This window comes from Klebsiella sp. JN_Kp127 (assembly GCF_040062505.1).
GTDB lineage: Bacteria > Pseudomonadota > Gammaproteobacteria > Enterobacterales > Enterobacteriaceae > Klebsiella > Klebsiella quasipneumoniae.
The window spans coordinates 226,660-282,619 of sequence record NZ_JBEAHS010000054.1 but is presented as its reverse complement, the minus strand read 5'-3'; the positions used below and the strand labels follow the sequence as shown (position 1 = coordinate 282,619).

57 protein-coding genes and 1 pseudogene (2 of these 58 running past the window's edge) are annotated in these 55,960 nt (G+C 58.6%); 26 read left to right on the top strand and 32 right to left on the bottom strand.

The annotated features are described in order from the left end of the window. From phoB to malZ, 5 genes are all read left to right on the top strand, one after another. Positions 1-637, top strand: partial view of a phosphate response regulator transcription factor PhoB gene (phoB, locus tag ABLV04_RS25435; protein ID WP_004204861.1) — the 3' portion only. It extends 53 nt beyond the left edge of the window; the window shows 637 of its 690 coding nt (coding positions 54-690); the start codon falls outside the window, past its left edge; it ends in the stop codon at positions 635-637. A 21-nt stretch (positions 638-658) separates the two neighbouring features. After that, positions 659-1,954, top strand: coding sequence for a phosphate regulon sensor histidine kinase PhoR (gene phoR, locus ABLV04_RS25430; protein WP_023288581.1), 1,296 nt, complete (start codon positions 659-661; stop codon positions 1,952-1,954). Between the two features lie 414 nt (positions 1,955-2,368). Continuing rightward, positions 2,369-3,688 (top strand): branched-chain amino acid transporter carrier protein BrnQ, encoded by a 1,320-nt coding sequence (gene brnQ / locus ABLV04_RS25425; protein WP_023288582.1) that lies wholly within the window; start codon positions 2,369-2,371, stop codon positions 3,686-3,688. An 86-nt stretch (positions 3,689-3,774) separates the two neighbouring features. Continuing rightward, complete coding sequence (proY, locus tag ABLV04_RS25420; RefSeq protein WP_023288583.1) at positions 3,775-5,148, top strand: proline-specific permease ProY; 1,374 nt, start codon at positions 3,775-3,777, stop codon at positions 5,146-5,148. Positions 5,149-5,299: 151 nt separating this feature from the next. Then, positions 5,300-7,117: a maltodextrin glucosidase gene (malZ, locus tag ABLV04_RS25415; RefSeq protein WP_180266054.1), complete on the top strand. Its 1,818-nt coding sequence runs from the start codon at positions 5,300-5,302 to the stop codon at positions 7,115-7,117. On the opposite strand, the gene ABLV04_RS25410 is transcribed toward malZ, so the two are convergent. Then, entirely contained in the window at positions 7,114-8,016 is a 903-nt protein-coding gene (locus tag ABLV04_RS25410) for a LysR substrate-binding domain-containing protein (protein ID WP_023288585.1), read from the bottom strand. The two genes, malZ and ABLV04_RS25410, sit on opposite strands and share 4 nt — an antisense overlap. Before the next feature lie 266 nt (positions 8,017-8,282). Between ABLV04_RS25410 and ABLV04_RS25405 the strand changes: the two genes are divergently transcribed. The 3 genes from ABLV04_RS25405 to ABLV04_RS25395 all read left to right on the top strand — a co-directional run bounded on the left by ABLV04_RS25405 (position 8,283) and on the right by ABLV04_RS25395 (position 11,499). Beyond that, a complete protein-coding gene (locus tag ABLV04_RS25405) occupies positions 8,283-8,924 on the top strand; it encodes a hydrolase (protein ID WP_002890357.1) in 642 nt (213 codons plus the stop codon). A 136-nt stretch (positions 8,925-9,060) separates the two neighbouring features. Further along, a complete protein-coding gene (locus tag ABLV04_RS25400; RefSeq protein WP_023288586.1) occupies positions 9,061-9,606 on the top strand; it encodes an antibiotic biosynthesis monooxygenase in 546 nt (181 codons plus the stop codon). 24 nt (positions 9,607-9,630) lie between these two features. Next, a complete protein-coding gene (locus tag ABLV04_RS25395; RefSeq protein ID WP_147733604.1) occupies positions 9,631-11,499 on the top strand; it encodes an amidohydrolase in 1,869 nt (622 codons plus the stop codon). A gap of 58 nt (positions 11,500-11,557) precedes the next feature. Here ABLV04_RS25395 and fba read toward each other — a convergent pair whose 3' ends face one another. The 5 genes from fba to ABLV04_RS25370 all read right to left on the bottom strand — a co-directional run bounded on the left by fba (position 11,558) and on the right by ABLV04_RS25370 (position 15,624). Then, entirely contained in the window at positions 11,558-12,412 is an 855-nt protein-coding gene (fba, locus tag ABLV04_RS25390) for a class II fructose-1,6-bisphosphate aldolase (protein ID WP_162923956.1), read from the bottom strand. Between the two features lie 35 nt (positions 12,413-12,447). Continuing rightward, positions 12,448-13,410 carry a PfkB family carbohydrate kinase gene (locus ABLV04_RS25385; protein WP_032453579.1) on the bottom strand — a complete coding sequence of 321 codons (963 nt, stop codon included), beginning with the start codon at positions 13,408-13,410 and terminating at the stop codon, positions 12,448-12,450. A 65-nt stretch (positions 13,411-13,475) separates the two neighbouring features. Continuing rightward, positions 13,476-14,867, bottom strand: a complete 1,392-nt coding sequence (locus ABLV04_RS25380) for a PTS ascorbate transporter subunit IIC (protein WP_044521232.1) — start codon at positions 14,865-14,867, stop codon at positions 13,476-13,478. A 20-nt stretch (positions 14,868-14,887) separates the two neighbouring features. Then, positions 14,888-15,175 carry a PTS sugar transporter subunit IIB gene (locus ABLV04_RS25375; protein ID WP_017898931.1) on the bottom strand — a complete coding sequence of 96 codons (288 nt, stop codon included), beginning with the start codon at positions 15,173-15,175 and terminating at the stop codon, positions 14,888-14,890. Between the two features lie 5 nt (positions 15,176-15,180). Then, complete coding sequence (locus tag ABLV04_RS25370; protein WP_180266055.1) at positions 15,181-15,624, bottom strand: PTS sugar transporter subunit IIA; 444 nt, start codon at positions 15,622-15,624, stop codon at positions 15,181-15,183. A 55-nt stretch (positions 15,625-15,679) separates the two neighbouring features. Here ABLV04_RS25370 and ABLV04_RS25365 point away from each other — a divergent pair, with 55 nt between their 5' ends. Further along, positions 15,680-15,826, top strand: coding sequence for a hypothetical protein (locus ABLV04_RS25365; RefSeq protein ID WP_171879256.1), 147 nt, complete (start codon positions 15,680-15,682; stop codon positions 15,824-15,826). A gap of 144 nt (positions 15,827-15,970) precedes the next feature. On the opposite strand, the gene ABLV04_RS25360 is transcribed toward ABLV04_RS25365, so the two are convergent. Together ABLV04_RS25360 and acpH are read right to left on the bottom strand one after the other, a co-directional pair. Continuing rightward, a complete protein-coding gene (locus ABLV04_RS25360) occupies positions 15,971-16,573 on the bottom strand; it encodes a peroxiredoxin (protein WP_004178733.1) in 603 nt (200 codons plus the stop codon). A gap of 127 nt (positions 16,574-16,700) precedes the next feature. Beyond that, a complete protein-coding gene (acpH, locus tag ABLV04_RS25355) occupies positions 16,701-17,282 on the bottom strand; it encodes an ACP phosphodiesterase (RefSeq protein WP_023288592.1) in 582 nt (193 codons plus the stop codon). Between the two features lie 88 nt (positions 17,283-17,370). Here acpH and ABLV04_RS25350 point away from each other — a divergent pair. The 8 genes and pseudogenes from ABLV04_RS25350 (at position 17,371) to ABLV04_RS25315 (ending at position 24,283) form a co-directional block, all read left to right on the top strand. Continuing rightward, a pseudogene (locus tag ABLV04_RS25350) lies at positions 17,371-17,486 on the top strand (hypothetical protein). 64 nt (positions 17,487-17,550) lie between these two features. Further along, a complete protein-coding gene (gene queA, locus ABLV04_RS25345) occupies positions 17,551-18,615 on the top strand; it encodes a tRNA preQ1(34) S-adenosylmethionine ribosyltransferase-isomerase QueA (protein WP_004204841.1) in 1,065 nt (354 codons plus the stop codon). A gap of 108 nt (positions 18,616-18,723) precedes the next feature. After that, positions 18,724-19,851, top strand: a complete 1,128-nt coding sequence (gene tgt, locus ABLV04_RS25340; protein ID WP_002890395.1) for a tRNA guanosine(34) transglycosylase Tgt — start codon at positions 18,724-18,726, stop codon at positions 19,849-19,851. A 22-nt stretch (positions 19,852-19,873) separates the two neighbouring features. Next, the gene (yajC, locus tag ABLV04_RS25335) at positions 19,874-20,206 is read left to right on the top strand and encodes a preprotein translocase subunit YajC (protein ID WP_002890398.1); all 333 of its coding nucleotides are present in this window, start codon (positions 19,874-19,876) and stop codon (positions 20,204-20,206) included. A 26-nt stretch (positions 20,207-20,232) separates the two neighbouring features. Further along, positions 20,233-22,080 carry a protein translocase subunit SecD gene (gene secD / locus ABLV04_RS25330; RefSeq protein ID WP_008805370.1) on the top strand — a complete coding sequence of 616 codons (1,848 nt, stop codon included), beginning with the start codon at positions 20,233-20,235 and terminating at the stop codon, positions 22,078-22,080. A 10-nt stretch (positions 22,081-22,090) separates the two neighbouring features. Continuing rightward, a complete protein-coding gene (secF, locus tag ABLV04_RS25325; protein WP_064157836.1) occupies positions 22,091-23,062 on the top strand; it encodes a protein translocase subunit SecF in 972 nt (323 codons plus the stop codon). A 135-nt stretch (positions 23,063-23,197) separates the two neighbouring features. Further along, the gene (locus tag ABLV04_RS25320) at positions 23,198-23,563 is read left to right on the top strand and encodes a VOC family protein (protein WP_016160371.1); all 366 of its coding nucleotides are present in this window, start codon (positions 23,198-23,200) and stop codon (positions 23,561-23,563) included. Positions 23,564-23,587: 24 nt separating this feature from the next. After that, on the top strand, positions 23,588-24,283 hold the full coding sequence (locus ABLV04_RS25315; RefSeq protein ID WP_085551220.1) for a YafY family protein: 696 nt from the start codon (positions 23,588-23,590) through the stop codon (positions 24,281-24,283). 42 nt (positions 24,284-24,325) lie between these two features. On the opposite strand, the gene ABLV04_RS25310 is transcribed toward ABLV04_RS25315, so the two are convergent. Both ABLV04_RS25310 and ABLV04_RS25305 read right to left on the bottom strand, forming a co-directional pair. After that, positions 24,326-25,210, bottom strand: coding sequence for a nucleoside-specific channel-forming protein Tsx (locus ABLV04_RS25310; RefSeq protein WP_004204836.1), 885 nt, complete (start codon positions 25,208-25,210; stop codon positions 24,326-24,328). A gap of 300 nt (positions 25,211-25,510) precedes the next feature. Next, positions 25,511-26,050: a DUF3251 domain-containing protein gene (locus ABLV04_RS25305; RefSeq protein WP_023288595.1), complete on the bottom strand. Its 540-nt coding sequence runs from the start codon at positions 26,048-26,050 to the stop codon at positions 25,511-25,513. Between the two features lie 147 nt (positions 26,051-26,197). On the opposite strand from ABLV04_RS25305, the gene nrdR reads away from it, so the two are divergent. From nrdR to pgpA, 6 genes are all read left to right on the top strand, one after another. Beyond that, complete coding sequence (gene nrdR, locus ABLV04_RS25300; protein WP_002890417.1) at positions 26,198-26,647, top strand: transcriptional regulator NrdR; 450 nt, start codon at positions 26,198-26,200, stop codon at positions 26,645-26,647. Positions 26,648-26,650: 3 nt separating this feature from the next. Further along, entirely contained in the window at positions 26,651-27,754 is a 1,104-nt protein-coding gene (ribD, locus tag ABLV04_RS25295; RefSeq protein WP_023288596.1) for a bifunctional diaminohydroxyphosphoribosylaminopyrimidine deaminase/5-amino-6-(5-phosphoribosylamino)uracil reductase RibD, read from the top strand. Positions 27,755-27,841: 87 nt separating this feature from the next. Further along, entirely contained in the window at positions 27,842-28,312 is a 471-nt protein-coding gene (gene ribE / locus ABLV04_RS25290; protein WP_001021161.1) for a 6,7-dimethyl-8-ribityllumazine synthase, read from the top strand. Between the two features lie 19 nt (positions 28,313-28,331). After that, positions 28,332-28,751, top strand: coding sequence for a transcription antitermination factor NusB (gene nusB, locus ABLV04_RS25285; RefSeq protein WP_002891356.1), 420 nt, complete (start codon positions 28,332-28,334; stop codon positions 28,749-28,751). Positions 28,752-28,822: 71 nt separating this feature from the next. After that, the gene (thiL, locus tag ABLV04_RS25280; RefSeq protein WP_023288597.1) at positions 28,823-29,794 is read left to right on the top strand and encodes a thiamine-phosphate kinase; all 972 of its coding nucleotides are present in this window, start codon (positions 28,823-28,825) and stop codon (positions 29,792-29,794) included. Then, positions 29,787-30,290, top strand: a complete 504-nt coding sequence (gene pgpA, locus ABLV04_RS25275; protein ID WP_004177266.1) for a phosphatidylglycerophosphatase A — start codon at positions 29,787-29,789, stop codon at positions 30,288-30,290. The genes thiL and pgpA overlap by 8 nt, the downstream gene beginning before the upstream one ends. Before the next feature lie 45 nt (positions 30,291-30,335). Here pgpA and ABLV04_RS25270 read toward each other — a convergent pair whose 3' ends face one another. From ABLV04_RS25270 to xseB, 4 genes are read right to left on the bottom strand one after another with little or no spacing between them, the layout of a single operon-like run. Then, the gene (locus ABLV04_RS25270; RefSeq protein WP_023288598.1) at positions 30,336-31,310 is read right to left on the bottom strand and encodes an aldo/keto reductase; all 975 of its coding nucleotides are present in this window, start codon (positions 31,308-31,310) and stop codon (positions 30,336-30,338) included. A gap of 60 nt (positions 31,311-31,370) precedes the next feature. After that, complete coding sequence (dxs, locus tag ABLV04_RS25265) at positions 31,371-33,233, bottom strand: 1-deoxy-D-xylulose-5-phosphate synthase (protein WP_023288599.1); 1,863 nt, start codon at positions 33,231-33,233, stop codon at positions 31,371-31,373. A gap of 18 nt (positions 33,234-33,251) precedes the next feature. Next, positions 33,252-34,151, bottom strand: a complete 900-nt coding sequence (gene ispA, locus ABLV04_RS25260; RefSeq protein ID WP_004204826.1) for a (2E,6E)-farnesyl diphosphate synthase — start codon at positions 34,149-34,151, stop codon at positions 33,252-33,254. Then, a complete protein-coding gene (gene xseB / locus ABLV04_RS25255; RefSeq protein ID WP_004204824.1) occupies positions 34,152-34,394 on the bottom strand; it encodes an exodeoxyribonuclease VII small subunit in 243 nt (80 codons plus the stop codon). A 181-nt stretch (positions 34,395-34,575) separates the two neighbouring features. On the opposite strand from xseB, the gene thiI reads away from it, so the two are divergent. Then, positions 34,576-36,024, top strand: a complete 1,449-nt coding sequence (thiI, locus tag ABLV04_RS25250) for a tRNA uracil 4-sulfurtransferase ThiI (RefSeq protein ID WP_004151340.1) — start codon at positions 34,576-34,578, stop codon at positions 36,022-36,024. A gap of 66 nt (positions 36,025-36,090) precedes the next feature. Here the strand turns inward: thiI and ABLV04_RS25245 are convergent, their stop codons facing one another. The 3 genes from ABLV04_RS25245 to panE are packed head-to-tail and all read right to left on the bottom strand — an operon-like array spanning position 36,091 to position 38,086. Continuing rightward, positions 36,091-36,567: an SRPBCC family protein gene (locus ABLV04_RS25245; protein WP_023288600.1), complete on the bottom strand. Its 477-nt coding sequence runs from the start codon at positions 36,565-36,567 to the stop codon at positions 36,091-36,093. Positions 36,568-36,618: 51 nt separating this feature from the next. Beyond that, positions 36,619-37,212, bottom strand: coding sequence for a protein deglycase YajL (gene yajL / locus ABLV04_RS25240; RefSeq protein WP_023288601.1), 594 nt, complete (start codon positions 37,210-37,212; stop codon positions 36,619-36,621). Then, the gene (gene panE, locus ABLV04_RS25235; RefSeq protein ID WP_023288602.1) at positions 37,175-38,086 is read right to left on the bottom strand and encodes a 2-dehydropantoate 2-reductase; all 912 of its coding nucleotides are present in this window, start codon (positions 38,084-38,086) and stop codon (positions 37,175-37,177) included. Before panE ends, yajL begins: the two co-directional genes overlap by 38 nt. 218 nt (positions 38,087-38,304) lie before the next feature. Here panE and ABLV04_RS25230 point away from each other — a divergent pair, with 218 nt between their 5' ends. Next, the gene (locus ABLV04_RS25230; RefSeq protein ID WP_002891465.1) at positions 38,305-38,796 is read left to right on the top strand and encodes a YajQ family cyclic di-GMP-binding protein; all 492 of its coding nucleotides are present in this window, start codon (positions 38,305-38,307) and stop codon (positions 38,794-38,796) included. Between the two features lie 43 nt (positions 38,797-38,839). Here ABLV04_RS25230 and ABLV04_RS25225 read toward each other — a convergent pair whose 3' ends face one another. The 8 genes from ABLV04_RS25225 to ABLV04_RS25190 all read right to left on the bottom strand — a co-directional run bounded on the left by ABLV04_RS25225 (position 38,840) and on the right by ABLV04_RS25190 (position 48,655). After that, positions 38,840-40,204, bottom strand: a complete 1,365-nt coding sequence (locus tag ABLV04_RS25225; protein WP_023288603.1) for an MFS transporter — start codon at positions 40,202-40,204, stop codon at positions 38,840-38,842. Positions 40,205-40,363: 159 nt separating this feature from the next. Then, positions 40,364-41,542 (bottom strand): Gfo/Idh/MocA family oxidoreductase, encoded by a 1,179-nt coding sequence (locus ABLV04_RS25220; RefSeq protein WP_023288604.1) that lies wholly within the window; start codon positions 41,540-41,542, stop codon positions 40,364-40,366. Between the two features lie 333 nt (positions 41,543-41,875). After that, on the bottom strand, positions 41,876-43,237 hold the full coding sequence (locus ABLV04_RS25215; RefSeq protein ID WP_017898923.1) for an aromatic acid/H+ symport family MFS transporter: 1,362 nt from the start codon (positions 43,235-43,237) through the stop codon (positions 41,876-41,878). Positions 43,238-43,247: 10 nt separating this feature from the next. After that, entirely contained in the window at positions 43,248-44,066 is an 819-nt protein-coding gene (locus tag ABLV04_RS25210; RefSeq protein ID WP_032453585.1) for a TIM barrel protein, read from the bottom strand. Positions 44,067-44,124: 58 nt separating this feature from the next. After that, positions 44,125-45,816: an FAD-dependent oxidoreductase gene (locus tag ABLV04_RS25205; RefSeq protein WP_180266056.1), complete on the bottom strand. Its 1,692-nt coding sequence runs from the start codon at positions 45,814-45,816 to the stop codon at positions 44,125-44,127. Positions 45,817-45,826: 10 nt separating this feature from the next. Continuing rightward, positions 45,827-46,147 (bottom strand): NIPSNAP family protein, encoded by a 321-nt coding sequence (locus ABLV04_RS25200; RefSeq protein WP_004204812.1) that lies wholly within the window; start codon positions 46,145-46,147, stop codon positions 45,827-45,829. Positions 46,148-46,160: 13 nt separating this feature from the next. Further along, on the bottom strand, positions 46,161-47,837 hold the full coding sequence (locus tag ABLV04_RS25195) for an FAD-dependent oxidoreductase (protein WP_180266057.1): 1,677 nt from the start codon (positions 47,835-47,837) through the stop codon (positions 46,161-46,163). Then, positions 47,834-48,655: a shikimate dehydrogenase gene (locus ABLV04_RS25190; RefSeq protein ID WP_048296853.1), complete on the bottom strand. Its 822-nt coding sequence runs from the start codon at positions 48,653-48,655 to the stop codon at positions 47,834-47,836. The genes ABLV04_RS25195 and ABLV04_RS25190 overlap by 4 nt, the downstream gene beginning before the upstream one ends. 152 nt (positions 48,656-48,807) lie before the next feature. Between ABLV04_RS25190 and ABLV04_RS25185 the strand changes: the two genes are divergently transcribed. After that, positions 48,808-49,566: an IclR family transcriptional regulator C-terminal domain-containing protein gene (locus ABLV04_RS25185; protein WP_023288610.1), complete on the top strand. Its 759-nt coding sequence runs from the start codon at positions 48,808-48,810 to the stop codon at positions 49,564-49,566. Positions 49,567-49,604: 38 nt separating this feature from the next. On the opposite strand, the gene ABLV04_RS25180 is transcribed toward ABLV04_RS25185, so the two are convergent. The 7 genes from ABLV04_RS25180 to ampG form a co-directional block, all read right to left on the bottom strand. Further along, entirely contained in the window at positions 49,605-49,937 is a 333-nt protein-coding gene (locus ABLV04_RS25180; RefSeq protein ID WP_048296855.1) for a hypothetical protein, read from the bottom strand. A gap of 249 nt (positions 49,938-50,186) precedes the next feature. Further along, positions 50,187-51,074: a heme o synthase gene (gene cyoE / locus ABLV04_RS25175; RefSeq protein WP_002891629.1), complete on the bottom strand. Its 888-nt coding sequence runs from the start codon at positions 51,072-51,074 to the stop codon at positions 50,187-50,189. Between the two features lie 11 nt (positions 51,075-51,085). After that, positions 51,086-51,415, bottom strand: a complete 330-nt coding sequence (locus ABLV04_RS25170; protein WP_002891634.1) for a cytochrome o ubiquinol oxidase subunit IV — start codon at positions 51,413-51,415, stop codon at positions 51,086-51,088. After that, entirely contained in the window at positions 51,415-52,026 is a 612-nt protein-coding gene (locus ABLV04_RS25165) for a cytochrome o ubiquinol oxidase subunit III (RefSeq protein ID WP_002891635.1), read from the bottom strand. The genes ABLV04_RS25170 and ABLV04_RS25165 overlap by 1 nt, the downstream gene beginning before the upstream one ends. Continuing rightward, the gene (gene cyoB, locus ABLV04_RS25160) at positions 52,016-54,007 is read right to left on the bottom strand and encodes a cytochrome o ubiquinol oxidase subunit I (protein WP_004204804.1); all 1,992 of its coding nucleotides are present in this window, start codon (positions 54,005-54,007) and stop codon (positions 52,016-52,018) included. The genes ABLV04_RS25165 and cyoB overlap by 11 nt, the downstream gene beginning before the upstream one ends. Before the next feature lie 19 nt (positions 54,008-54,026). Then, positions 54,027-54,971 carry a cytochrome o ubiquinol oxidase subunit II gene (gene cyoA / locus ABLV04_RS25155; RefSeq protein ID WP_004204802.1) on the bottom strand — a complete coding sequence of 315 codons (945 nt, stop codon included), beginning with the start codon at positions 54,969-54,971 and terminating at the stop codon, positions 54,027-54,029. 479 nt (positions 54,972-55,450) lie between these two features. After that, a protein-coding gene (gene ampG, locus ABLV04_RS25150; RefSeq protein WP_032453853.1) for a muropeptide MFS transporter AmpG crosses the window boundary here: on the bottom strand, positions 55,451-55,960 show its 3' portion. It continues 966 nt past the right edge of the window; the window shows 510 of its 1,476 coding nt (coding positions 967-1,476); the start codon falls outside the window, past its right edge — the gene reads right to left on this strand; the stop codon is at positions 55,451-55,453.

Here is a 55,960-nt window from a genome sequence, read left to right as displayed (position 1 = left end):
CTGCTTTGTTCTGGAGCAAAATGGCTTTCAGCCTGTCGAAGCGGAAGATTATGACAGCGCGGTGAATCAACTCAATGAACCCTGGCCTGATTTGATTCTCCTTGACTGGATGCTGCCGGGCGGTTCGGGGCTGCAGTTTATTAAGCTGCTCAAGCGCGAGGCGATGACCCGGGATATTCCGGTGGTGATGCTGACTGCGCGCGGAGAAGAAGAGGATCGCGTTCGCGGCCTGGAGACAGGGGCGGACGACTACATTACCAAGCCTTTCTCACCGAAGGAGCTGGTGGCGCGAATCAAAGCGGTGATGCGCCGTATTTCGCCGATGGCGGTGGAAGAGGTGATTGAAATGCAGGGGCTGAGCCTCGATCCCTCATCGCACCGGGTGATGACCGGCGAGAGTCCGCTGGACATGGGGCCAACGGAATTTAAATTATTGCACTTCTTTATGACCCATCCGGAGCGGGTGTATAGCCGCGAGCAGCTGCTGAACCACGTCTGGGGAACCAACGTCTATGTGGAAGACCGCACGGTAGACGTCCATATTCGCCGCCTGCGTAAAGCGCTGGAACACAGTGGCCATGATCGCATGGTGCAAACGGTTCGCGGCACGGGGTATCGTTTCTCCGCCCGTTTCTGAATTTTGACAGGAGTGTGACCCGTGCTGGAACGGCTGTCATGGAAAAGGCTGGCGCTGGAGCTCTTTTTAGCGTGTATTCCGGCCCTGATTCTGGGGGCGTTTGTGGGTCATTTGCCGTGGTTTTTACTGGCGGCAGTGACCGGTTTGTTGATTTGGCATTTCTGGAATTTGATGCGCCTGTCGTGGTGGCTGTGGGTGGACCGGAGCATGACCCCTCCGCCCGGCCGCGGCAGCTGGGAGCCGCTGCTGTATGGTCTGCACCAGATGCAGATGCGTAATAAAAAGCGTCGACGTGAGCTGGGAAGCCTGATCAAACGATTTCGCAGCGGGGCGGAATCCCTGCCGGACGCGGTGGTCCTGACCACGGAAGAGGGGGCCATTTTCTGGTGCAACGGCCTGGCGCAGCAGATTTTAAACCTGCGCTGGCCGGACGACAGTGGGCAAAACATTCTTAACCTTCTGCGCTATCCTGAATTCGCCAACTACCTGAAACAGCGTGATTTTTCAAAGCCGCTCAATCTGGTGCTGAATAATGCCCGTCATCTGGAAATTCGCGTGATGCCCTACAGCGACAAACAGTGGCTGATGGTGGCGCGCGACGTGACGCAGATGCATCAGCTGGAAGGGGCGCGGCGTAACTTTTTCGCCAACGTCAGCCATGAGCTGCGCACCCCGCTGACGGTGCTGCAGGGCTATCTGGAGATGATGCAGGAGCAGGTGCTGGAAGGGGCGACCCGTGAAAAGGCCCTGCACACCATGCGTGAGCAAACCCAGCGTATGGAGGGGCTGGTGAAGCAGTTGCTCACGCTGTCGCGTATTGAAGCCGCGCCGGCGCTGGCGATGAATGACCGCATCGACGTGCCGATGATGCTGCGGGTCGTGGAGCGCGAGGCGCAGACCCTCAGCCAGGATAAGCAGACGCTGATTTTTACCGTCGATGAGCAGCTCAAGGTGCTGGGCAACGAGGAACAACTGCGCAGCGCCATTTCTAACCTGGTCTATAACGCGGTGAACCACACCCCGCCGGGCACCGAAATTCGCGTCAGCTGGCAGCGAACGCCCCAGGGGGCGCTGTTCAGCGTCGAGGATAATGGGCCGGGCATTGCGCCGGAGCATATTCCCCGTCTGACCGAGCGCTTCTATCGGGTGGATAAGGCTCGCTCCCGGCAAACCGGGGGCAGCGGCCTGGGGCTGGCGATCGTCAAACATGCGGTCAACCATCATGACAGCCGGCTGGAGATCGACAGCACGGTGGGCAAGGGAACCCGTTTTAGCTTCCTGCTCCCGGAACGATTAATTGCCAGAAACGACGCCTGAGCGGCGCGCTGTCAGCTTATCTTGCCAATGACCAGCTTCGGCTGGTCATTTTCCCTGTCAGTCGTTTTTCTCTTGCCTATTTAATGAACGCGCGCTGCTTTTTTGTTCGCATGATAAGCCACGGGTTTTCCAACAATATGGTAAATGATTCTGGTGTGAAACTGATAACCAGCATAATCATCTGCTTTTGCGATCGTGCCTTGCTTTAAAACGTTATAAGCGTTTAAATTGCGCCTGCGCAGTCGATGACAGACTGCTTTTGCGTGGTAATACCAAAAACAATTCTTTCCCACGCCGCTTCGGGAGCATATCTCGCTGAGTTTACCGGCAATCGCCGCTGTATCGTCCCTGAGAGGGTAGCGCGGTATTTTTCCATTTTTTTACAACACCACATCCACAGGCAGTAATGAATTTATGACCCATCAGTTAAAATCTCGCGACATCATAGCGTTGGGCTTTATGACCTTCGCGTTGTTCGTTGGCGCAGGCAACATTATTTTCCCGCCGATGGTTGGCTTACAGGCGGGCGAGCACGTCTGGACGGCGGCGATCGGCTTCCTGATCACCGCGGTGGGTCTGCCGGTGCTGACGGTGGTGGCGCTGGCGAAAGTCGGCGGCGGCGTTGAAAGCCTGAGCACCCCGATTGGTAAAGTGGCTGGTATCCTGCTGGCGGTGGTGTGTTATCTCGCGGTGGGACCGCTGTTCGCGACCCCGCGCACCGCGACCGTCTCTTTTGAGGTCGGGATTGCGCCGCTGACCGGCGACGGCCCGCTGCCGCTGCTGATCTACAGCGTTATCTACTTCGCGCTGGTGATCCTGGTCTCGCTCTATCCGGGCAAACTGCTGGATACGGTGGGCAATTTCCTGGCGCCGCTGAAAATTATTGCCCTGATTGTGCTGGCGGTCGCCGCTATTGTCTGGCCGGCAGGCCCGATCAGCGACGCGCTGGAAGCGTATCGTACCGCGCCATTCTCCAATGGCTTCGTCAACGGCTACCTGACCATGGACACCCTCGGCGCGATGGTGTTCGGGATCGTGATTGTCAATGCCGCACGCTCCCGCGGCGTCAGCGAAGCGCGTCTGTTGACCCGCTACACCGTCTGGGCGGGCCTGATGGCAGGCGTCGGTCTGACCCTGCTGTATCTGGCGCTGTTCCGTCTGGGCTCGGATAGCGCCACCCTCGTGGACCAGTCCGCTAACGGCGCGGCGATCCTCCACGCCTACGTGCAGCATACCTTCGGCGGGGCGGGCAGCTTCCTGCTGGCGGCGCTGATCTTCATCGCCTGCCTGGTGACGGCGGTGGGCCTGACCTGCGCCTGCGCCGAATTCTTTGCCCAGTATCTGCCGTTCTCCTATCGCACGCTGGTCTTTATCCTCGGCCTGTTCTCGATGGCGGTCTCCAACCTCGGTCTGAGCCACCTGATTCAGGTGTCGATTCCGGTGCTGACCGCTATCTACCCGCCGTGTATCGCACTGGTTGTATTAAGCTTTACCCGCAGTTGGTGGCATAATTCGTCCCGTGTTATCGCGCCGGCCATGTTTATCAGTCTGATGTTTGGTATCATTGACGGGATTAAGTCATCGGCGTTTGCCGCTATCCTGCCGGCCTGGACCGCGCGTCTGCCGCTGGCGGAGCAGGGCCTGGCCTGGCTGATGCCGACCGCCGTGATGGCAATTCTCGCGGTGATCTGGGACCGTGCCGCCGGACGTCAGGTGACCTCCAGCGCGCACTAACCGGCGTTGAGGACAAGCGTTTAACCACGGGACTTCGGGTTCCGTGGTTTTTTATTTTTTGTGTTAAACGGCATTGAAAAACCACGATGGAAAGTAGTAACAAGCTTAAGCGCGGGCTAAGCACCCGGCACATTCGCTTTATGGCCCTGGGTTCCGCCATCGGCACCGGGCTTTTTTACGGTTCAGCCGACGCGATTAAAATGGCCGGACCCAGCGTACTGTTGGCCTACATTATCGGCGGCGTCGCGGCATATATCATTATGCGCGCGCTCGGTGAGATGTCGGTGCATAACCCTTCCGCCAGCTCATTCTCCCGCTATGCCCAGGAAAACCTCGGCGGACTGGCGGGGTATATCACCGGCTGGACCTACTGCTTTGAAATCCTGATTGTCGCCATCGCCGACGTCACCGCCTTCGGGATCTACATGGGCGTCTGGTTCCCGACGGTGCCGCACTGGATCTGGGTGCTCAGCGTGGTGCTGATCATCTGCGCCGTCAACCTGATGAGCGTCAAGGTATTTGGCGAGCTGGAGTTCTGGTTCTCGTTCTTCAAAGTGGCCACCATCATCATCATGATCCTCGCCGGGTTCGGCATCATTATCTGGGGGATCGGCAACGGCGGCCAGCCGACGGGGATTCATAATCTGTGGAGCAACGGCGGCTTCTTCAGCAACGGTTGGCTGGGAATGGTGATGTCGCTGCAGATGGTGATGTTCGCCTACGGCGGTATCGAAATCATCGGCATTACCGCCGGCGAGGCGAAAGATCCGGAGAAATCCATTCCACGCGCCATCAACTCAGTGCCGATGCGCATTCTGGTGTTCTATGTCGGCACGCTGTTCGTCATTATGTCTATCTATCCGTGGAACCAGGTGGGTACCGACGGCAGCCCCTTTGTCCTGACCTTCCAGCATCTGGGCATTACCTTCGCGGCCAGCATTCTTAACTTCGTGGTCCTGACGGCCTCGCTGTCGGCGATTAACTCCGACGTGTTCGGCGTGGGCCGTATGCTGCACGGCATGGCCGAGCAGGGGAGCGCGCCGAAGGTGTTCGCCAAAACCTCGCGTCGCGGTATTCCGTGGGTGACGGTGATGGTGATGACCATTGCGCTGTTGTTTGCGGTATACCTCAATTACATCATGCCGGAAAACGTCTTCCTGGTGATCGCCTCGCTGGCCACTTTCGCCACCGTGTGGGTGTGGATTATGATCCTGCTGTCGCAGATTGCCTTCCGCCGCCGTCTGTCGCCAGAGGAGGTCAAGGCCCTGAAATTCAAAGTCCCCGGCGGGGTGGCGACCACGGTTGTCGGCCTGGTGTTCCTGGCGTTTATTATCGCCCTGATCGGCTATCATCCGGACACCCGCATTTCGTTGTATGTCGGTATGGCGTGGATTGCGCTGCTGCTGCTGGGCTGGGTCTTTAAGACCCGTCGCGAGCGCCGCCTGGCGCAGGCTCAGTAATCGACATCGCCCCGGTCAGCATCGCGCGACCGGGGCGGCTTGCCGACCCGCGTCCTCCCCCGTTATCCTCCCCCAAAAAATCCTGTGACGATGAGTTCTGCGCCTGACGGCTATGGCAAGGTGTGCCCATTCTGCACAATGAGGATTCACGATGTTGAAGGCATGGCACCTTCCGGTTGCACCCTTTATCAAGGTGCAACAGGACCGACTGTTTATTACCCTGTGGTTAAGCGGTGAGTCGCTGCCGCAGCGGATCACGCTGCGCGCGGAAGAAGATAACGAAGAGCTGTCGCTGCCGATGCAGCGCCTCCGCCAGGCGCCGAGGCCGGGGGTGGTGGCATGGCGCGGTGAAATCCATCTCGCCAGCGGTCAGCCGCGCCGCCGCTACAGCTTTAAGCTGCTGTGGGCCGACCATCAGCGCTGGTTTACGCCGCAGGGCTTCAGCCGTTTCCCGCCGGCCAGGCTGGAGCAGTTCGCCGTCGACCTGCCGGACGCCGGCCCGCAGTGGGTGGCCGATCAGGTTTTCTATCAGATTTTCCCCGATCGCTTTGCCCGCAGCGCTGCGCGTGACGGCGATCAGGACGCGGTCTATTACCATCACGCGGCGGGACGGGAGATTGTGCGCAAGGCGTGGGACGAACCGCTTACCGGCGAGGCGGGCGGATCGACGTTCTACGGCGGCGATCTCGACGGCATCAGCGAAAAACTGCCGTACCTGAAGCAGCTCGGCGTGTCCGCCCTGTATCTGAACCCGGTCTTCGCCGCCCCCAGCGTGCATAAATATGACACGCAGGATTATCGGCGCGTCGATCCGCAGTTTGGCGGCGACGCGGCGCTGCTCCGCTTGCGCCATAACACCCAGCGGGCGGGAATGCGCATGATCCTCGACGGCGTGTTCAACCATACCGGCGATTCCCATCCCTGGTTCGACCGTCACCAGCAGGGCAGCGGCGGCGCCGGCCATCATCCGGACTCCCCGTGGCGCGACTGGTTTACCTTCTCCGGGGAGGGGCAGGCGCACAACTGGCTGGGTTATGCCAGTCTGCCGAAGCTCGACTATCGGTCGACCAGCCTGGTCAACGAGATCTATGCCGGCGAGGACAGCATCGTACGCCACTGGCTGAAGGCGCCGTGGAACATGGACGGCTGGCGTCTGGACGTGGTGCATATGCTCGGCGAAGGCGGCGGGGCGCGAAATAACCTGCGGCATATCGCCGGCATCACCCAGGCGGCGAAGCAAACGCAGCCGGAAGCCTTTGTCTTTGGCGAACATTTTGGCGACGCGCGCCAGTGGCTGCAGGCGGATGCCGAAGATTCGGCAATGAACTACCGCGGCTTCACCTTCCCGATCTGGGGATTCCTTGCCAATACCGATATCTCTTACGATCCGCAGAAGATAGACGCCCAGACCTGTATGGCGTGGATGGATAATTATCGCGCCGGGCTGTCGCATCAGCAGCAGCTACGGATGTTCAATCAGCTCGACAGCCATGATACAGCGCGTTTTAAATCTCTCCTTGGCAAAGACGTAGCGCGCCTGCCGCTGGCGGTGGTGTGGCTGTTCAGCTGGCCGGGGGTACCGTGCATCTACTACGGCGACGAGGTGGGCGTGGATGGCAATAACGATCCGTTCTGCCGTAAACCTTTCCCGTGGGATCCGGCGCTGCAGGATACCCAGCTGCTGGCGCTGTATCAGCGGATGGCGAAACTGCGTAAAGCCCAGCAGGCGCTGCGCTACGGCGGCTGCCAGGTGATTTACGCCGAGGATAACGTGGTGGTGTTTGTCCGCGTCTATAAACAGCAGCGGGTGCTGGTGGCGATTAACCGCGGCGAAGCCTGCGAGGTGGTTATCGAGGATTCGCCGCTGCTGGACGTGGGGGCCTGGATGCTGCAGGAAGGCGCCGGCGCCTTCCATGACGGGGTGCTGACCCTCCCGGCTATCTCCGCCTGCGTCTGGTCCGGCCGTTAACGATAGAGCTGGCTCAGCAGGTCGTCGCGGAGGAGCGCCTCCCGCCACCAGCGCTGAGCCAGCCCATCATTCCCGCTGCGCCAGGCCATGTAGGTGATATCTTTTTCCCGCCAGCAGGCGACGCTTTTCTCCACCAGACAGCCTTTTTCCAGCCACGGGCGGGCGATATGACGCGGCAGAAAGCCGCAGCCCAGCCCGGCGCACAGCAGTTCGACTTTACTGGCGAAATCATCGACGCCGATTTGCGGTTGTTCATCAAGCAGGTTGCTGTTCAGCGGATGGCAATAGCGGGCGCTGTCGCGGATCACTACCGCCCGGTGCTGGCTGAGCTGCTTATTGCTGAGCGGCGCTTCCGCGCCGGCCAGCGGGTGGGTCGGAGCGACCACGAAAATGTTATCCAGCGCGCCAAGGGTTTGCCATGACCACTCGGCGGAGGTAGGCGGCTCATTGATGGCGCCGAGGATAATATCCGCGCCATGGTGGGTCAGCTCTTCCCACGAACCGGCGAGGGTGTGATGACTGAAGTTCAGCCGCGTCTGCGGGTTTTGCGCGTAGAACTCGGCGATCAGCGGCAGCAGGGCTGAAAAGGGAAACGAGGCGTCGAGGGCGATCGCCAGCTCTCGCTCCCAGCCGGCGCTAAGCTGCTGGGCCTGCTTTTCCAGATCTCTGGCGGCGCTCAACAGCTGGCGTCCTTTCTCGAGCATCAATCGCCCGGTATCGGTAAACTTCGCCCGGTGACCGGAGCGATCCAATAAGACAATGTCCAGATCGTTCTCCAGCTTCTGGATCATATAGCTCAGCGCGGCGGGGGTTTTATACAGCGACTCCGCGGCGGTGGCGAAGGATCCGTGTCGGTCCAGCGCATCAAGGATCATCAGAACATCAAAGTTTACGCGCATCAGGGGTTTCCATTAATTTATTTTCCCCTTGTTGTACCTAAGCGCAATAATCAATGCCAGTGAATAAATCAGAACAGTTTGACGTAAAAATTTGATGAAAGCTGGCGTGAGTCAATACTAACCGCCGACAAAATATAAATCACAAAAAAACTTTAATAACTTGTTAGAAATAACTGGCTATACTCACCATGCTTTATCAGTCAGGATCTACACGACGCATTAACCATCATGTCATCTTTTTAACTCATTGATTAAGAAGGTATTTAATGTCTATTCGTGAACTGCTCGATCCCACTAATTCCGCCCTTATCTTTATTGATCATCAACCACAGATGTCATTTGGCGTGGCGAATATCGATCGCCAGACCCTCAAAAATAACACCGTGGCGCTGGCCAAAGCCGGCAAAATTTTTAATGTACCGGTGATTTACACTTCCGTAGAGACCAAAAGCTTCAGCGGTTATATCTGGCCGGAATTATTGGCTGTGCATCCTGACGTCAAGCCGATTGAGCGTACTTCAATGAACTCCTGGGAAGACGATGCCTTCGTTGCGGCGGTGAAAGCGACCGGCCGTAAAAAGCTGGTGATCTCCGCTCTGTGGACCGAAGTTTGCCTGACGTTTCCGGCGCTGATGGCCCTGGAGGCGGGCTACGAAGTGTATGTGGTCACCGATACCTCCGGCGGTACCTCTGTCGACGCCCATGAGCGTTCTATTGACCGGATGGTGCAGGCGGGTGCGGTGCCGGTGACCTGGCAGCAGGTGTTGCTGGAGTACCAGCGCGACTGGTCGCGCAAAGCGACTTACGATGCGGTCATGGACCTGGTGCGCGAACACAGCGGCGCCTACGGGATGGGCGTGGATTACGCTTATACCATGGTGCACGGCGCGCCAGAGCGTAAAGCGTAACTCACTTCATCCTTCAAGCTGCCTCTTTGTTGGCTGCGTTTGTCCGCTCAGACGCAGCATGAATGATGTTGTGCAGAGCCATTTATCGCTAATGGCAGGAGCAATCCTGGCATTCCCCTGAAGCAAGGAACTCTTTATGGCGCAGCAAAAATCGGTGACCCTGGTCATCAGCCATCTGCTCGATCCGCAACACGGCCAGCGCTACGAAGAGTGGCTCGGCAAAATCATGCCCATCGCGGCTGAATTTCCCGGCCATCTCGGGGCGAATGTGATCCGGCCCGCCGCAGGGCAGAATCTGTGGAGCGTGATTATCCGCTTCGACACCCTGGAGCATCTCTACGCCTGGACGCAGTCGGAAACCCGTCGTCAGCTGGTGGCGGAGATTGCCCCGCTGCTGACGGAGGGCGATCGGACGGAGGTGCGGACCGAACCGGCCTTCTGGTTTACCCCGCCGGTGGCGAATGTGCGCCAGCCGCGGCGCTGGAAACAGTTTCTGATCACCCTGCTGGTGATTTTCCCCAGCACCAACCTGGTGCCGGCGGTGACCGGCATGCTGTTGCCGTCGCTGAAGGGGAGCCTGCTGCTGCACCTGATCAATGATGCCTGCGTGGTTGCGCTGGTGGTCTGGTTCTGGATGCCCATCGTGACCCGCCTGTTTGCTGGCTGGTTGAAGAAAAACTGAGTCAGCCTCCCCAAGGAGTGCGTTATGTCGCAAACTGCCACACTGATTCTGACCCACGGCCAGATTCATACCCTCGATCGCGCGAATCCGCTGGCGGAAGCCGTGGCCATCGCCGACGGAAAAATTGTTGCCACCGGAAGCCACGATCGGATCATGAGCTTTGCCGCCGAGGGGACGCAGATCGTCGATCTCAAAGGGCATACGGTGATCCCGGGCCTCAACGATTCTCACCTGCACCTGATCCGCGGTGGGTTGAACTACAACCTTGAGCTCCGCTGGGAGGGGGTGCCCTCGCTGGCCGATGCGCTGCGAATGCTCAAGGAGCAAGCGGATCGCACACCCTCCCCACAGTGGGTGCGGGTGGTCGGCGGCTGGAGCGAATTCCAGTTCGCCGAACGACGGATGCCGACCCTGGAAGAGCTAAACGACGCGGCGCCCGATACGCCGGTATTTGTGCTGCATCTCTACGATCGCGCGCTGCTGAACCGCGCGGCGCTGAAAGCTGTGGGATATACCAAAGAGACGCCGGATCCGGCGGGCGGCGAGATCGTCCGCGATAGCCACGGCAACCCGACCGGGATGCTGATCGCCAAACCAAACGCCATGATCCTCTATGCCACCCTGGCCAAAGGGCCGAAGCTGCCGCTGGATCTGCAGGTGAACTCCACCCGCCAGTTTATGCGCGAGCTGAACCGGCTGGGGCTGACCAGCGCCATCGACGCCGGGGGCGGTTTCCAGAACTACCCGGAAGATTACGAAATTATCGAACAGCTGCACGCGAAAGAGCAAATGACCGTGCGCATCGCCTACAACCTGTTTACCCAGCGGCCGCAGCAGGAGCTGGAGGACTTCGAACGCTGGACCGACATGCTGAAGCCGGGGCAGGGGACCGACTTCTATCGCGCCAACGGCGCCGGCGAGATGCTGGTGTTTTCGGCGGCGGATTTTGAAGATTTCCTGCAGCCGCGGCCGGATCTGCCGCAAGGCATGGAGGATGAGCTGGAGCGGGTGGTGCGCCACCTGGTGGAACATCGCTGGCCGTTCCGCCTGCATGCCACCTACGACGAGTCCATCAGCCGGATGCTGGACGTGTTTGAGAAGGTGAACCGCGACATTCCGTTTAATGGCCTGCACTGGTTCTTCGACCATGCCGAGACCATTACCGAGCGCAACATTGAGCGGGTGAAGGCGCTGGGGGGCGGCATTGCGGTGCAGCACCGGATGGCCTTCCAGGGCGAATATTTTGTCGATCGCTACGGCAAAGAGGCGGTGAAACATACGCCGCCGGTGGCGAAGATGCTGGAGCTGGACGTACCGGTAGGGTTGGGGACCGATGCCACCCGCGTCGCCAGCTATAACCCGTGGACCGCGCTGTACTGGCTGGTCTCCGGGCGCACCGTCGGCGGGATGGCGATGTATGACGATAACAACCGGCTGCCGCGCGATGTCGCGCTGGAGCTGTGGACGGCGGGCAGCGCCTGGTTCTCCAGCGAGCAGGGGAAAAAGGGCCGTCTGGCCGCCGGTCAGCTTGCCGATCTGGTGGTGCTGTCGAAGGACTATTTCAGCGTCGCGGAAGAGGAGATCAAAGGCATTGAGTCGGTGCTGACGGTGGTTGACGGCAAAGTGGTGTATGCCGCCGGTCACTTCTCGCCGCTGGCGCCGCCGCCCATTCCGGTGCTGCCGGAGTGGTCGCCGGTGGTGAAGGTCCCGGGCCATTACCGTTCCGCTCCGCCGACCGCCGCGAAAATCGGCGCGATCGTGCAGATGCACCAGTGCTGCGGGAGCTGCGGCGTTCACGGCCATCAGCATGATATCGCGCGGAAATCGTCGATCCCGGTTGCCGACGAGCAGGCCTTCTGGGGCGTGCTGGGCTGCTCCTGCTTTGCCTTCTGATGCCTGACGCCTCCGCCCCGGTAGCTAAGGGGCGGAGGTCTCAGCCACCTTTCCCGCATCAATAGCGCTGCTGTGAGCCAAATAGCGCCATGCGGCGGGCAATCATCTCGCGTACCGGCTGCAGCCCCTGGGCGATCACTTTCCGCGGATCGTTCACATCGTGCCCGGTATCGGCAGCGAAGATCGCCTTCACCTGCTGGCACCAGGCGTACATATTTTCGGTATTAACGTTAATCTTGGCGGTGCCGCAGGCAATCGCCCGGCGCATATCCTCATCGGCAATACCGGTGCCGCCATGCAGCACCAGCGGAACCTTCACCCGCTCGGCAATGGCTTTCATCTCGCTAAATCCCAGCCTGGCTTTGCCTTTATACAGGCCATGGGTGGAGCCCAGCGCGGCGGCGAGGCAGTCCACCTGGGTTTCTGTCACCAGGGTGTAGCACTCCTGCGGATCGGCATAGATGACTTCGGAATTGACAATGCCGTCTTCGCTACCGGCGATAGTCCCCAGTTCAGCCTCCACGGAGATACCTTTGCTGTGCGCCAGCGTCACCAGGTGGCGGGTAATGGCCAGGTTTTCCCTGAACGGCAGATGTGAGCCATCAAACATAATGGAACTGAAGCCGGCGGCGATCGCCGCTTCGCAGGCCTCCCGGGTGGTGCCATGATCCAGATGCAGCGCCACCGGAACATCAATACGTAAATACTCCATGGCGTTAACCACGATGTCATGAATACATTTTAACCCGAGCATATGCTTAACCGTGCCGCCGGACACGCCCAAAATAACCGGTGAGCGGCACTGCTGGGCGGTGCTTAATACGGCGCCAACCCACTCCAGATTATTAATGTTGAACTGACCGACGGCGTAGCCGTCCCTCAGGGCATGCTGAAGCATGTCCTTCATCGACACTAACATATTCACCTCTTGATATTTATTAAATACAGTTATTCTTCAAAATATTGCTTTAAGTTTCTCTCGTAGCTATTTAACGAGTGGTGGACGACCGCCAGGTCCGGCATAGATTCCCGTACCCCTTTTTTCTCAATAGAAATGGCGGCGGTGAGGCTGGCAAATAAAATAATATTATCTATGTGCCATGAGTAGTGGACGCCATAGGTGAAGGCGCCGTGAAATACATCCCCGGCTCCGGTGGTATCCACGGCATTGCACAGCCAGGAAGGAACGATCTGCAGCATACCGCTTTTTAAAAAAGCGCAGCCTTTTTCGCCAAGGGTAATAAATGCCTCGCCGCGGCAAATTTTATTCAGCTCAATCAGCGCCGCTTTAATTTCTGCTTCGGTGCTCAGCGAGCGATAGCTCATATAGTCGCGGGCAAAATGTTCGCTCACCACAAAATAGTCGGTCCAGGCCGCCAGTTTAATATTGCTGGCACGCAGTGACCCACCGTCCATCACGACTCTGGCGTTGGGCAGTTTCTTAATTAAATATTCACTGATTTCCGCCTCATGGCCGTCAATTAAAATAGTGACTGGCTCCTCGGCGGCAATCAGCCGCTCGGCGAGGTCGTCCAGTTTGAGCTTTTGATCGTAGGTCAGGGAAGGCGGTGTTTGCATCTTGCGGGTAATAATCGTCCGCGAACCCGTTAAGCGATTGACGAGCACCGAGGCCAGCGGGGTGATCATGTCATCGGAGAAAACCACCTGGCTGGTATCCACGCCCGCTTCGGCAAACTCATCGATAATGCGCTGACCGTAAAGATCCTGATGCAGATGGCCGATGTAATAGACCTCCTCCCCCCATAATCCCAGCAGCCAGGCCGCATTGGCCGCCGGGCCGCCGCCGCTTTCGATAAAATCATGACAAAAGTTTTTAGTATTCTCCTGGGGCCATTCATTGAGAAAGAAAAACTGATCGAAACAAGCAAATCCAATGGACAAAATAGCCATAACCACTCCTGATTATTTGTCAGCGGCGGGAAGCTTGACCGTCCCGCCGGGAAAAATGACCTTGCTTATTCATTTTTCTGCTTGGCGATAAGCTCCTCATAGCTGAGCGTGTTGCCCACCACCCGTACCTGACGGAAGCAGAAAGGCGCCAGCAGCGCGACGAGCAGCGCCAGACAAATCAGGTAGATAGTGACCTGGCCAAACTGGGTAAACGCGTTACCGATAATGATGCCCCACACCGCGAAGTCGAAATCGGCGAAGGTACTGTTTTCAAACCCGAGGTTGCCGAGCGCCGGCAGCAGCATCGCCGGCAGGAAGGCCAGGAAGATCCCGCCGATAAAGGCGGCGATGATACAACCGCGCTTACCGCCCAGCTTGTCGGCAAAGACCCCGGAGGTACCGCCGCAGAAGAAGTGCGGCACCATGCCGGGAATAATCAGCGCCATGCCCAGTCCGCCGAGCATGAGCATCCCGACCAGCCCGCCCACAAAGGAGCTGATGAATCCCACCACCACCGCGGTGGGGCTAAAGGTGAAGAACACCGCGCAGTCAACGGCCGGGATGGAGTCCGGGATCAGTTTCTGGCTGATGCCCTGGAATGCCGGCACCAGATCGCCCAGGATCAAGCGCACGCCGTTGTAGACAATGGCTACGCCAACGGCGAACTGCAGACCGGTCAGCACGGAGAAGATCAGCATGTTCTGGTCGGTGATGGTGCTCAGGTACGCCGACCCGGCGACAGCGCTGCAGATAAAGTAGATAACAAACATCACGATACCGGTGGTGACGGTGGTATCGCGCAGAAAACCCCATTTCTCTGAGATTTCGGTATCGGCGAAGGAGTTTGCCGGATTACCGGTCCGGCTGGCGATCCACGCCGAGAGGTAGTAGCCCAGAGAGCCGAAATGGCCCATGGCGATCCCGCCGTCCTCGGTCACCTGCCTGGTGTAACGCTGGCCAATGGCGGGGGAGATGGCCGACCATGAGCCCAGCAGGAATCCGCCGATCAGGATCAACATCCAGCCCTGGAACTCCGCCGCCTGCAGGACGGCGGAGAACAGGCAGGCGAGAAAGAATGAGTGATGACCGGTGAGAAAGATATATTTATATTTTGTGCAGCGGGCAATGATCAGATTGAAAATAAAGCCCAACAGCAAAATACTCATGGTTTCCACGCCCAGCATCTTCTGGGCGACGGAGACAATGGCTTCATTGTTCGGAATAACGCCGCGGATATTAAATCCCGCTTCGATAATGCCGCCCAACGGGTTGAGATTGGCAACGATAACGCCTGCGCCAGCGCTCAACATCAAATAGCCTAAAATCGGCTTTAATGTGCCGGTAAGGAGTTTGTTGCCGGGGGAGCGCAGCGCCACTAAGCCAACGAAGGCGATAAGCCCCATTAAAAAAGCGGGTTGACTGAATATTTCCGTTAAGAAACTAAGAATAGCCTGCATGGTCGTTCCCTCTATGCTGATTAAGAGTGAGTCGCAGCAATTTTCATCAGCGCGTCGGTAATATCCTCGGCGATTTTTGCTTTATGGACATAGCTGCGAATAATGGCGACATGACAGTGGGCCGGAAATTGATTTGCCAGTTCTTTGATCGTGACATAAAGGTCGGCTTTTTCCCCGACGGCGTTAGCAAAATCGACCGAGGCGACGTCCGCTTTGATACCTAATTCTTCACAGATCTTCTTCACATTATTCGCAGCCATCAATGAACTGCCAATACCGTTACCACAAACCGTTCTGATAACTAACATAATGACTACTCCATTTGTTTTTGGATGAAATGTAAGATTGAATTCACGTCAGTTTCCTGCTGAAGAAAGGTCACGATATCTGACTCGATCAGCGAGGCTATCAGTTGGATCATTTTGATATGACTGTCAGCATCGGCGCCGGCGATGGCGATGACGACGGTAACCGGATCGAACTCATCGTGGCCGAAGGTCACTGGCGTGGCGGTGGTGACAAGCGAAAATCCGGTCTGCAATGCCCCTTTTTCCGGGCGGGCGTGCGGCATGGCAATCCCGTCATCTATCACGATAGCGGCGCCAAAATCTTCGTATACCGTCAGCATCTCGCTGACATATTCGGCGCTGCAAATCTGACGCCTGGCGAGTAATGAACCCGCCAGTTCGATGGCCTCTTCCGCATGGGAAATATTCTGCTTCAGGGCGATTAACGTCGGGTCAAAAATAATATCCATTCTCTTCTCCTGAACGTATTCCTGTTCCTGAGTAAAATCATGACCAAATACATTGATAAAAATGATGGATGAGATCACATCCGCGGTTTTAAATATTGATGGCGATCACATCGACGGCAAAGTGCTGGCGGAAAATCATATAAATAATTTATATGATTTTCAGGGAGTTATGGAGTGCTTGAGATTTGGCGCTGAAATTTGACAGAGAAAAAATGAGAGGCAGAGCGAAATTTTTCGGCAGAAGTGTATTCCTGGTCACAAATATCGCCGGGTCATTTTCTTAAATTTTGACGTCGCTAACAAAAAAGGCCCGCCTGAGCGAGCCTTTTATAAAAACGTGTGCCGATTACAGGCTGGAGACGTTTTCGGTCAGGTATTTTGCAACGCCTTCCGGAGAGGCAGCCATACCTTCTTTTCCTTTTTCCCACTGCGCCGGGCAAACTTCGCCGTGCTCTTCGTGGAACTGCAGCGCGTCAACCATGCGCAGCATTTCGTCGATGTTACGGCCCAGCGGCAGGTCGTTAACCACCTGGTGGCGAACCACGCCGTTAGCGTCGATCAGGAAGGAACCACGCAGGGCAACGCCTTCGTCCGGATGCTCGATACCGTAAGCTTTCTGGATTTCACGTTTGATGTCAGCAACCATCGCGTATTTAACCGGGCCGATACCGCCCTGGTCTACCGGGGTGTTACGCCATGCGTTGTGCACGAACTCGGAGTCGAAGGAAACGCCAACCACTTCCACGCCGCGTTTCTGGAATTCTTCGTAACGTTTGTCGAACGCGATCAGCTCAGACGGGCAAACGAAGGTGAAGTCCATCGGCCAGAAGAACAGAACGGTAGGTTTACCGTTGGTGTGCTGTTTGAAATTGAATTTCTCAACGATCTCACCATTACCCAGCACAGCGGCTGCAGTAAAATCCGGCGCTTGACGAGTGACCAGAACCATTTGATTCTCCTGTAATTACTAAGGTTATTTAAAACGCAACGCCGGCAAGTATAGAGCCTGTCCGCCAATAACACAAAGAGGCACCGACAATCGTTCAGCCAGCTTTTACCTATCAATGTCGCAGCGATTACAGCTGTTTGTTTTTCGCCTGACGCATCATCTGCGGATAAAAGCGCCAGAACTGCCCCTCCAGCCGGTCATAGTGGGTATCCAGATCCTGCCAGGAGTCGCGCAGCGCCTCGAGACGCGGGCGGCGGCTGGCCATGCCGTTGAGCACGCGCTGAATAAAATCCATCTCCTGATAGCGCTCCAGCCAGCGCTCCGACCAGAGATATTGGTTGAGATTGACGAAGCGGGGCGGCGAGTCGGGCAGGATGGGGACGATCTGCCGCTCGGCGTAGCGCACGAACTCCTCCAGCGGCAGGTCAGGGGAGAGCTGCGCCCAGTGCTGCGACAGGAAATGATCCCACATGACGTCGAGGGTGATCGGGGCGACGCGGCGGGTCTGCGGGCGAAACCACTCCCGCGCCTCTTTGACTTCCGCCAGGTTGTCAGTCAGCACGTCAATCCGCCGATGCATATAGATGCCGTCAACAATCTCCGCCGGATAGTCGCCCTGCGGGTTGCCGCGCACAAAGTCGGCCATCAGATTGCCGGGCAGCGAACTGTCGGCGAGATGGGCCAGGTGCAGGTGGGCGAGAAAATTCATAGTGACGACATCCTTCAAATACTTTCTGGTGGGCAGAGTGAGCGGTGTAGCGCTGCGCGTCGCCCTGAACGGCAGCCCCGGTGCCCGGATGGCGTGCTGTCTGGCCGCGCGCGGCCCTCTGCCACCGGTGATGCATTCGGCTGCCGCATGGCGGCATTCGGAATGATTTGGAATATAGATTATGTCATTCATCCGGAGGGGTAAAGGTTGCAGGCAGACCGCCCCGGCACTAGACTACCCGCCTCTTTATTCAGTCTGAGTTATCGTCATGCGCGTTACCGATTTTGCTTTTGAACTACCCGAATCCCTGATCGCCCACTATCCGATGCCTGAGCGCAGTAGCTGCCGCTTACTCTCCCTGGACGGGCCGACGGGCGCGCTGACGCATGGCACCTTCACCGACATCCTCGATAAGCTCAATCCCGGCGATCTGCTGGTGTTTAACAACACCCGGGTGATCCCGGCGCGTCTGTTCGGCCGCAAGGCCAGCGGCGGCAAGATTGAAGTGCTGGTGGAGCGGATGCTGGATGATAAGCGCATCCTCGCCCATATTCGCGCCTCGAAAGCGCCGAAGCCGGGCGCCGAGCTGCTGCTGGGCGACGACGAGAGCATTCAGGCCACCATGCTGGCGCGTCACGGCGCGCTGTTTGAAGTGGAATTTAACGACGAGCGCCCGGTGCTGGAGATCCTTAACGGGATCGGCCATATGCCGCTGCCGCCCTACATTGATCGCCCGGACGAAGACGCTGACCGCGAGCTCTATCAAACCGTCTACGGCACCCGGCCGGGCGCGGTAGCCGCCCCGACCGCGGGTCTGCACTTCGACGAACCGCTGCTGGACAAACTGCGCGCTAAAGGCGTTGAGATGGCGTTTGTCACCCTGCACGTGGGCGCGGGTACCTTCCAGCCGGTGCGCGTCGACAGCATTGAAGAGCACACTATGCACTCAGAATATGCGGAAGTGCCGCAGGAGGTGGTCGATGCGGTGCTGGCGGCGAAAGCGCGCGGCAATCGCGTGATCGCGGTGGGCACCACCTCGGTACGCTCGCTGGAGAGCGCGGCGCAGGCGGCGAAAGACGCCCTGATCGCGCCGTTCTTCGACGATACGCAGATTTTCATCTATCCGGGTTATCAGTACCAGGTGATCGATGCGCTGGTGACCAACTTCCATCTCCCTGAATCCACACTGATTATGCTGGTGTCGGCGTTTGCGGGTTATCAGCACACCATGAACGCCTATAAGGTAGCGGTGGAGCAGAAATATCGCTTTTTTAGCTACGGGGATGCGATGTTTATCACGTACAATCCGCAGGCTATTTCTGAGCGTCCCTGAAAAGGCCGGCCCGCCGGCTTTTGGCACGCCATGACGCATTTTTAGCCACGGAATCATTCCGTGGCGAGTATCAAAACGTCGGACTGTTTTTCTGACGCAGGAGCAAGCATGAAATTTGAACTGGATACCACCGACGGTCGCGCCCGCCGCGGTCGCCTGGTGTTTGAGCGCGGCGTGGTGGAAACACCGGCCTTTATGCCCGTTGGCACCTACGGCACCGTCAAAGGGATGACGCCGGAAGAGGTGGAAGCCACCGGCGCGCAGATTATTCTCGGCAACACCTTCCACCTGTGGCTGCGCCCGGGTCAGGAGATCATGAAGCTGCACGGCGATCTGCACGATTTTATGCAGTGGAAAGGACCGATCCTGACCGACTCCGGCGGCTTCCAGGTGTTCAGCCTTGGCGATATCCGTAAGATCACCGAGCAGGGCGTCCACTTCCGTAACCCGATCAACGGCGATCCGATTTTCCTCGATCCGGAAAAATCCATGGAGATTCAGTACGATCTCGGTTCCGACATCGTGATGATCTTCGACGAATGTACGCCGTACCCGGCGGACTGGGATTACGCCAAGCGCTCGATGGAGATGTCTCTGCGCTGGGCGAAGCGCAGCCGCGACCGTTTCGATAGCCTTGGCAATAAAAATGCGCTGTTCGGCATCATTCAGGGCAGCGTTTACGAAGATTTACGTGATATCTCGGTGAAAGGTCTGGTAGAGATTGGCTTTGATGGCTACGCTGTCGGCGGTTTGGCGGTCGGCGAGCCGAAGGAAGACATGCACCGTATTCTGGAGCACGTCTGCCCGCAGATCCCGGCCGATAAACCACGATACCTGATGGGCGTCGGGAAGCCGGAAGATCTGGTGGAAGGGGTACGTCGCGGTATCGATATGTTCGACTGCGTCATGCCGACGCGCAACGCGCGTAACGGCCACCTGTTCGTCACCGACGGCGTGGTGAAAATCCGCAACGCGAAGCACAAAAGCGATACCGCGCCGCTGGACGCCGAGTGTGATTGCTATACATGTCGCAATTATTCACGCGCTTACTTGCATCACCTTGACCGTTGCAACGAAATATTGGGCGCGCGTCTCAATACCATTCATAACCTGCGCTACTATCAGCGTTTAATGGCTGGTTTACGCAAGGCTATCGAAGAGGGTAAATTAGAGAGCTTCGTGACCGATTTTTACCAACGTCAGGGGCGCACCGTGCCTCCTTTGAACGTTGATTAATTTTAATAATGAGGGAATTTCAATGAGCTTTTTTATTTCTGATGCGGTAGCGGCAACGGGTGCACCGGCGCAGGGCAGCCCGATGTCTCTGATTCTGATGCTGGTGGTGTTCGGTCTGATTTTTTACTTCATGATCCTGCGTCCACAGCAGAAGCGCACCAAGGAACATAAGAACCTGATGAACTCCATCGCCAAAGGTGATGAAGTGCTGACCAACGGCGGTCTGGTCGGTCGCGTGACCAAAGTAGCGGAAACTGGCTACATTGCTATCGCGCTGAACGATACCACTGAAGTGGTTATCAAACGTGACTTCGTTGCTGCCGTTCTGCCGAAAGGCACCATGAAGGCGCTGTAATCTAACTTTTCCCAAAGGGAACTGCCGTGTTAAACCGTTATCCTTTGTGGAAGTATGTCATGCTGGTCGTCGTCATTGTCGTCGGCCTGATCTATGCGCTTCCCAACCTGTATGGTGAGGATCCGGCTGTTCAAATCACTGGCGCGCGCGGCGTCGCCGCCAGTGAGCAAACGCTGATCCAGGTCCAGAAAACTTTACAAGAAGAAAAAATTACCGCGAAGTCTGTGGCACTGGAAGAGGGCGCTATTCTTGCGCGCTTCGACACCACTGATACCCAGCTGCGCGCGCGTGAAGCGCTGCTTACCGTGTTGGGTGACAAATACGTCGTGGCGCTAAACCTTGCTCCGGCAACCCCACGCTGGCTGGCGGCACTCTATGCCGAGCCGATGAAGCTGGGTCTTGATCTGCGCGGCGGCGTGCACTTCCTGATGGAAGTCGACATGGACACCGCGTTAGGCAAACTGCAGGAACAGAACATCGATAGCCTGCGCAGCGAGCTGCGCGACAAAGGCATTCCTTACGCGACCGTGCGCAAGGAAGACAACTATGGTCTGAGCATCGTCTTCCGCGACAGCGCGGCGCGCGACCAGGCTATCTCTTATCTCAGCCCTCGCCATCGCGATCTGGTGATCTCCTCTCAGGGTGACAACAGCCTGAAAGCGGTGATGACCGATGAGCGCCTGAAAGAAGCTCGTGAGTATGCGGTCCAGCAGAACATTAACATTCTGCGTAACCGTGTGAACCAGCTGGGCGTCGCCGAACCGCTGGTTCAGCGTCAGGGCGCTGACCGCATCGTGGTTGAGCTGCCGGGTATCCAGGATACCGCGCGGGCGAAGGAGATCCTTGGCGCGACCGCGACCCTCGAGTTCCGTCTGGTCAATACCAACGTGGACCAGTCCGCCGCCGCCTCTGGCCGCGTGCCGGGCGACTCGGAAGTGAAAGAGACGCGTGAAGGCCAGCCGGTGGTGCTGTACAAGCGGGTGATCCTGACCGGTGACCATATCACCGACTCGACCTCCAGCATGGATGAGTACAACCAGCCGCAGGTCAACATCTCGCTGGACAGCGCGGGCGGCAACATCATGTCCAACTTCACCAAGGACAACATCGGCAAGCCGATGGCGACCCTGTTCGTGGAGTATAAAGACAGCGGTAAGAAAGACGCCAACGGTCGCGCTATCCTGGCGAAAGAGGAAGAGGTGATTAACATCGCCAACATCCAGTCGCGCTTGGGCAACAGCTTCCGTATTACCGGTATCAGCAACCCGAACGAAGCTCGCCAGCTGTCGCTGCTGCTGCGTGCCGGCGCGTTGATTGCGCCGATTCAGATCGTCGAAGAGCGGACTATCGGCCCAACCCTTGGCATGCAGAACATCAAGCAGGGTCTGGAAGCCTGTCTGGCCGGTCTGGTGGTCTCAATCCTGTTCATGATCCTCTTCTATAAGAAGTTCGGTCTGATTGCGACCTCGGCGCTGATTGCCAACCTGGTACTGATTGTCGGCATTATGTCCCTGATCCCGGGGGCGACGCTGACCATGCCGGGCATCGCGGGTATCGTGTTAACCCTTGCGGTGGCGGTCGATGCTAACGTTCTGATCAACGAGCGTATCAAAGAAGAGCTGAGCAACGGGCGTACCGTTCAGCAGGCGATTGACGAAGGTTATCGCGGCGCGTTCAGCTCGATCTTCGACGCCAACGTGACGACGCTTATCAAAGTGATCATCCTGTACGCGGTCGGTACCGGTGCCATTAAAGGGTTTGCGATTACCACCGGTATCGGTATCGCGACCTCAATGTTTACCGCTATCGTCGGCACCCGTGCCATCGTGAACCTGCTGTACGGCGGCAAGCGCGTTAAAAAGCTGTCTATCTGAGGAGTGCGTTGTGGCACAGGAATATACTGTTGAACAATTGAACCACGGCCGTAAAGTCTGGGACTTTATGCGCTGGGACTACTGGGCCTTCGGCATTTCAGGCATTCTGCTGATTGTGTCGATCGCCATCATCGGCGTCCGCGGCTTTAACTGGGGTCTCGATTTCACCGGCGGTACGGTGATCGAAATTACCCTTGAGAAGCCGGTCGATCTGGACCAGATGCGCGATTCCCTGCAGAAAGCGGGCTTTGAAGAGCCGCAGGTGCAGAACTTTGGCAGCAGCCGCGACATCATGGTACGTATGCCGCCGGTGCATGACGCCAACGTCAGCCAGGAGCTGGGCAGCAAGGTCGTGACGGTGATTAACGAATCGACCAGCCAGAACGCGGCGGTGAAGCGTATTGAGTTTGTCGGCCCGAGCGTCGGCGCGGACCTTGCGCAAACCGGCGCCCTGGCGCTGATTGCCGCGCTGGTCTGTATCCTGATCTACGTCGGCTTCCGCTTCGAATGGCGTCTGGCGGCGGGGGTGGTTATCGCCCTGGCGCACGACGTGGTGATCACCATGGGGGTGCTGTCGCTATTCCATATCGAGATCGACCTGACCATTGTGGCCTCGTTGATGTCGGTTATCGGCTACTCGCTGAACGACAGTATCGTGGTATCGGACCGTATCCGTGAAAACTTCCGTAAGATCCGCCGCGGTACGCCGTACGAGATCTTCAACGTGTCGTTGACCCAGACGCTGCACCGTACCTTGATCACCTCCGGGACCACCCTGATGGTGATCCTGATGCTGTTCCTGTTCGGCGGCCCGATTCTGGAAGGCTTCTCGCTGACCATGCTGATCGGTGTCTCCATCGGTACGGCTTCTTCTATCTACGTCGCCTCCGCGCTGGCGTTGAAGCTGGGCATGAAGCGCGAGCATCTGCTGCAGCAGAAGGTCGAAAAAGAAGGGGCGGACCAGCCGTCTATTCTGCCGTAATACAGTTCAGTTGAAATAACGCAATCCCGGCCAGGCGCCGGGATTTTTTTTGCCCGCGACAAAACCTGCTGACAGTATGCTGTCAGGAGCCCTCCCATACACTCCTTCTGAACTCACTAACGAGCAGGAGGAAGTATGAATAACGTGATTAACTGGTTTGAAATTCCGGTCGCCGATATGGATCGCGCCGTCGCGTTTTATGAGCCGGTGATGCAGGTGACGCTGCGTCGCGAAACCATGGACTGCGCCGAGCTGGCGGTGTTCCCGCATCAGGATCCGGCCCCCGGCGGCGCGCTGGCCAAATTTGAGGGTATCGCGCCCTCTGCGCAGGGCGCTATTATTTACCTGCATACAGACCATCTTGCCGCCACCCTCGACCGCGTTGCCTCGGCGGGTGGGGCATGTGTTTTCGGGCCGCTGACGCTGCCGAATGATATTGGCACCATCGCGCTGTTTACTGACAGTGAGGGCAACCGCGTCGGCCTGCACCAACCGGCTTAACCTGAACTTTTTGTGAAGTGAGACATGACCCGACGCGCCGACCGTTTATTTCAGATTGTGCAGATCCTGCGCGGCAGGCGGCTCACCACCGCCGCGCTGCTGGCGGAGCGGCTGGGCGTGTCGGAGCGCACCGTGTATCGCGATATTCGCGATCTCTCCCTCTCCGGCGTGCCGGTGGAGGGCGAGGCGGGGAGTGGTTATCGCCTGCTGGCGGGCTACGATCTGCCGCCGCTAATGCTGACCACCAAAGAATCCGAAGCGCTGATCGCCGCGATCCGGCTGCTGAAAACCTGGGGCGGCGAGGCGCTGTCGCAATCGCTGGAGTCTGCCCAGGAGAAGATGCTGGCGATCCTGCCAGAGGCGCGCCGGCGCCAGGCGGAGCAGACCCGCCTGTTTGCCCCCGATCTCGGCGCCCATCGCTATGCCAAAACCTTCTTTGACGTCATTCATCTGGCGGTCTCCGGCCAGCAGGTGCTGGCGCTGCGCTATCAGGATGAGTCCGGTCGGGTGACCGAGCGCGACGTGCTGCCGCTGGGGCTGTTTTTCTGGGGGGAGCGCTGGCTGCTGGTGGCCTGGTGCGAGCTGCGCAATGATTATCGCAACTTTCGCCTCGACCGCTGTCTGGCGGTCAGGGCGACCGAGCGTCGATTCAGCGAGTGCGCCGACCGCTCGTTAAGCGATTTTCTGCGCAAGGTCCGCTGCGACGTGTGGGAGAAATAAAAACGCCCGGGAGGCCCGGGCGCTGTCCTGCCGTTTCAGCAATCAGAAGTTGTAACCAACCACAAAGTAACCACCCCAACCGGTTGAGCGGACGCTGAAATCGCCATCGCCGAAGTTCAGCTTGGCATCGTCAGCCCACTGGCCGCCGTTATGGAAGTAACGGGCCACCACCGAGTAGTGCCAGTGCGCGTAGTTCAGCGCCAGGATATGGCTGGAGGCGATGGAGTTGCTGGTGCGCGCGTGCTTCCCGTTCAGATCGTAGAAGTTGTCATCGCCGAGGTCAGAGCCCCAGTCGAAGTTGGTGAAGCCGATGTAGCTCAGCGAACCGCCCCACAGGTCGGTCAGCGGCACAAAGTATTTCACTTTGAAGCGGTAGCCGTCCCACTCGTTTTCGTTGGACGCGCCGTAGTTCTGCCACTGGTATTTGGCGTAGACGTTCAGCGACAGGCTCATCGGCAGGCCGGTGTCGATATCGGTACCCAGACCCATATACCAGGTGCTCTGCTCCTGGGAGTCATTGCGGCCCATATCGTAGATATAGTTGTTCGCGAAATACCACTCTTTGAACGGCCCGAAGCTCAGGTCGGTGTTGGTCAGCTTATCGATAGAGAAGCGCGGTTCGATCTCCATAAACAGCGGGGAGCCGTTGTTCCAGATACCTTTTGCCGTGCTGTTGCCGCCGAAGAATACCGGGGCATCGATATAACCGTAGAAATCAAACCAGTCTTTTTTGGCGAACGCTTCGTATTCCAGGTAGGTATCGTTACGGATCTGCGGTCCAAAACGGGTGTGGTAGCTGCCCACCACGTTAACACTCTGGTGCCACCAGTCAGACAGATACTGCGGTTTGTCGTTTTCTGCCGCGCCCGCGGTAAAAGAAGTGGAGAGCGCCACAACCGCACCCGCTGCCAGTAATGTTTTTTTCATAGTAATGCCACTGTTTAAATTGAGCCTGAAGGCGTTAAAAGAAGTGCCGAAGCGTTTCTAAATATTTCGTGTTTCTGTGGGGGTCTATTATAGGAATCATTGCTCACAAAAATACGTGTTGTTTCACATAACCAGAACATGCGTAATCGATTGCGTTCACGATTCTATGCATTTCTTGACAAAATGCTACTGAAAATCGCGATGCAGAACGATTTCTAATGAACTCTTGCGAAAAGTTGTAAGTGGATAAGAATAACGGGACAGGGCGTCGCCGGGCAGGGGGAAGCCCGGCGGCAAGGCTTACTGCGCGGCGGCGGGCTGGATATCGTGGACGCGAATAAAACCGACTTTGTCCGGCGTCACGTTCAGGCGCAGCGGGATATCGACATCGCTGGGGGCGAGAATGCTGGCCGGGGCGCTGATCAATTGATCCTGAACATTCACTTCCTGGTAGCTGTGGGTAGTGCCGGTGATCTGTCCGGAGGCGACGGTGGCGGTAAAGGCCGGCAGCGGATCGTTGGATTCGCCCTGAATACGTAAGGTCAGGCGTGACCCGTCGCCATCCGGCGTAATGCTCGCCACCGACATGCGCAGGGTGCCGATCTGGCTCTCCAGCCGCGCCGGGGTTTTCGCCTCCGGCAGCAGATAGACGCCGCGGGTGGATTTCGCGTTCAGCGCGTTTTGCTGGGTAATTTTGATCGTTTGCTGATTGAGCTGGGTCATCTCCTGGCTCAGCGTACTCACGCTCTGGTGCATCTGGCGGATTTCGCTTTGCTGGGCGCAGGCGGTCAGGGTAAACAGGCTGCCCGCGATGGCGAGTTTCAGGTAACGTCTTGTCATGGTCAGGATTCCGTTTGCAGAGGATGCTTAATGGTAGCCAAACCGCCTGACTCTCCCATAGATCCTTTGTCTCAAAAGCTCTTTCTTTGTAGTCAGGTCACTTCGCGGTAAACTACCCTTCAGTTTAACTACCTGTCAGGACGCGCTATGCATTGCCCTTTCTGTTTCGCCGTGGATACCAAAGTGATCGACTCTCGTCTGGTAGGGGAAGGCTCTTCCGTGCGTCGCCGTCGGCAGTGTCTGGTCTGTAATGAGCGCTTTACCACCTTCGAAGTGGCGGAGCTGGTCATGCCGCGGGTGGTGAAGAGTAACGATGTGCGTGAACCCTTCAACGAAGACAAGCTGCGCAGTGGGATGCTGAAAGCGCTGGAGAAACGTCCGGTCAGCGCCGATGACGTCGAAATGGCGGTCAACCATATCAAAACCCATCTGCGCGGCACCGGCGAGCGCGAAGTGGCCAGCAAAATGATCGGCAACCTGGTGATGGAGCAGCTGAAAAAACTGGATAAAGTCGCCTATATTCGCTTCGCGTCGGTCTATCGCAGCTTCGAAGATATCAAAGAATTCGGCGAAGAGATCGCCCGCTTACAGGACTAAGCCATGCAGGACGAAATGTACATGGCGCGTGCGCTCAAGCTCGCCGCCCGCGGTCGCTTTACCACCCATCCTAACCCTAACGTTGGCTGCGTCATTGTTAAAGACGGCGAGATCGTCGGCGAAGGGTTCCACTATCGCGCCGGCGAGCCGCATGCCGAAGTGCACGCCCTGCGGATGGCCGGGGAAAAGGCGCGCGGCGCCACCGCCTACGTCACCCTCGAGCCCTGCAGCCACCACGGTCGTACGCCGCCGTGCTGCGACGCCCTGATTGCCGCCGGCGTCAGCCGCGTGGTCGCCGCGATGCAGGATCCGAACCCGCAGGTGGCGGGGCGCGGCCTGTACCGTCTGCAGCAGGCCGGTATTGACGTCAGCCACGGGCTGATGATGAACGAGGCGGAAGCGCTGAATAAGGGCTTCCTGAAGCGGATGCGCACCGGTTTTCCCTGGGTCCAGCTCAAGCTGGGCGCCTCGCTGGACGGCCGCACGGCGATGGCCAGCGGCGAAAGCCAGTGGATCACCTCCCCGCAGGCGCGACGCGACGTGCAGCGTCTGCGCGCCCAGAGCCATGCTATCCTGACCAGCAGCGCCACCGTGCTGGCGGACGATCCGGCGCTGACCGTGCGCTGGCAGGAGCTGAGCGCCGATACCCAGGCGCTGTATCCCGAAGAGAATTTGCGCCAGCCGCTGCGCGTCGTTATCGACAGCCAGAACCGCGTCACGCCTGAGCATCGTATTGTGCAGCAGGCGGGGGAAACGCTGTTTGCCCGCCTGAGCGCCGATGAGCGCCAGTGGCCGGACAGCGTGCGCACGCTGCTGGTTCCGGAACATAACGGCCATCTCGATCTGGTGCTGCTGATGATGCTGCTCGGCAAACAGCAGATCAACAGCGTCTGGGTGGAGGCGGGGGCCACGCTTGCCGGGGCGCTGCTGCAGGCGGGCCTGGTCGACGAGCTTATCGTCTATATTGCGCCTAAACTGTTAGGCAATGCGGCGCGTGGATTATGCGCGCTGCCGGGGCTTGAAGAACTGAGCCAGGCGCCCCATTTCAAATTCAATGAGATACGTCAGGTTGGCCCGGATGTCTGCCTGCATTTAACCACTGCGTGAGGCTTTCCTGATTATTAGGAAGCAGCGCTCAGAATAATATGATAAAATCCGCCCCCCTTGCGGGGCACATGAACCCGAAGGAAGAGTATGAACATTATTGAAGCTAACGTTGCTACCCCGGACGCTCGCGTCGCCATCACCATTGCGCGTTTCAACAACTTTATCAATGACAGCCTGCTGGAAGGTGCGATTGACGCCCTGAAACGCATTGGTCAGGTAAAAGATGAAAACATCACCGTTGTTTGGGTTCCAGGCGCGTACGAGCTGCCGCTGGCGGCTGGCGCACTGGCGAAAACCGGTAAATATGACGCGGTGATTGCGCTGGGTACGGTGATTCGCGGCGGTACCGCCCACTTTGAATATGTGGCTGGCGGTGCCAGCAATGGCCTGGCGCACGTCGCTCAGGACAGCGAAATCCCGGTAGCCTTTGGTGTTCTGACCACTGAAAGTATTGAACAAGCCATCGAGCGCGCTGGCACCAAAGCCGGTAACAAAGGCGCAGAAGCTGCGCTGACCGCGCTGGAAATGATTAACGTATTGAAAGCCATCAAGGCCTGATTTTTGTAAGGGGAATTCCGTGAAACCTGCTGCTCGTCGCCGCGCCCGTGAGTGTGCCGTTCAGGCGCTCTACTCCTGGCAGTTGTCCCACAACGACATCGCTGATGTCGAATACCAGTTCCTGGCGGAACAGGACGTAAAAGATGTTGATGTTCTGTATTTCCGCGAACTGCTGTCCGGAGTGGCGACTAACAGCGCGTACCTCGACGGCCTGATGAAGCCCTACCTGTCCCGTCAGCTGGAAGAGCTGGGTCAGGTGGAAAAAGCGGTGCTGCGTATCGCGCTGTTTGAGCTATCCAAACGTGATGACGTACCGTATAAAGTGGCCATCAATGAAGCTATCGAACTGGCGAAAACCTTCGGCGCTGAAGATAGCCACAAGTTCGTCAACGGCGTGCTGGACAAAGCGGCTCCGGTAATTCGTCCCCACAAGAAGTAAACTGCAGGCCGGGTTTTGCGAGGGTCGCCTCGCAACCCGGCCTTATTTATTATTTTGCTGAGGCATAACGTATGGCATGTGGCGAATTCTCCCTGATTGCCCGTTATTTTGATCGCGTTAAAAGCGCTCGTCTTGATGTCGAAACCGGTATCGGCGACGACTGCGCTCTCCTGAATATTCCCGAGAAAAAAACGCTGGCAATCAGCACCGACACTCTGGTGGCGGGCAATCACTTCTTACCCGATATCGACCCGGCCGACCTCGCCTATAAAGCGCTGGCGGTAAACCTGAGCGACCTCGCGGCGATGGGCGCGGAGCCGGCGTGGCTCACCCTGGCGCTGACCTTGCCGGAGGTGGATGAAGCCTGGCTGGAAGCCTTCAGCGACAGCCTGTTTGTCCAGCTTGACTACTACGATATGCAGCTGATTGGCGGCGACACCACCCGCGGCCCGCTCGCCATGACCCTGGGTATCCACGGCTTTGTGCCGCCAGGGCGCGCCATGAAACGTTCAGGCGCGAAGCCGGGAGACTGGATCTATGTCACCGGCACCCCGGGGGACAGCGCCGCCGGCCTGGCGCTGTTGCAGAACCGTCTGACGGTGGATGCGCCGACGGATGCCGATTACCTGCTGGCCCGTCACCTGCGTCCGATGCCCCGCGTGCTGCAGGGCCAGGCGCTGCGCGACCTGGCGACGTCGGCCATCGATCTCTCCGACGGCCTGATCTCCGATCTGGGTCATATTCTCAAAGCCAGCGACTGCGGCGCGCGCATCGATCTTGATGCCATGCCGTACTCCGACGCCATGCTGCGCCAGGTTGAGCCCGAGCAGGCGCTGCGCTGGGCGCTCGCCGGTGGAGAAGATTACGAACTGTGCTTTACCGTACCGGAACTGAACCGCGGGGCGCTGGACGTGGCCCTTGGCCATCTAGGCGCGCGTTTTACCTGTATCGGACAGATTGCGCCGGAGAGCGAAGGTTTGCAGTTTATCCGTGACGGTAAGCCGGTCACGCTTGATTTAAAGGGATACGATCACTTTGCGTAGTCGAGACGAGGCGCTTAGCCGCCTGAGTATGCGTAATCCGTGGCATCTGCTGGCGACCGGCTTTGGCAGCGGCTTAAGCCCGGTGGTGCCGGGGACGATGGGCTCGCTGGCGGCGATCCCGTTCTGGTATCTGATGACTTTTCTCCCCTGGCAGCTCTACTCGCTGGTGGTGATGATGAGCATCTGTATCGGAGTCTATCTGTGCCATCGCACGGCCAAAGATATGGGCACCCATGACCACGGCAGCATCGTCTGGGACGAGTTCGTCGGGATGTGGATCACCCTGATGGCGCTGCCGACCCTCGACTGGCAGTGGGTGGCCGCCGGCTTCGTCATTTTCCGTATCTTCGATATGTGGAAACCGTGGCCGATTCGCTGGTTTGACCGCAATATTCACGGCGGAATGGGGATCATGGTGGACGATATCGTCGCCGGCGTGATCTCCGCCGGCGTGCTGTATGTTATTGGCCATCACTGGCCGATCGGTCTGCTTTGACCGCTGCTCCCCGGCAGCGCCATGCTGTCGGGGAAATCACGCCCGTCACTTAAATCCCACCACCGGATGCGGCTGATAGGGCGCCTCCAGTTTGTCGATCTGTTCCGAAGATAGCGTCAAATCCACCGCCTGCAGCAGGTCATCGAGCTGCTCCTGACGCGACGGACCGATAATCGGCGCGGCGACGCCGGGCTTGCTTAACAGCCAGGCGAGGGCGACCTGTGCGCGACTGGCGTCGAGCTCTTCCGCCACGTCCGCGAGATTCCCGGCGATCTGCGCGTCGTTCTCTTCGCTGGTGCTGTAAAGCGATTTGCCGAACTCATCCGAGACCAGCCGGGCGGTGGTCTCACCCCATGGGCGGGTCAGCCTGCCGCGCGCCAGCGGGCTCCACGGGATCACCGCCACGCCGTTACGCTGGCACAGGGGCAGCATCTCATTCTCTTCTTCCCGGTAAATCAGGTTGTAGTGATCCTGCATGGTGACGAAGCGCGCCCAGCCGTTCTGCTGCTGAAGCGCCAGCGCCTGGGCAAACTGCCGGGCATGCATGGACGAGGCGCCGATATAGCGCGCTTTGCCGGCTTTCACCACCTCGTCCAGCGCTTCGAGCGTCTCTTCAATCGGGGTGCTGTAGTCCCAGCGGTGGATCTGCAGCAGGTCGACATAGTCCATCCCGAGACGGCGCAGGCTGTCGTCGATGGAGCGCAGGATCTGCGCCCGGGAAAGCCCTTCCGCCAGATCGCCGACCTGGTGATAGACCTTGGTGGCGACAATCACCTCATCGCGGCGGGCAAAGTCGCGCAGGGCGCGGCCGACGATCTCTTCGCTGCTGCCGTCGGAGTAGCTGTTTGCGGTATCGAAGAAGTTGATGCCGCCTTCAATGGCGTGCTGAATGAGCGGGCGACTGCTCTCTTCCGGAAGCGTCCAGGCGTGCCTGCCGCGGTCCGGCTCGCCGAAGGTCATGCAGCCGAGGCAGAGTCGGGAAACACGTAAGGCAGTATCGCCGAGGGGGATATAGTGCATAGTGCGCTCCTGCTATTCATCAAGGGTATCCCTTAAGCATAGCAGGAGCGGGAGGGGCGATTATGCCAGCCAGTCGAGGATTTTGGCTTCAATGCCGGCGGCATCAAGGCCGAGGTCGGCGCGGATCTCTTCCTGAGTGCCCTGCGGAATAAAGACATCCGGCAGGCCAATATTGAGTACCGGTACCGCCCGGCGATGGGCCATCAGCACTTCATTCACGCCGCTGCCGGCGCCGCCCATAATGGCGTTCTCTTCCAGCGTCACCAGAACGTCGTGCTCGCCTGCCAGCTGCAGGATCAGCGCGGTATCCAGCGGCTTCACAAAGCGCATATCCACCAGGGTGGCGTTGAGTTTGTCCGCCACCGCCGCGGCTTCCGGCAGCAGGGTGCCGAAGTTAAGGATCGCTACCTTCTCGCCCTGGCGCTTCACGACCCCTTTGCCGATCGGCAGCGATGCCAGCGGCTCCAGCGTCGCGCCGGTGCCGCTGCCGCGCGGATAGCGCACCGCGCAGGGTCCGTCGCTGTAGTGGTAGCCGGTGTGCAGCATCTGGCGGCATTCATTTTCATCGCTCGGCGTCATCACCACCATATCCGGAATACAGCGCAGGAAGGAGAGATCGAACGCCCCCTGATGCGTCTGGCCGTCTGCGCCGACAATCCCGGCGCGGTCGATGGCAAACAGCACCGGCAGCTTCTGAATAGCCACATCGTGGATCACCTGATCGTAGGCTCGCTGCAGGAACGTGGAGTAGATGGCGACGACGGGCTTGTAGTCGCCAATCGCCAGTCCGGCGGCGAAGGTGACCGCATGCTGCTCGGCGATGGCGACGTCAAAGTACTGATCGGGGAATTTCTTCGAAAATTCCACCATCCCTGAACCTTCGCGCATCGCCGGGGTGATGGCCATCAGCTTGCTATCTTTGGCCGCCGTTTCGCACAGCCAGTCGCCGAAGATTTTCGAGTAGGAGGGGAGACCGCCGCTGCTTTTGGGCAGCACGCCGCTGGTATGGTCGAACTTCGGCACCGCGTGGAAAGTGATCGGGTCTTTCTCGGCGGGCTCATAGCCGCGGCCTTTTTTGGTCATAATATGCAGGAACTGCGGGCCCTTCAGGTCACGCATGTTCTTCAGAGTGCTGACCAGACCGAGCACATCGTGGCCATCCACCGGGCCGATATAGTTAAAGCCCAGCTCTTCAAACAGCGTCCCAGGCACCACCATGCCTTTGATATGCTCTTCGGTCCGCTTAAGCAGCTCTTTAATCGGCGGTACGCCGGAGAAGACCTTTTTGCCGCCTTCGCGCAGGGTGGAGTAGAGCTTACCGGAGAGCAGCTGCGCCAGATGATTGTTCAGCGCGCCGACGTTCTCGGAGATCGACATTTCATTGTCATTCAGCACCACCAGCAGATCGGGTTTGATATCTCCGGCGTGGTTCATCGCCTCAAACGCCATGCCGGCGGTGATCGCCCCGTCGCCAATCACGCACACCGCGCGCCGCTGCTTATCCTCTTTCGCGGCGGCGATAGCCACCCCGATGCCAGCGGAAATGGAGGTGGAGGAGTGACCGACGCTCAGTACGTCGTACTCGCTCTCACCGCGCCACGGGAAGGGGTGCAGGCCGCCTTTCTGGCGAATGGTGCCGATTTTGTCGCGGCGGCCGGTCAGAATTTTATGCGGGTAGGCCTGGTGGCCGACGTCCCAGATCAGGCGATCGAAGGGCGTGTTATAGACGTAGTGCAGCGCCACGGTCAGTTCCACGGTGCCGAGGCCAGAGGCAAAGTGACCGCTGGAGCGGCTGACGCTGTCCAGCAGGTAGCGCCGCAGCTCATCACACAGCTTCGGCAGGCTCTCTTTTGGCAACAGGCGCAACTCCTGGGTGGAATCTACCAGCGCCAGGGTCGGGTATTTGGCAATATCAAAACTCATCAGAGACTCATTTATTGTTTATTTATCGCGCTGAATAATGTAATTCGCGAGCGCTTCCAGTGCCGAAGTATCCAGAGATTGTGCGGCCAGTTCATCTAACGACCGGCGGGCATCAGCGATCAGGTCGTGCGCTTTCTTCCGGGCTTGCTCAAGGCCCAGGAGGGCGGGATAGGTGCTTTTACCCAATTGCTGGTCGGCACCCTGACGTTTGCCAAGGGTCGCAGTATCCCCTACCACGTCGAGAATGTCATCCTGGACCTGGAAGGCCAGGCCGATATTTTCCGCATAGCGATCCAGCGCGGGAAGGGCGGCGCGCCCACGTTCGCCAGCGCTCAGCGCCCCCATGCGGACGGCGGCGCGGATCAGCGCGCCCGTTTTGTGGCGGTGGATACGCTCCAGCGCCTGCAGATTCACCTGCTGTCCTTCCGCCTGCAGATCCAGCGCCTGGCCGCCGCACATGCCCGCCACGCCGCTGGCCTGCGCCAGTTCGGAAACCATCGCCAGACGATCCCGGTCAGGGACGTCCGTCATCGGCGCATCACTGAGTATAGAAAACGCCAGCGTTTGCAGGGCATCTCCCGCAAGAATTGCGTTGGCTTCGCCAAATTTAATATGGCAGGTCGGCAGTCCGCGACGCAGATCGTCATCATCCATCGCCGGCAAATCATCATGCATCAGGGAATAAGCATGAATGCATTCGACCGCGGCGGCAGGGGCGTCCAGCGTGGTGCGGCTCACGCCGAACATCTCGCCGGTAGCGTAGACAAGGAAGGGACGCAGGCGTTTACCGCCTAAGAGTGCGCCATAATGCATCGCTTCCACCAGCGGAGTGTTCTGAAAGGGCTGCGGCGCGATAAAACGGCGCAGCGCCTCGTTAGCCTGTTCCACACAGGCCTGCAATTGTTGCGGGAAATCCATTTATTCAGCGTCCGGCGTAAAAGGCGTGGTCGGGGAATCTTCACTATCCGCCAGCAGGATCTGCACGCGCTGTTCGGCCTGCTGTAGCTGGCTTTGCCCCTGGCGGGCCAGCTGGACCCCGCGCTCAAATTCGCTGAGCGCTTCTTCTAACGGCAAATCGCCGCTTTCCAGACGGTTAACGATCTGCTCCAGTTCGCCCAGCGCAGTTTCAAAGCTGGCCGGGGCCTCATTTTTCTTTGGCATAGTGAATGTAGACTCTTGTTATGTCGCGACGGCAATACCGGGTATGGTAACGAAGTCACGCGTGTAAGCAAATAACGCGCAATGGTGATATACTCCGCGCCCAGGATGCAGGCACCGGTGTGCGCTGCTTTACAACTTTTGCTTAAAGCCCCGTCGGGCTTGCCAACGAACTATTGTCGCCATGAAGTTTATCATTAAATTGTTCCCGGAAATCACCATCAAAAGCCAATCTGTGCGGTTGCGCTTCATTAAAATCTTAACCGGGAACATTCGTAACGTTCTCAAAAACTATGACGAGACGCTGGCCGTCGTTCGTCATTGGGATCATATCGAAGTTCGCGCGAAAGATGAAAATCAGCGCCCGGCTATTCGCGATGCGCTGACCCGTATTCCCGGCATCCACCATATTCTGGAAGTCGAAGACGTACCGTTCACCTCGCTGCACGATATTTTTGAGCAGACGCTGCCGCTGTGGCGCGAGGCGCTGGAAGGCAAAACCTTCTGCGTGCGGGTGAAGCGTCGCGGCAAACATGAATTCACCTCAATTGAGGTGGAGCGCTACGTCGGCGGCGGCCTGAATCAGCATATTGAAACGGCGCGCGTGAAGCTGACCGACCCGGACGTCACCGTCAATCTTGAGATTGAAAACGATCGCCTGCTGCTGGTGAAAGGCCGCTATGAAGGTATCGGCGGCTTCCCGATCGGCACGCAGGAAGATGTGCTGTCGCTGATTTCCGGCGGCTTTGACTCCGGCGTCTCCAGCTACATGCTGATGCGCCGCGGCTGCCGTGTGCACTACTGCTTCTTTAACCTTGGCGGCGCCGCCCATGAGATTGGCGTCCGCCAGGTCGCGCATTATCTGTGGAACCGCTTCGGCAGCTCGCACCGCGTTCGCTTTGTGGCGATTAACTTTGAGCCGGTGGTCGGCGAAATCCTCGAAAAAGTGGATGACGGTCAGATGGGCGTGGTGCTCAAGCGCATGATGGTCCGCGCCGCGTCAAAGGTCGCGGAACGCTACGGCGTGCAGGCGCTGGTCACCGGCGAAGCGCTGGGCCAGGTCTCCAGTCAGACTCTCACCAACCTGCGCCTGATCGACAACGTCTCCGATACCCTGATCCTGCGTCCGCTGATTTCGCACGATAAAGAGCACATCATCGACCTGGCCCGCGAGATCGGCACGGAAGATTTCGCCCGCACCATGCCGGAGTACTGCGGCGTGATCTCCAAAAGCCCGACCGTGAAGGCGGTGAAGGCGAAGATTGAAGCGGAAGAAGAACACTTCGATTTCAGCATCCTCGATAAAGTGGTGGAAGAGGCGAGCAATATCGATATCCGCGAAATCGCCCAGCAGACGGAAGAGACGGTGGTGGAAGTGGAAACCGTGACCGGCTTTGGCGCCAACGATGCGATCCTCGATATTCGCTCCATCGACGAGCAGGAAGACAAGCCGCTGAAGGTCGAGGGGGTTGAGGTCGTTTCCCTGCCGTTCTACAAGCTGAGCACCAAATTTGGCGATCTCGATCAGAGCAAAACCTGGCTGCTGTGGTGCGAACGCGGGGTGATGAGCCGTCTGCAGGCGCTTTATCTGCGCGAGCAGGGTTTCAGCAACGTAAAAGTTTATCGCCCGTAACAGGTTGTTATGATGCAAAAGGCCTTCCCTGATGGAAGGCCTTTTTACTATTGGCAGGGGCGTGTATTAGCGCAGGGTCAGCGCCAGGTCATTCAGCTGATCGATGACAATATTCCAGCCCTCGAAAAATCCCATCTGCTCATGCTGCTCGCGGGTTTCATCGTCGGCATGCAGCACCGTGGCCGTATAGCGACACCCGCCCTGTTCATCGGCAAAGGTGATGATGGCCGTCATCGCGAAGGGGGAAACGGCGGGACGATAATCCGCCGTCAGCATCGAGGTCATGACGATTTTTTGTTGCGGGATAACCTCAAGAAAACAGCCGGGGTTATCGCTGCGTTCACCGTCAGGGCCGTGCATCACGGTGTGAAAGGCCCCGCCGGCGCGAAAATCAAAGGCCAGCACCTCGGTTTGCCAGGGCTTCGGGCACCACCAGGTTTTGAGTAATGCCGGGTCGGCCCACGCGCGCCACAGGGCAGGGACGGGCGCGCTGAGCAGGCGGCTGATAACAAGATCGCGAGAATCGGTTGCGCTACGGGACATGCTACGACTCCTCAGGAAAAGGGGGAGCCAGTCCGCGGCGCGGACCGGCTATCAGGCTTCGTAGTAATTATAGATGCCGGCGGCCATCACCAGCTGCGAGGCGACTTCATACGCTTTCTCGCGCCCCACCAGCAGATCGATCATTTTCAGGGCGAAATCAATCGATGTTCCCGGCGCCTGGCTGGTTAACAGATTCACCCGTGGATCCCAGACCACCCGTTTATCCTGCCACTGATCGGCGGGGATATGATCCTTCAGCGCCGGAAAACCGGTCATGTTGCCGATCGGGAACAGCTGATGGGGCACCAGCACGGTCGCCGGGGCGGCACAGATGGCGGCCACAATGCGCCCGGAGAGATGGAACTGTCGGACGGTTTCCACCAGCAACGGGCTGTCGCGGAAGCACTCTGCGCCCTTGATACCGCCCGGGAGGACGATGATATCGAAATCGCCATCGGCCACCTCGACCAGCGGGGCATCCGCCAGCAGTTTGACGCCGCGCGAGCAGACGATGGTCAGATTGCCGTCGCTGGCGACGCTGGCGGTGGTCACTTTGACTCCGCCGCGAACCAGCAGGTCGATGGTGGTGACCGCTTCGGTCTCTTCGCTACCAGGGGCGAGGCAAATCAGTGCCGACGCGCTCATATTCATTCTCCTTACGCTTGACCAGTTCAAATAAGCGGGCGTTTTCCGGTACGGCAACGCCGTGGGCGCGGGCGCGGTTGAGCAGAAAACCGGTGATATAGTCGATCTCCGTGTGCCGCTGGGCGCGAACGTCCTGCAGCATGGATGAGATATTTTCTGCCGTACTTTCAATCACCTGTTCGACATAAAATAGCAGGTTTTCCGCCGAGGTATGAATACCTTCGCGCTCCATCACTGCCGCCACCTCGCGACAAATGGCCGCAACTTCCTGCGGATAGTCGCGCAGATCGCCGTTTTTACATCCTTTTAGCGCGGTCAGGGGGTTAATCACGCAGTTAACCGCCAGCTTGCGCCAGGTGGCCGAGAAGATATTGTTGTGCCAGGCGACATCCGGCAGCACGCTCTGCAGCACTTCAGCGAGGTAGCTGTAGTCCTCTTCGTAGCTTTTCGCCGGCCCGATATGCGTGGTGCCCTGGGCGACGTGGATGATGACATTCCCGTCGCGGCGCGCCGCCTGGGTGGTGGAGGCCAGCAGCAACGGCTGTTTCACGCTGCGCAGCTCCTCGACGGTTCCCATGCCGTTATGCACCAGCACAATCGGCGTGGTGACCGGCAGGATCGCGGCCAGGTGCTTCACCGCGTTTGAAACCTGCCAGGCTTTTAAGGTGACAATCAGCAGCTCGCTGCTGGCAAGAAAATCGGGGTCGTTGGCCGTCAGCGACTCGTTGAACACCGAGCCGTCGGTTTCAATGACGTTGACGCTACAGAATGGCTGCGGTACGCGTAGCCAGCCCTGGACTTCATGTCCCTGTTTGCACAACGCGGTCAGCCATAGTTGTCCCAGTGCACCGCATCCCAGTACGGTTACTTTCATTGTTCCTCCTCATCTGCCGCTACCCCAGGCGCTGATGGCTAAAGTATATCTCGTCGCTTTTCGCATCGTCGGACGGAAAGGGGGGTTCGGCGTCGTCGGGCAGCATGGGGAAAATAGCGCGAGCGTTGCGTAATCAGCTAAGCTTCCGGGATAACAAGTTGAGTTATGCCGCGTTGCAGGTATTATGCAACGCAAAAGAAACGGAAGGAGAGGAAAAGATGCCATCTTTCGATATTGTCTCTGAAGTTGATCTTCAGGAAGCCCGTAACGCGGTGGACAACGCGAGCCGCGAAGTCGAGTCGCGTTTTGATTTTCGTGGCGTTGAAGCCACGTTTGAATTAAACGACGCCAACAAGACCATTAAAGTGCTGAGCGAGTCTGACTTCCAGGTGAATCAGCTGCTGGATATCCTGCGCGCCAAGCTGCTCAAGCGCGGCATTGAAGGCACCTCCCTCGACGTGCCGGAAGATATCGTACACAGCGGTAAAACCTGGTTTGTTGAAGCGAAGCTGAAACAGGGCATTGAAAGCGCGGTGCAGAAGAAGATCGTTAAACTGATCAAAGACAGCAAGCTGAAAGTGCAGGCCCAGATTCAGGGCGAAGAGATCCGCGTGACCGGTAAGTCCCGCGACGATCTGCAGTCGGTGATGGCGCTGGTGCGTGGTGGCGATCTGGGACAACCGTTCCAGTTCAAAAACTTCCGCGACTAAGGCGGCAGACTGACAGCAAAAAGCGGGGAATTCCCCGCTTTTTTTATACCCCTTTGATGAGCTGCTCTATCTCGAAGCGGTTGGTGACCTTGCTGTCGATTTTGATATACACCGAACGCTCCTCGGGCACCACCAGCGCCTGATGAACCCCGCTGGCGCTGAGCAGACGCGCCTGCAGCGCGCTGTCGACCACCACGCCGTCCGGTACCTCCACCCGCAGACTGCTGACGTAGGGCGGCTCGCTCATGGTGCTGGCCACCAGCAGCCACAGCATCGCCAGCAGCGCGCCCAGCAGAAACACGGTCTGTGAATCAAAGAAACCATCGACCCAGCCGCCAAGGGCGCCGCCAATCGCCACCCCGAGGAACTGGCTGGTGGAGTAGACGCCCATCGCGGTGCCTTTATAGCCCGCCGGCGACTCTTTGCTAATCAATGACGGCAGTAGCGCTTCCAGCAGGTTAAACGCCAGGAAGAAGAGCTGAACGCCCGCTACCAGTTCCCAGAAGTAGCCTCCGGCGCCCCAGAGGACAATTTCCGCAATCAGCAGGATGGCCACGCAGAGCAAAAAGACGCGCTTCATCTTGCGCTTCACTTCGGCGTAGATAATAAACGGCACCACCGAGATGAAGGAGATAACCATGGTGACCAGGTAAATCTTCCAGTGCTCGGCGGCCGGGAAGCCGGCGGCCTCCAGCTGTCCGGGTAGCGCGACAAACGTGGACATCAGCATGATGTGCAGGCACATGATGCCAAAGTTGAGCTTCAGCAGGCGCGGCTCCGCCAGCACCTTGCTAAAGCAGCCTTTCACCATCCCGGATTCGCGGTTAAGCACATGATTCTGGCTGTTGGGAACCACCCACAGGGTGAGCAGGATGCCGACGGTCGCCAGGATGGCGATCATCCAGAACAGGGCGTGCAGGCCCAGCTGATGGGTAATAATCGGCCCCAGCACCATGGCGATAGCGAAAGTGACGCCGAAGCTGACGCCAATAAACGCCATCGCTTTGGTGCGGTTCTGTTCGCGGGTGAGATCGGAGAGCAGGGCCATGACCGCGGCGGCGATGGCGCCGGAACCCTGCAGGGCGCGGCCAAGAATGATGCCCCAAATGGAGTCGGTGAGCGCGGCGATGACGCTGCCGAGCACGAAGATAAGCAGGCCGCCGACGATCAACGGCTTACGGCCAATACGGTCAGATAACAGTCCGAAGGGGATCTGGAACACCGCCTGCGCCAGACCGTAGATGCCGATCGCCAGGCCAATCAGCGCTTCACTGGCGCCCTGCAATGCCATGCCATACGTGGTCAGAACCGGCAGGACCATAAACATGCCAAGCATGCGCAGGGAGAATACCGTCCCCAAACCCCAGGTCGCGCGCAGTTCCCCTGGCGTCATTTTGTTATCGTTCATTACCACCTCAATATAAAAACTGCGCCTAGTGTAGCGGCGGGGGGTAAGAAGCGTAAATAAATGTTTGTTTAACAGATATTACGGGGCTGTTGCGTGATGCGACAAGTTGGTAAAAATCAATAAACCAGTGGAGGGGGACTCCACTGGCGAGGGGGAAAATTAAGGTAAAGTAAAGTCAACCCACTGGCTGCCGGCATCAGCCGATTTGACGCACTGCTCGACCCAGTAGACGCCGTGCAGCCCGGCTTCGACGTCCGGATACCAGAAGTCTTGCAGGAAGGCGCGATCGTCACGGTCCGTGGCGTCAATCGCCTGCGCATAGCGGCGATAGAGATTGGCCCAGGCTTCAAACAGCCCTTCCGGGTGGCCGCCGCCGATGCGATCGTCCGCCAGCGCGTTTGCGCTCAGGTAGGGCATCCCGCGTTCCAGAATGCGCGCCGGCTCGCCCTGCACCTCATAGCTGAGCTGGTTAGGATGCTCATCCCACCATTCGATACTCGCCTTTTCGCCGACGATGCGCACTTTTTGCGAGTGCATGGCGCCGCTGTTCACCGCGCTGGTCCACATCGAGCCAACCGCGCCGTTGTCATACTCCATCAGGACAAAGGCGTTATCTTCCAGCGGCGCGCGGGAGGGGACAAAGCTCTGGCGGGAGCACATCAGCCGTTTGATATTGAGCTGCGGCGCCATGGTTTCGGCGACAAACAGGGGATGGGTGGCCAGATCCCCCAGCACATAGCTGGGCCCGGCGAACTTCGGCGTTACGCGCCAGCGGGTGGATTCTGCCTGCAGCTCGACGGCCTGGTTATGAAAGCCGTGGGCGAACTGCATATTGACGATGCGGATCTCGCCGAGCAGCCCATCGGCAATCATCTGCCGCGCCTGCTGGATCATCTGATAGCCGGCGTAGCCGTAGGTGACGCCGACGATTTTGTTCTGTTTTTTGCTCAGGTCCACCAGCTCGCGCGCCTCTTCGGCGGTAAAGCAGAGGGGCTTTTCACAGATGACGTGGAGGCCCGCTTCCAGCGCCGCTTTGGTGATGGCGAAATGGGTATTGTTCGGGGTGGTGACCGAGACGACCTCGATCCCGTCAGGACGGCGGGCTTCTTCACGAAACAGGGTCTGGTAGTCGGCGTAGCAGCGCTCCGGCGCGATGCCCAGCTGCTCACCAAACGCGCGCCCGCGCTCGGCATCAACGTCAAGCGCGCCGGCCAGCAGGGTGTAAACATTGTCACGCAGCGCCGCACAGCGGTGGCTGTAGCCGATCTGGCTGGTTCCCCCGCCGCCGACCATGCCCCAACGCAGGGAACGGGATAAGGGTTTCAGACCGTTTAACATGGTGCTCTCCTTTTTGAAATCATTCGCACTCTGAGGCGCTCAATGCCGACGCCTGCGGCAACGCGCATCCGGATAAACTGACCTAAACTTAAGGAAATGTTTGTTCTGTTTCAATTGTTATGTGGAATTTATTTTTCATATATGCGAAGGGGATCGAATAAGCAGAAGTTTATTTTCTGCTGGATTGAAAAGAGGAGAGGGGAAACAACGGCAATGGGTGCAGGCCGGACGGTTGCGGAGTACTTTTCGTTACACGGCAAGATGAAATAAATGTTCTTTTTAGCCGCAGCGCGCGGTGCAATCCGCAGATTGCACCGGAGGAAGGATACCGCATTACGCTCCGCGCACAGACGCGGGGGCTGGCGAAGCGGCGGGAGGATTACCTGCGGCGAAGATGCCCTTCGCCGCCAGGCCTGCGACGGTGAGGGCAGCCGGGATGCCGAGGATCAAAAAGACGCTTTCGAAGGGCAGGTTGAGCGCCATCATCTCAGCGCCGGCAAAGGCGCTGAGGATCGCGCCGATCCGCCCGACGCCGTGCATCCAGCTGGAGCCGGTCGCCCGCGCCTGCGTGGGGTAGTAACGGGCGGAGAGGGCGTTCATGCCCGTATTGGCGCCGTTCAGGCAGGCGCCGCTGATAAACGCCAGCATGCAGAGCAAGGCAAAGCTGCCCGCGGCGTAGCCCATCGCCATGGTAAACAGGCCGCCGACGGCGTAGATCATTCCCAGCGCGCGATGGGGATTGATGCGGTCCATCAGCCAGCCGGCAAACAGCGAGCCGAGTGTGCCTCCCGCCTGGTAGATCGCCGTCATCACGGCCGCCTGGCTGACGGTAAGCCCGACCTCCTTAACCAGCGTTGGCAGCCAGCTGCCGAGAATATAGACCAGGAACAGCCCCATAAAATAGACCAGCCATAGCATCAACGAGCCAAAGCCGTACTGGCGGGAGAGCACAATGCGCATCGCGTTGCCGGCCGCCGGCTGCGCCGGCAGGATAAACGTCACGTTGTCGCTGATTTGTCCGGGATAAAGACGATTAAGGATGGCGCGAATGCGCGCCGCTGGCGCTTGTTTGATCACCAGAAAACGAACCGATTCCGGCAACCGCCAGATAAGCAGGGGGGCAAACAGCAGCGGCAGAATGCCGCCGAGCGCCATCAGCGAGTGCCAGCCAAACTGCGGGATCAGCCATGATGCGGTGAATCCTCCGGCCGCCGCGCCGAAGGTGAAGCCGCAGAAGATGACGGTAATAATAAATGAGCGCTGGCGTTCCGGAGCGTATTCCGACACCAGCGTCCCGATGTTCGGCATCGCGGCGCCCAGTCCAAGGCCGGTCATAAAGCGGAAGAACATCATCTGCTCAATGTTGTGCGAGAAGGCGGTGGCGATGGTCCAGAAGCCGAAGAAAAAGACGCTGTTGATGATGATCTTTTTGCGTCCCAGCCAGTCGGCGAGCGGGCCAGAGAAAATAGCGCCCAGCGCGAGGCCGATCAGCGCGGCGCTGATCACCAGGCCCAGCTGGTGGTTGCTTACCCCCCACTCCAGCTTCAGCGTCGGGGCGATAAAGCCCATGATCGCGATATCAAACCCATCGAGAGCGATAACGCAAAAGCCGAGAAAAATAATCTGCTTTTGAAAGCGGCTCAGCGGGTTACGGTTAATTAACTCTCTGACATCCAGGCGTTGAGTCTGTGTCATAGCGGATTCCTTATGCGCAGGAGCGCAGGTAGGGCTGCGCGGCAGTGAACAGTAATTGCGCCCGCTGGAGGGGCGGCAGGGCGCCCTGCTCGCCGTCGAGCGGCACCTCGAGGGAGACCGGCAGCGTCGCCGGCAGAGCCGACATCAGACCGTGCAGATCCAAACCGCCTTCCCCCGGCACGTTGCGCGCTGAGCGGGCCTGGCGGATGAGCTCCTGCTCGCTTTCCGGCCGCTGCGCCGCGCCATCGCAGAGCTGCATATAGTTCAGATGATGCGCGGGCAGGCTGGAGAGGGCGGCGAGCGATTCTCCCGCGCGCCAGAAATGAAGGGCGTCCACCAGGATGCCAATATCCTCCCGCCCGCTGGCGGCGATCAGCGCCTGCGCATCGGCGATCGTGCGCAGCTGGGTCCAGGGCATTGGCTCAAGGTTCATGGTCAGGCCAAACGGGCGGCCGGCCGCGGCGAGTGTGGCCAGGTTGTCGGCGCTGCGCTGCAGGTTGTCGTCATTCCCGGCGACTAACACCTGCCCGGCGCCAAGCCGCGCGGCGGTCTCCATAAAGCGCTGCAGCCGATCGTCGAGGGTAAACCCCGGGCTCAGGCGGACGATCTCCACGTCCGAGACGCGGATGCCGGTTTCCATCAGCGCGGCCAGGGTCGCGCGGACGGCGGGGGTATCGCCCAGCATATCGTAGTCCGGGTCGGCGGGGGTGGCGGGCAGCAGCCGCAGACCCACGTGGGTAAAACCGGTTCTGGCCGCTATCCGCACCTGTTCGGGGGGAGAGACATCGAGCAGGCTCAGCGCGGCGAGCGATAGGGTACGCATGTTCATAAATGGCTCCGGTTCAGTTGCAGGTGAAGTTAGCCAGGGTTATTGCCGTCCCTGGTTGTTATTGCTCTGTTTTTATTGTGTTTTCAGCCAGTTTTTTGCCCACCAGGTAGCCGAAGGTCATCGCCGGCCCGAGGGTGATCCCTCCGCTGGGGTAATAGCCGCGCATCACGCTCGACATGTCGTTGCCGATGGCGAACAGGCCCGGTATCGGCTGCTGCTGCCCGTCCAGCACCCGAGCGTGTGCGTCGGTTTGCAATCCGCTGAAGGTGCCCAGCGAGCCGGGCAGAATGCGCACCGCGTAGAACGGCCCTTCGCGCAGCGGTCCGAGCGTCACCTGATGGTCACCCTGCGCGCGGTTATAGGCCGATGCGCCGCGGTGAAAATCGACGTCTTCACCGGTGCTGGCGAAGTGATTAAAGCGTTCAACGGTTTCCGCCAGCGCATCGGTATCGATGGCGCACCGTTTCGCCAGCTCGGCCAGGGTGTTTCCTCGCAGCAGATAGCCGGTACGCAGCCAGGCGGTAGGGGTGAACGGGAAGGGCCTGGCGTGGCCCAGGCCATAGCGGCGCAGCGCGCGCCGATCGGCCAGCAGCCAGGCCTGCGGCGTGTCGCCCGTGGGCGTCGCCGCCAGCAGGGCGGCGATAAAGTCGTGATAGGAGTCGGCCTCGTTAACAAAGCGTTTGCCGTTAGGCAGGACGGCGATCACCCCGGGCTTGGCTCGCTCCACCAGATGGGGAAACATCAGCTGCTGGCCGCTGGCGAGGGTGACGCGGGACACCGGCGCCCAGGCCAGCGGGTGGCGCAGGCGGGTATCGAACTGGCCGCCGACGGATTCGCCAAGGCGGATCCCCTCGCCCTGATTGTCAGGCGGCGCGGCGGAGAAATGGCCGTAGCCCTCCGCGGCGTGAGGCACCACCTGCGCCAGGCGCTGCCGATCGTGGGGAAAACCGCCGCAGGCGAGCACCACGGCGCCCGCTTCGACGTGCATCTCCCCGTCATCGCTGCGCAGCACCGCGCCGGACACGCCCTGCGGCCCCTGCAGCAGCCGAACCGCAGGCGCATTGAGTTGAAAGCGCACTCCGGCGTCGAGGGCGGATCGCAGCAGACGGGCGACCAGCGCATTGCCATTGACCAGATGCTGCCCCCGTCCGGCGCGCAACCGCTGCCAGCCGTGGCGCAGCAGGCGGCGGGCGGCATACAGCGCGGAGCGCGGCGAGCGGGTGGCGTTAAAAAAATGCGCCATGTCCGCGCCGCCGGCGATGCCCATCCCGGCCAGGCTGATGGTCTCCAGCGGCGGGCGCAGTCGGTGGAGCCAGTCGCCGAGCAGGCGGCCATCGTAGGGCTGAGCGGTCACCGACCGCCCACCGTTCGCCGCGCCCGGCGACGCGTGAAAATCCGGCATAGCGCTGCCTGACAGAAACTTCACCGCCGTCCGCTGATGAAAAAAATCCACCATTTCCGGCCCGTGACGCAGGAAGGTCTGCAGGCGAACGTCGGCGGCTTCGCCCCCCATCTCATGCTGCAGATAGGTCAGCGGAGCATCGGCCGCTTCGTCGATGCCCTCCGCCCGCGCCAGCGGGTTACGGGGGATCCACAGCCAGCCGCCGGACCAGGCGCTGGTTCCGCCGAGCACTGACGCCTTCTCCGCCACCATGACGCTGGCGCCGTGCATTGCCGCGGTGACCGCGGCAGAGAGTCCCGCCGCGCCGGAGCCGACCACCAGCATATCCACCTTCACAGGCCCGCTCATGATGGACTCCTTACTGCAATGGTGAAAAGGCGGTGGGGCGCATCAGCACCGACTCGAGGCGCTCCACGGCGGCCAGTTCGCGATTTTTCCGCGAGAAGGTCTGCCAGCGCTCGTCCTGGGCCATCCGCGCGCGGCGTACCAGGCGATCGTCCAGGCTTTCGTAAGCCCAGATGTGCACTACCTGATTGACCACGCCGATCTCGGTAAAGAAGAAGCCGATCAGTTTGCCGAGATGGTCAGTTTGCACCGCCAGGGCATCGCTTTGGTACAGCGCCAGCCAGTCGGCCATTTTCAGCGGATTGATGGTGTAGGTGCGTTTTTCGTAGATCATGATGTTTTCCTGATTAGTGGGTGGCGGGTTGCGCCAGATGGCAGGCGGCGAGGTAGCCAAACGTCAGCCCCGGGCCAAGGGTGATGCCGGGACCCGGGTAGGTGCCGGCCATCAGCGAATCCATGTCGTTTCCCACCGCGTACAGCCCCGCGATAGGCTTTCCTTCGGCGTTGACGACCTGGGCATCGGCGGTGGTGACCAGACCCCGGGAAGTCCCCAGATCGCCGGTATAGAGTTTGATGGCATAGAACGGCGCGCTGAGCAGGGGAGCGTTGCAGGCGTCAGGGTGATGGCCCGGATCGCCCATCGCCCGGTTATAGCTGTTGCCGCCTTTGGCAAACTCACGGTCCACGCCCTGCGCGGCGTCACGATTGTAGCGGGCGACCGTCTCGCTCAGGGTGTGGGCATCCAGCCCAAGCTGCTGCGCCAGCGCGGCCAGGGTGTCGGCTTTGTGCAGATAGCCGGCGGCGATCAGGGCGTCATTGTTCACCGGCGCCGGGCGCGCCAGCCCGAGGCCGTAACGCTTCATCGCCTGGGCGTCGCACAGTAAAAAGCAGGGGGCATTCTCCGCAGCACGCTGCATCGCGCTGGCAAAATGGTGATAGGAGCTGGACTCATTAACGAAGCGTACCGCCCGCTGATTGACGGCAATCACGCCCGGCTTGGCCCGGTCGGTCACCAGGTGGGGGAAGCGCTCCTCGCTGCCGTCGGACCGGGTCAGCACCGATACCGGCGCCCAGAAAAAGTTGGATGCCCGATCGGCTCCCTCGCGAGCGTTAAGCGCCGCCGCGAGACGCAGCGCGGCGCCATCATTGGCCGGCGGCGACATGGTGAAGTGCTCTCGGGTGTCAGGCCGATAGCGCGCCGCCAGCGCGCCAGCGGCAAAACCGCCTGCGGCCAGCACCACTCCGCGCCGGGCGTGCAGCGTCTCTCTTTGCCCCTGACACTCGATCTCTACCCCGGTGACCGCGCCTTGCGCTTCGCACAGTGCCAGAACATTGACATTCAGCCGCAGGCTCATGCCTTTACGCAGCGCCGTGGTCGCCATGCGGGCAATCAGCGCATTGCCCATCGCCAGGCGGGTGCCGCGAGGGTATGTCACCCGGTCGCGGGCGTAGCGCAGCAGCAGTCGGGTGCAATGGGCCAGGGAGCGCAGCGAGCGACGCATATCGAGAAAATGTTGAATGTCGGCGCGGTTGACCATCATTCCGCCAAACAGCAGCATCCCCGGCGGCGGCGAACGCAGGTCGCGAAACGCGTCACCCAGTTCACGGCCGTCATACTCCACCACCTCCAGCGCCCGACCGACGTCGACGGCGCCGGGCTCATCCGGATAGTAATCAGGTGAGAGTGGGCGCAGGCTATATTTCACCGCCCCCTCGCGCTCCAGAAAGGCGAGGGCCTCTCGCCCGGCGCTGATAAACGCCTCGGCGATATCTTCGCGGTAGTGGGCCTCGCCGATAATGGTTCGCAGATAGGTTTTGATCGCTTCGGCGCTACCGCTTTTGCCCGCGGCGCGCGCCTGGTCGGTATCGTGCAGCCACACGGCGCCGCCAGAGATGGCCGAGGTGCCGCCGAACTGACCGGCTTTCTCCAGCATCAGCACCGACAGCCCTTTGCAGCTGGCGGTGACCGCGGCGGCAAAGCCAGCGGCGCCGCTGCCGATGACGATCACGTCCCAGCTCTTCATGCCGCCGCTCCCTGCGCCGGCGGGATGGCGCCGATAAACTGGCCCATCAGCGTCATCTGCGCCAGCGCCATTTCCGGCCCGGTCTGTACCCGGCAGCCGCGGGCGGCGGCGAAGGTGAGCAACGGCGTCATCACCGGGGCGGTGACAACGTCAGCCACGTGGGTGGCGCTGCCGAGCGTCTCCAGCAGCGCCTGCGGCAGGGGCAGCGCATCAAATCCGGCCATGCCGGCCGGCGAGCCGTTGACCAGCAGATCGACGCCGTGCAGGGTGTCCGGCAGCGCGCTCAGTCGCACCGCCGGAAAGGCTTCAGCCAGAAGATCGTGCAGGCGTTGCCGGGTGGCGGGGTTTTGATCGTGCAGAGCCAGCTGACGGAGCCCCGCCTCGCACAATCCCCAGGCGATGGCGCTGCCGACGCCGCCGCAACCGGAGAGCAGCGCCTGCTTACCTGCCGGCTGAAAACCCTGAGCCTCGGCGGCGAGCAGAAAGCCGACGCCGTCCAGCATATCGCCCTGTAACCGGCCATCCGCCAGCTTGCGGATCACATTGATGGCGTTGAGTCGGCGGGCGCGCGGCGTAAGCTCGTCGACCAGCGCGGCGGCGCGTTGTTTATGCGGCACCGTCACCAGCACGCCGCTCATGTTCTGCCAGCCGCGCAGGGCGTTGAGGTAGGCGGCCACCGCGTCCGGGGCGATATCCACCGGGATCATGACGCTGTCCATGTGCTGTTCGGCAAAGTAGCGGTTGAAGTTATCCGGTGATTTCACCTGGGCAATCGGATGACCAATCACGGCGACAACCTGGGTAGTTCCACTGACCATTGCAAACCTCATTTGTTAAATGAATGTTGTGAAAGTATTTCAGTGGAAGCTGGGAGCGACAACGCAGAATTCGGACATGTCGGTTGTTAATCGCACGATCGCTGCGATAATCGCAGGAAATCGATAATGATGTTGCAAAAATGTGAGCGAATATGCAAAACACCATTCATCCTCGCGATCTGATCGTCGGTTTACAAAAAGGGTTGGCGCTCATCCAGCTTTTTTCTAAAACCTGCCCAAAGCTCACCGTCGCTCAGGCGGCGAAAATGAGCGGCCTGACGCAAAGCGCGGCACGACGTTTTCTGTTGACGCTGCTGCATGAGCGCTATTTGCAAACCGATGGGCGCTATTACTGGCTTACCCCGAAGACGCTGCGGCTTGGTCAGGCCTACGTCGATTCGGCGCAGTTTCCCCGCATGGTGCGGCCGATTGTCGAATACATCGCCAGCCGGACCGAGGAGCACGCCTCGGTGGGGGTGGTGGATGAAGATGAACTGGTCTATATCGCCCGCAGCCGTCACACGCCATTTAACTCCACGTCGGTTCGGCTTGGGGAGCGGGTGCCCATCTTTTGTACCGCCGGGGGGCGGTTATGGCTGGCTTCGCTGCCGGAAGCAGAGTGTGAAGCGGTTCTACAGCGCATTACCCGGGAACAACGCACGCCCTATACGGTGACCGACGTCGCGTCGTTGATGGAGAAGATTGCCCAGGTGCGGCGTCAGGGTTATGCCACTATCGAGCAGGAGTTTGAGATTGGTATGCTGGTGCTGGCGGTACCGTTAACCGACAGGGAAGGGACCTGGTGGGGAGCGTTAAGTCTGACCAGTCATCAATCGCGGACTTCGCTGGACGCGTTATGCCGCGACCACCTTGATCTGCTCTATAGCGCGCAGGCGATGCTGGTGGGTTAAACAGGGCAGCCGATGCGCTGCCCTCGGCGAGACGTCGTTTAGGCTGACGCTTTGTTGAGGAAGCTGCTCCAGTCGCTGGCGGCGTTATCGACAAAGGTGTTCCAGCTGGTGCCGGCGGTATTGACGAAGCTACCCCAGTTTTCCTTACCGGTGGTCACAAAGGTTTCCCAGTTTGTCTGACCGGTCAGGAAGGAACCAAACGCCATCGCGCTGTCGCCAACGAATGAGGCGAAGGCGGTACCGGAGGTGAGGACAAACGAGGTGAAGCCGACGGCAGAGTTGGCGACAAAGCTGGCGAAGCCGTTGGCCGCGCCTAACAGGTTAAAGCCGCCGGAGATGTACTCCATTTCGTTCAGTGTTAATTCTTTCATTGCGATTCCTTGTAGTGAATATTTCCCAAACGGGTGTAAACCCGAGGCGAAAAGTAGCATCGCGGGCGCGTGCGGCGCGAGCGATACCCGGTTAGCACAAGCTCATTTTTTCCTCATTTTTTGGGCGTGAGATAGCGAAACCGATGCGGGGGAGGGGAGGAAAAGTATGAAATGAGAAAGGAACCAATTTGAAACAGAAAAGAAAAAGCCCCGTCAAAACGGGGCTTTATATCGTACTGGAGAGCGAGATTATCTCACGTAAGCCAGCAGGCTATGTGAATCCGGCACCATAAAGTCAACGGACATCATCACGGACAGCGCAGTGATGGCGACGATGGAAAAGACGAACAGCTTGCGCGCCCAGACTTTGTCATCTGCCACTTTGTAGCCACGCAGCGCCATACCCAGCCACCAGACGCTGACCGCTGCCGCCACGACCAGGTATTTATACCCGGCGTAACCGCCCAGCGAGAGCATCAGGGTCGCAACGGCAAAGGCGACGATGTACAGCGTAATATGGTTTTTGGCGACCGAAATGCCTTTCACCACCGGCAGCACCGGAATATTCGCCGCCTGATAATCCTTAAAGCGGAAAATCGCGATGGCGTAGGAGTGAGGCATCTGCCACAGGCTAAAGATAGCCAGCAGGATCGCCGCACCGCTGTCGAAATCACCGGTGACCGCGCAGTAGCCAATCACCGGCGGCGCTGCGCCGGAGAGTGAGCCAATCAGCGTGCCGTAGACAGAGTGGCGTTTCATGTACAGGCTGTAGACGCCGACATAAACCACGAACCCCATCACCCCCAGCCAGCAGGCCAGCGGATTTGCGCCGAACCACAGCAGCATAAAGCCAGCAATACCCAGCAAGGTGGCGTACACCAGCGAAGCTTCTGGCGAGATCAGCCCTTTGACCAGCACCCGGTTTTTCGTCCGTTCCATCTTACGATCGATGTCCCGGTCGATGTAGTTGTTGAATACACAACCCGAGGCGACCACCAGGGATACTCCAAGGAGCGTCCAGACGAACAGCGGATAGTCGATGTGGCCTTTGGAGGCCAGCAGGAAACCGCCGATCACGGAGATCAGGTTGCCAAAAATAATGCCTGGTTTCGTAACTTGCAGGTATTGCTTAAACATACTCGCCGCTCTTAGTGCATCATCATGTTGTAGTTCAGGTTCCACATAATCCAGATGGAGCCGACAACCACGATCGCAATGATGATTACGGTGAAGATAAATGCGGTCAGGTTCCAGCCTTCATCGGACTTGCTGTTCATATGCAGGAAGTACACGAGGTGTACCACGATCTGCACCACAGCGGTCACCAGAATGGTGCCAAGGATAACCGCATGCGAGGCGGAGCCACTCATCACCATGGCGAACGGAATGACCGTCAGGATGATGGACAGGATAAATCCTGTCATGTAGCTCTTCACGCTGCCGTGAGAAGCGCCGCTATGATCGGTAGAATGACTCATTACATCGCCCCCATCAGATAGACAACCGAGAACACGCAGATCCACACGACGTCCAGGAAGTGCCAGAACAGGCTCAGGCACAGGATACGCGTGCGGTTAGTGCTGGTCAGGCCACGACGTGAAACCTGGAACATCAGCACCGCCATCCAGATAAGGCCAGAGGTCACGTGCAGACCGTGGGTGCCGACCAGCGCGAAGAACGCGGACAGGAAGCCACTACGATCCGGACCAAAGCCTTCCATGATCAGGTGATGGAATTCATAGATTTCCATCCCGATAAATCCGGCGCCAAACAGCCAGGTCAACGCCAGCCAGGAAACCACCTGGCTCTTGTTGTTTTTGTACATGGCGATAGCCGCCATGCCGTAGGTGATGGAGCTGAACAGCAGCAGTGCGGTTTCAACCAGAACGAACGGCAGTTCGAAAATATCTTTGCCAGTCGGTCCGCCGGCCGTGCCGTTCACCAGAACGGCATAGGTAGCAAACAGCGTAGCGAAGATAATGCAGTCGCTCATCAGGTAGATCCAGAAACCGAATACCTTCATCGGTCCTGTATCATGGTGCCCGTGTTCATGCGCGTGGGCAGTATGCGCAAGAGTATCAGTTGCCATTTTTCAGCCCTGCTTTGTTAATCTCATCGAAATGCTGTTTTTCCAGTTTTTCGACTTCTGCAACCGGTACGTAGTAATCCACGTCCTCGTCAAAGCTCTTAATAATCCAGGTCGCTACGATGCCGATGAAGCTGGCGATCGCCATCCACCAGATATGCCAGATCATGGCGAAACCAAATACCGTCGCGAAGGCGGCAATGACGATGCCGGCGCCGCTGTTTTTCGGCATATGAATTTCTTCATAGTGAGCAGGCTGTTTGTACGCTTCACCTTTCTCTTTCATTTCCCAGAAGGCGTCACGCTCGTGAACCTGAGGAACGATAGCGAAGTTGTAGAACGGCGGTGGAGAAGAGGTTGCCCACTCCAGCGTACGGCCACCCCACGGGTCACCGGTCAGGTCACGGTTCTGATCGCGGTCGCGAATAGAGACGTAGAACTGAATCAGCTGGCACAGGATACCGCAGGCGATCAGCGCCGCACCGCAAGCTGCAACAACCAGCATCGGGTGGAACTGCGGATCGATCTGCTGGCTCAGACGACGGGTCATCCCCATGAAGCCCAGCACGTACAGCGGCATAAATGCTACGAAGAAGCCGATGATCCAGAACCAGAAAGCGCGTTTGCCCCAGGTTTCGTTCAGGGTGAAGCCAAAGGCTTTCGGCCACCAGTAGGTCAGACCTGCGAAGCAACCGAATACCACGCCGCCGATGATAACGTTATGGAAGTGCGCGATCAGGAACAGGCTGTTGTGCAGAACGAAGTCCGCGCCCGGTACCGCCAGCAGCACGCCGGTCATCCCACCTACGGAGAAGGTCACGATAAAGCCGATAGTCCACATCATCGCCGAGTTGAAGACGATGCGACCCTGATACATGGTGAACAGCCAGTTGAAGATCTTAACCCCGGTCGGGATCGCGATAATCATGGTGGTAATACCGAAGAAGGCGTTTACGTTTGCGCCGGCACCCATGGTGAAGAAGTGGTGCAGCCAAACGATGAACGACAGAACGGTAATACAGACGGTTGCCCACACCAGAGAGGTGTAACCGAACAGACGCTTACGCGAGAAGGTCGCGGCGATTTCGGAGAAGACCCCGAACACCGGCAGAACCAGGATGTACACTTCCGGGTGACCCCAGGCCCAAATCAGGTTGATGTACATCATCATGTTGCCACCCATATCGTTGGTAAAGAAATGGGTGCCCAGGTAACGATCCAGGGTCAGCAGCGCGATGGTGACGGTCAGAATTGGGAAAGAGGCGATAATCAGGATGTTAGCGCACAGAGATGCCCAGGAGAATACCGGCATCTTGAACATGGTCATGCCCGGGGCGCGCATCTTGATAATGGTCACGAAGAAGTTAATACCGGTCAGGGTAGTACCGATACCGGAGAGCTGCAGCGCCCAAATCCAGTAGTCGACCCCTACGCCAGGACTGTACTCAATTCCCGACAGCGGCGGATAGGCCAGCCAACCGGTCTGCGCGAACTCACCGACGCCCAGAGACAGGTTAACCAGAATCACGCCCACAACGGTGAACCAGAAGCTCAGGTTGTTGAGGAACGGGAAGGCTACGTCGCGTGCGCCGAGCTGAAGCGGAACCACCAGGTTCATCAGACCGATAACGAACGGCATCGCCACGAAGAAGATCATAATAACGCCGTGGGCGGTAAAGATCTGATCGTAGTGATGAGGCGGCAGGAAGCCTGCTTCCCCGGCCGAGGCCAGCACCTGCTGGCTACGCATCATGATGGCGTCAGCAAAGCCACGCAGCAGCATGACGATTGCCACGATAACGTACATGATACCGAGACGTTTGTGGTCGACAGAGGTCAGCCACTCGTTCCATAGGTAGGACCACTTACCGAAGTAAGTGATGGCCGCCAGAAGCGCCAGTCCCCCAATGATAATCGCAGCCACCGTTACCACGATAATAGGTTCGTGGTAGGGCACTGCATCCAGTGTAAGTTTTCCGAACATCGTTTTCTTCCTCGGCCCCTTAGTGAGCGGTTTCCGCGTGGCTCATGTCCATGCCTTCCATCCCGTCGTGAGCGGCATGCTCGCCTTCAGGTTTGGACATGTTCATGCTCTCGTGAGACATGAATTTGTTCACAACATCTTTGAACAGATCCGGCTTCACGTTAGAGAAGTATTCCACTTTGTTATATTCGCTAGGCACAGCCACTTTCTCGAACGCGGCCATAGAGTCCATAGCGTTCGGAGACTGTTTCGCTTTTTCAACCCACTGATCGAAAGTTGCACGATCCGGGGTAGCAATCGCTTTGAACTTCATACCAGAGAAGCCCGGGCCACTGTAGCTAGCGGAGATACCGTCATAAGTACCAGCTTCGTCAGCAATGAGGTGCAGCTGAGTCTGCATCCCGGCCATTGCGTAGATCTGGCTGCCTAAGCGCGGAATAAAGAACGAGTTCATCACCGAGTTAGAGGTCACTTTGAAGTGTACCGGTACGTTCGCCGGGAAGGCGATTTCGTTAACGGTAGCAATACCCTGTTCCGGATAGATAAAGAACCATTTCCAGTCCATCGATACGACTTCGATGGTGATTGGTTTCTCGTCATGGACAAGCGGTTTGCTTGGCTCCAGTGCGTGAGTGGTTTTCCAGGTCAGAACGGCCAGGAACAGGATGATCAGAATAGGTACCGTCCAGACCACAGCTTCCACTTTATTGGAGTGTGACCAGTTCGGGCTATACTTCGCATCTTTATTGCTCGCGCGATACTTCCAGGCAAATCCTACTGCCATCAAGACGGCGGGAATAACGACAATCATCATCAGGCCGAAGGCCGTCAGAATCAAAGAGCGTTGCTCCAGTCCAATCTGTCCTTTTGGGTCAAGGAGTGCAGAATCACAACCACTGAGTAATACAGTACCTGCGATTAATGACATCCATCCCAAACTTTTATTGTATTTCCTGAGTCTCATTGAACGACCTCAATTCCACGGGATCTGGTGGCGTTTAAAGTGTACGGGCATTTTACGGTAAGGTTGCATTACTGTAAACATGATTGGATCTCTGTCAGTTCTGTGTTAGCGGCTTCTGCTTGCTTTGTCACATATGTTACGTAGTGTTACGTAATCGCTTGCAAAGCCTGATTTTCGTGGGATCGATAACGAAAGGGATAAGAAAAGGAGTGCTTAGCGGCGAATGGGCATAACCACCCAAAAATTAGAACAATTGTTTAACATTTAATTATCAAATAAAAGACATTGTGGAAACGTAAAATAAAATCGGCTTAGCTGAATCGGTTAAATTATTTAAAGAATCGAATAAAAACTGTCAATAATTTCCAGAAAACAAAAACGCACAAAACAACAAATAGCGCGGCGGGCAATATAAAAGCGTTAATAAGCCGTTATAATTACGTTTCGTAATTACAACGGCTAATAATGATGCAGCGTCCTTAAATCAGGTGGGTTTTACGCAGCGCCAGGTAGTCGAGCAGGCCGCCGAGCAAAATACCGCCAACGGCCGTCAGCGCGGCAACCTCCAGCAGGCCGGACAGGAAGCTGAACGACGTATAATCCAGCGCGTTGAGGATCAGCAGACCCAGCCATACCGCCAGCAGCAGGCAGCCCAGCGTCAGGATCCCCAGCGCCAGCGCATAGGCCTGCGGATATTCGCTACGCGGTATAAAGCTTGCCGTGCGTTGGGTATGCTCGAGCGTTTGCCGGCACAGCAGCAGCAGCGCGATCCCCGGCACCGCCGCGACCACAGAGAAGAGATAGAAGGTGGACCAGCCGTGGGCCTCGACGAACCAGCCGGCGATCGGCCCGACGTACACGCGGCCAACCGCGGACAGCGCCGAGAGCAGCGCGAACTGGGTGGCGGAGAACGACTTGTTGCACAACGTCATCAGCAGCGCCACAAACGCCGCCGTGCCCATTCCCCCGCACAGGTTCTCAAAGAATAC

Bases quoted from the DNA above. Each gene is read 5' to 3' on its own strand.
- brnQ (WP_023288582.1), top strand. From the start codon at position 2,369: ATGACCCATCAGTTAAAATCTCGCGACATCATAGCGTTGGGCTTTATG.
- proY (WP_023288583.1), top strand. From the start codon at position 3,775: ATGGAAAGTAGTAACAAGCTTAAGCGCGGGCTAAGCACCCGGCACATT.
- malZ (WP_180266054.1), top strand. From the start codon at position 5,300: ATGTTGAAGGCATGGCACCTTCCGGTTGCACCCTTTATCAAGGTGCAA.
- ABLV04_RS25410 (WP_023288585.1), bottom strand. From the start codon at position 8,016: ATGCGCGTAAACTTTGATGTTCTGATGATCCTTGATGCGCTGGACCGA.
- ABLV04_RS25405 (WP_002890357.1), top strand. From the start codon at position 8,283: ATGTCTATTCGTGAACTGCTCGATCCCACTAATTCCGCCCTTATCTTT.
- ABLV04_RS25400 (WP_023288586.1), top strand. From the start codon at position 9,061: ATGGCGCAGCAAAAATCGGTGACCCTGGTCATCAGCCATCTGCTCGAT.
- ABLV04_RS25395 (WP_147733604.1), top strand. From the start codon at position 9,631: ATGTCGCAAACTGCCACACTGATTCTGACCCACGGCCAGATTCATACC.
- ABLV04_RS25385 (WP_032453579.1), bottom strand. From the start codon at position 13,410: ATGGCTATTTTGTCCATTGGATTTGCTTGTTTCGATCAGTTTTTCTTT.
- ABLV04_RS25380 (WP_044521232.1), bottom strand. From the start codon at position 14,867: ATGCAGGCTATTCTTAGTTTCTTAACGGAAATATTCAGTCAACCCGCT.
- ABLV04_RS25375 (WP_017898931.1), bottom strand. From the start codon at position 15,175: ATGTTAGTTATCAGAACGGTTTGTGGTAACGGTATTGGCAGTTCATTG.
- ABLV04_RS25370 (WP_180266055.1), bottom strand. From the start codon at position 15,624: ATGGATATTATTTTTGACCCGACGTTAATCGCCCTGAAGCAGAATATT.
- ABLV04_RS25360 (WP_004178733.1), bottom strand. From the start codon at position 16,573: ATGGTTCTGGTCACTCGTCAAGCGCCGGATTTTACTGCAGCCGCTGTG.
- acpH (WP_023288592.1), bottom strand. From the start codon at position 17,282: ATGAATTTTCTCGCCCACCTGCACCTGGCCCATCTCGCCGACAGTTCG.
- queA (WP_004204841.1), top strand. From the start codon at position 17,551: ATGCGCGTTACCGATTTTGCTTTTGAACTACCCGAATCCCTGATCGCC.
- tgt (WP_002890395.1), top strand. From the start codon at position 18,724: ATGAAATTTGAACTGGATACCACCGACGGTCGCGCCCGCCGCGGTCGC.
- yajC (WP_002890398.1), top strand. From the start codon at position 19,874: ATGAGCTTTTTTATTTCTGATGCGGTAGCGGCAACGGGTGCACCGGCG.
- ABLV04_RS25320 (WP_016160371.1), top strand. From the start codon at position 23,198: ATGAATAACGTGATTAACTGGTTTGAAATTCCGGTCGCCGATATGGAT.
- ABLV04_RS25315 (WP_085551220.1), top strand. From the start codon at position 23,588: ATGACCCGACGCGCCGACCGTTTATTTCAGATTGTGCAGATCCTGCGC.
- ABLV04_RS25310 (WP_004204836.1), bottom strand. From the start codon at position 25,210: ATGAAAAAAACATTACTGGCAGCGGGTGCGGTTGTGGCGCTCTCCACT.
- ABLV04_RS25305 (WP_023288595.1), bottom strand. From the start codon at position 26,050: ATGACAAGACGTTACCTGAAACTCGCCATCGCGGGCAGCCTGTTTACC.
- nrdR (WP_002890417.1), top strand. From the start codon at position 26,198: ATGCATTGCCCTTTCTGTTTCGCCGTGGATACCAAAGTGATCGACTCT.
- ribD (WP_023288596.1), top strand. From the start codon at position 26,651: ATGCAGGACGAAATGTACATGGCGCGTGCGCTCAAGCTCGCCGCCCGC.
- ribE (WP_001021161.1), top strand. From the start codon at position 27,842: ATGAACATTATTGAAGCTAACGTTGCTACCCCGGACGCTCGCGTCGCC.
- thiL (WP_023288597.1), top strand. From the start codon at position 28,823: ATGGCATGTGGCGAATTCTCCCTGATTGCCCGTTATTTTGATCGCGTT.
- ABLV04_RS25270 (WP_023288598.1), bottom strand. From the start codon at position 31,310: ATGCACTATATCCCCCTCGGCGATACTGCCTTACGTGTTTCCCGACTC.
- dxs (WP_023288599.1), bottom strand. From the start codon at position 33,233: ATGAGTTTTGATATTGCCAAATACCCGACCCTGGCGCTGGTAGATTCC.
- ispA (WP_004204826.1), bottom strand. From the start codon at position 34,151: ATGGATTTCCCGCAACAATTGCAGGCCTGTGTGGAACAGGCTAACGAG.
- xseB (WP_004204824.1), bottom strand. From the start codon at position 34,394: ATGCCAAAGAAAAATGAGGCCCCGGCCAGCTTTGAAACTGCGCTGGGC.
- thiI (WP_004151340.1), top strand. From the start codon at position 34,576: ATGAAGTTTATCATTAAATTGTTCCCGGAAATCACCATCAAAAGCCAA.
- ABLV04_RS25245 (WP_023288600.1), bottom strand. From the start codon at position 36,567: ATGTCCCGTAGCGCAACCGATTCTCGCGATCTTGTTATCAGCCGCCTG.
- yajL (WP_023288601.1), bottom strand. From the start codon at position 37,212: ATGAGCGCGTCGGCACTGATTTGCCTCGCCCCTGGTAGCGAAGAGACC.
- panE (WP_023288602.1), bottom strand. From the start codon at position 38,086: ATGAAAGTAACCGTACTGGGATGCGGTGCACTGGGACAACTATGGCTG.
- ABLV04_RS25230 (WP_002891465.1), top strand. From the start codon at position 38,305: ATGCCATCTTTCGATATTGTCTCTGAAGTTGATCTTCAGGAAGCCCGT.
- ABLV04_RS25225 (WP_023288603.1), bottom strand. From the start codon at position 40,204: ATGAACGATAACAAAATGACGCCAGGGGAACTGCGCGCGACCTGGGGT.
- ABLV04_RS25220 (WP_023288604.1), bottom strand. From the start codon at position 41,542: ATGTTAAACGGTCTGAAACCCTTATCCCGTTCCCTGCGTTGGGGCATG.
- ABLV04_RS25215 (WP_017898923.1), bottom strand. From the start codon at position 43,237: ATGACACAGACTCAACGCCTGGATGTCAGAGAGTTAATTAACCGTAAC.
- ABLV04_RS25210 (WP_032453585.1), bottom strand. From the start codon at position 44,066: ATGAACATGCGTACCCTATCGCTCGCCGCGCTGAGCCTGCTCGATGTC.
- ABLV04_RS25205 (WP_180266056.1), bottom strand. From the start codon at position 45,816: ATGAGCGGGCCTGTGAAGGTGGATATGCTGGTGGTCGGCTCCGGCGCG.
- ABLV04_RS25200 (WP_004204812.1), bottom strand. From the start codon at position 46,147: ATGATCTACGAAAAACGCACCTACACCATCAATCCGCTGAAAATGGCC.
- ABLV04_RS25195 (WP_180266057.1), bottom strand. From the start codon at position 47,837: ATGAAGAGCTGGGACGTGATCGTCATCGGCAGCGGCGCCGCTGGCTTT.
- ABLV04_RS25190 (WP_048296853.1), bottom strand. From the start codon at position 48,655: ATGGTCAGTGGAACTACCCAGGTTGTCGCCGTGATTGGTCATCCGATT.
- ABLV04_RS25185 (WP_023288610.1), top strand. From the start codon at position 48,808: ATGCAAAACACCATTCATCCTCGCGATCTGATCGTCGGTTTACAAAAA.
- ABLV04_RS25180 (WP_048296855.1), bottom strand. From the start codon at position 49,937: ATGAAAGAATTAACACTGAACGAAATGGAGTACATCTCCGGCGGCTTT.
- cyoE (WP_002891629.1), bottom strand. From the start codon at position 51,074: ATGTTTAAGCAATACCTGCAAGTTACGAAACCAGGCATTATTTTTGGC.
- ABLV04_RS25170 (WP_002891634.1), bottom strand. From the start codon at position 51,415: ATGAGTCATTCTACCGATCATAGCGGCGCTTCTCACGGCAGCGTGAAG.
- ABLV04_RS25165 (WP_002891635.1), bottom strand. From the start codon at position 52,026: ATGGCAACTGATACTCTTGCGCATACTGCCCACGCGCATGAACACGGG.
- cyoB (WP_004204804.1), bottom strand. From the start codon at position 54,007: ATGTTCGGAAAACTTACACTGGATGCAGTGCCCTACCACGAACCTATT.
- cyoA (WP_004204802.1), bottom strand. From the start codon at position 54,971: ATGAGACTCAGGAAATACAATAAAAGTTTGGGATGGATGTCATTAATC.